The following is a 56087-nucleotide window of genomic DNA, read 5'->3' on the forward strand; positions in this document are numbered from 1 at the left end:
CAAAAAATCGCCATCAGAAATGAGCTTTAAGTTCGCGTTCCAGTTTATCGCGACAGAAATGATAGTACTGGGAAATACGGTCTCACCGGGGACAATCCCGAAAAGGCTGGAGCACCTGCGGGGAAATCTGGAAGGGGTGTTCATAACAAAACGCCCCCGACCATCAAGGCCGAGGGCGGTTAAGATGTCAAAAACCCGCTATCCGGTAAATCACAGTGCCGCTCCGCTTAAGTGAACGGCATTGCGCCAGCGGCGGGTTTTTTATTACTCATTAATTCGTGGATGTTGATCAACAAGACGAGAGCGTTTCTTCTGCAGCTCTTCAATCTCGGCGTCGATATCCTCAATCTTCTGCTCTACGTTGTCGTAATGCTCGCGCAGGATCTCTTTCGCTTCCTGAATATCGGATGCCGCAGGCGTCGCCCCTTTCAGAGGACGGTTCGCCGTCTCCTTCATGGTCAGACCGGTCGCCAGACCGACTACCGCGATCACCATCAGGTAATAGGCTGGCATCATCAGGTTCTGCGTGCTTTCCACCAGAGAGGCGGCAAGCGTAGGCGTCAGACCAGCAATCAGAACGGAGATGTTGAATGCCGCCGCCAGCGCGCTATAACGAATGTGCGTCGGGAACATCGCCGGTAAGGTAGAGGCCATCACCCCAATAAAGCAGTTAAGGATCACCGCCAGCATCAGCAGACCCGCGAAAATCAGACCCAGCACATTACTGTTGATCAGAATAAACGCCGGGATCGCCAGGGCGAACAGCGCCACGCTACCCAGGATGATAAACGGTCGGCGACCAAAGCGGTCGCTCAGCAGACCCATAATCGGCTGCACAAACAGCATACCCACCATGATGGCGATAATAATCAGCACGCCGTGGTCTTCCGAGTAGTGCAGGTTATGCGACAGATAGCTCGGCATGTAGGTCAGCAGCATGTAATAGGTGACGTTAGTGGAAATCACCAGACCAATACAGGTCAGCAGGCTGCGCCAGTGCTTTGTCGCAATCTCTTTGAACGACACTTTCGGGCCGTCCTGCAGCCCTTCGCGGTCGCCCTGCTCCAGTTTCTCAACATGCTGCTGGAACGCAGGCGTCTCTTCCAGCGCATGACGCAGGTAAAGGCCGATGATGCCCAGCGGCAGCGCGATAAAGAACGGAATACGCCAGCCCCAGTCAAGGAAGTTCTCTTCACCGACGACGGTTGAAATCAGAACCACGACACCCGCGCCCATCACGAACCCGGCAATCGAACCGAAGTCCAGCCAGCTGCCCATAAAGCCGCGCTTACGGTCAGGGGAGTATTCGGCAACGAAGATCGACGCACCGGTATATTCCCCGCCGACGGAGAAGCCCTGCGCCATCTTACAGAGCAGCAGCAAAATCGGTGCCCAGATGCCTATGGTGGCGTAGGACGGTATCAGGCCGATACAGAATGTACTGATCGACATTATAACAATGGTGATAGCGAGTATTTTCTGGCGACCGTATTTGTCACCGAGCATACCGAAGAACAGACCACCCAGCGGGCGGATCAGGAAAGGAACGGAGAATGTACCGAGCGCGGCAATCATCTGCAGGCTTGGGTCAGCTCCGGGAAAGAACACTTTACCTAATGCATAGGCAACAAAACCGTAGACACCGAAATCGAACCATTCCATCGCATTACCGAGCGAGGCGGCGGTGATCGCTTTACGCAGTTTAGCGTCATCAATAATGGTGACGTCGCGAAGCGTAATGGGTTTAACCTTTTTCCTTCTTAGCATAGCTTTCCTCGTAGACTTAGCCCTGTCCGTTCCACAGTCAACTTGCACTCTGTGAACCTGAGATTCGCTCCATGCGAACCTCCATCTTCAAGCGTAGCAGGTTTACTTACATTGACGTTTTACGTCGATACAACCGAACCTGTTGACGCCTGTCTGGGCAGTTAATGACCTTTTTACCCTACCAGCGTTTATATTTGTGATCAACTTCACACATATATTTATAGTGCGTCAAGTGAAGACAGTTTTTGTCAACTACCGCAAATAAGTACTTTCTTAACCCTCCAGAACGCTCCTTTTCGCCCTCATTCTTTTTCGTTTCCCAACAGAATAAAAAGCCATATTTTTTACAAGAGATTTACATAAACTTTCAGCTCTCACAACGCGTCGTAAAGTTTACATTCAATATGTGATGAAGATAACTAAAACAGTGTTTTATTTTCATTGAATCAATATTCCATCGATCGCATGATAATTCCTGAAACATAGCGACGCATGTTTTCTGACGAGAGAAAACAAGATCGCTGATTGAATTTTGGTGCAGGGTTATCACAAAAAAACCATCAAGAGCACCCTTCATCAACTTGAATTTATTGATTTTTTATTCGCACCCGCCGCTCGCCATGAGAGGTAAAATTGTGAGGGTTAGATATGAAGATTAAAGCCACGATCGAACGCATACCGGGTGGTATGATGTTGGTCCCCCTGGTACTCGGTGCCATTCTGAATACACTAGCGCCTGATACCGGGGCTTATTTTGGCGGTTTCACAAAAGGAATGATTACGGGTACCGTTCCCATTCTGGCGGTCTGGTTCTTTTGTATCGGCGCATCCATTAATTTGCGGGCAACCGGTACCGTATTACGCAAATCCGGAACGCTGGTGATAACCAAAATAGCGGTTGCCTGGGCAGTCGCAATGATATGCGCGATGTTCATTCCGGAGAATGGAATTCAGACCGGTTTCTTCGCCGGATTATCTGTTCTGGCGATTGTCTCGGCGATGGACATGACGAACGGCGGACTGTATGCCAGCCTGATGAACCAGTACGGAACGAAAGAAGAGTCAGGTGCATTCGTCCTGATGTCTCTGGAGTCCGGCCCGCTCATGACGATGCTGATCCTGGGGTCCGCTGGCCTGGCTTCTTTTGAGCCCCACCATTTTGTCGGCGCGATCCTGCCATTCCTGATCGGCTTCGCGCTCGGCAATTTGGATCACGATCTGCGTGATTTCTTCAGCAAAGCCACGCCAGTGCTCATCCCGTTCTTTGGCTTTGCGCTGGGTAACACCATCAACCTCAACGTAATTCTTGATACGGGACTGCTGGGGATTGTGCTGGGTGTCGCAGTTATCATCATCACCGGTATTCCGCTGATCATTGCCGACCGCGTAATCGGGGGAGGAAACGGCACGGCGGGCATCGCCGCCTCTTCAGCCGCAGGCGCTGCCGTCGCAAACCCGGTGATTATCGCCCAGATTAACCCGGCCTTCGAACCGGTGGCCGCTTCCGCGACGGCACTGGTGGCCGCCAGCGTGATTGTCACCGCGATCCTGGTGCCCATCATCACGGCGCTGTACGCGAAGCGCTACGGAAATGTGCAAGAGACCCAGCCTGAACCGAAACCGATAGAAATGAATCACTAGCACACCGCACCAGTCTATCCCCTCTCCCCTATGGGGAGAGGGTCAGGGTGAAGGGTTCAACCAAAAATCTCCTCCACCATCGCATCCACCAGCCGTTTTGCCGAACACAGCCTCGGCATTCCCAGCGCAACCGTCTGCCAGCTTTGCGTCACTGACCAGCTTACAGGGTGCTTATCCGCCTGACACCAGTCACCGAGCCAGCCCAGCATGTCTTTATGATCGATTAAACCCGCCGAAGCGGGTGTAGTCAGCCACTGATGATAGAAATGGCGGGTCGTGGGGGACGCATTGATGCCCTGAGCCAGGTAGTTGGCGGCCATGCTGCGTAAGTTGTCCTTAAGCATTGCCGATACATCGTCATTCGCCAGACGGCAGGCATCGCCAAACGCGCCCCAGCGCAGCTCTTCCAGGACGATAAAGCAGCGCCCGGCGAGAGACCAGCCATCATAGTTACCGGCTCGCCAGCGGGTGAAAATTTGTTCACTGTGCTCACCCGCCTGTACCGTCAGTCCACGCTGGGCCAGCGCCTTTTCTTTATAAACAGCACGTTGCGTAAAATGAGAGGAGAGCTCAGCGTACTGTTCAGGCAGGCCGGGAGATTGCTGGGTCCGCAAGGGGGTCTGCTGGCGCAGAGCAATCAATTTATCGGCCATCAGCGTCAGCGCAAGATGGCCCGGATCAAGCATGCCGGCGAGCTTTTCCGCCAGCCCCAGGCGCAGAGCCGCGTTCTCATTAAGCATTCCCGCCATCGCCCAGGGCCGTAGCCGGGTATGCGTCATGATCTCCTGCGTCAAACGCTCACGAAACTGCAGCTGCTGTGGCCCCAGGCGGGGATGACGCGCCGCGTCCACGCCCTGCACAAGATCGACCATAAATTTGGGATGAATACACTCCAGTGTTCGCCCGGGGCCGTCCAGTAGTGGTGTTGTCATGGTTGCTCTGCCGCGAATAGAGTTTGAATATCATCGCGTAACAGTCGGGTATCTTCCTGTATCCACGTCGCAGTCGTAATGCTTTGCTTCAACAGCTGGCTGAGCGCTCGGGTTGAATGCTCATTTTGTTGACGCACTGCGAGGCTATCACGCAAGCTTTCCTGTAACCCGGTCAGGCATAGCGAAAATTCTGCAAAGAACGTCGCCATACCTGCCGTAACAGAGACATCGACCTGTGCGGACAAAGCTTTACGTATTTGTTCACAGAACTGATCAATATGTTGCTTAAATTTGTCATGCAGCTGCGCAATATGAATAACGTATCGCGTGCGCGTGACCACATAATCATCCCAACCCCAGCCAGGGTTATTCAGCCAGCGCGAAACCGTTTCACGCATACTCCCCGCGCCGGATGGCTGACCTGCCGGGCGGTTATCCTGCGCAATGGCATCGTTAAATAACCCCTGCGTGGTGAAATTAAGCTGGTTAGCCTGAAAAGCCGGGAAGCTTATCCGCGCCCGAAAGCCAGCATGGCTCAGATGCTCTTTAATACGCATTTCGATCGGCCGCATGGCGTCATTCAGCGAGCGTGCCAGCGTAGATTCCAGCTGATCGAAGCGTAACGCCAGCTCCCGGCAGATTTTCGTCTGCGCATCCAGCATGATCAGTTCACAAGAGGAGCGGATTTTGCTCAGGGCAATCTGCGCCTGCCCTTCGTCCTCCAGCACCAGCTGTTCCAGCTCCTGCGGCTCATCATGGCGGAGATTGGGCGGTTCGATGCCTGCCAAATCAAGAATATTGTGCGCGCTGAACACATGACCAATTGCCTGATGCAGCACCGTTCTCTGCTCTCCCATAAAGTCAGCCGTCGCGTTAAGCGCCTGCTCAACTTCATGTTTCACCTCATCGCTCACCACGCTCTGGCGCGTCTGCAGCAGAGCCATGTCCTCCTCAAGGCGAGCGATATTCAGTTCCAGCGTCTCAAAAGCCACCGTCAGCCCCTGATAGCGGAAGTCGAGATATTCCCGGGCATTCTGTGCATAGTTGAGCAACTTATGCGAGGCCGATCGCAGCGCGAATAACGAGGCATTCGCATAGGCGGCGTAAATAAGTTTGCGTATCGGTTGTTCAAACAGCGAATCTTCCCAGAGCAAATCGGCGGCGTGACGAATATGATCAATGTCGTCCAAATCCGCCGTACGCCAGCGGCGTCCGAGTGCGGCTTCGGCAAAATCCTGCACCCAGGGCTGCTCCTGATGATCCGGCAACTGCCCGTGGGTATTCATCTCGTAGCGGGCGCGGTTTGCCAGATACGCCCACATGGAGGAAACAGGATAAATCTGGCCGGGCGAAATATTGCCTTTCATTAAGGTGCCGGAGATCATCGCCCTGACCTGCTCTTCATCGTCGCTATTGCGGTCTTTTTGGTCGAATTTATTCACCAGCGCATACAGAGGCACCGATTTCCCCGCCACTGAAATAGCCTGGCGAACCTCTTCATCAGAAATGGATTTAAGCTGGGTATAATCCATGACCGCCAGCACCGCCGACGCGCGCGCCAACTGCTCGCTAAGCATTTTTTGCAGATGCGGCTGTCCGGCCTCATTGGGCCCGGGGGTATCGAGCAACGTCAGCTGTCCAGGATGTGCATCAAGACCCGCAAGATGCACAAACTCCACCTCAATCACCGGAATGTGTTCGATAGCCGCATATTCTGAGAACGGAAACGCCACACCCAGTACCTGCGAAAGCCTCACCAGGTCATTAAGGCTTTTCAGGCAATGAAATATTGGCTGCGCCCCGAGATGATGCTTTTCAAAGGCTTCTCCTTTCTCAATACGCTCCAGTAGCGTATTCATGTCCTTATCAATTTCCAGATGCTGAGCCAGCTTGCCGCGATCGTAATCGCAGAGCTTTTTCTGTAGCAGTTGGATCAACTCATCAATAGGTGAGACATGGGAAAAATGGAGCACCGGCTCCTTCTGACCACGCGTGTGACGGATCAGCGTAGGCAGCGCCGTCATTGGCCGGTTGCGGTTCGGCAATACCTCCGTACCGACAATGGCGTTAATGGTGGTCGATTTCCCCGCTTTCATGGTGCCAACGATAGCCAGAACCATTTCCAGACGTGTTATTTTGCGTAATTCATTATTCAGCATTGCCTGCTGCGCTTCGACGCCTCGCGCACTAAAATGCAAAGGCAGCACGTTGCTCTTTTCACCTGTAATAGCAGCCGTCGTGCTCTCCAGCTTCGCTGTTGGCATTGATTTCAGGGTATCGAGATTTTGCAGGGCAAGCTGTAACAAACGCTCAGCTTCCTGACTTAATTCAAAAATGGTCTGTGTGTGCATGATAAAAGCCTTTCCTTAACGCAAATTTATTACTTTTATTAAGCCACTGGTATTAATTATGTTGTTCAGGCTTATATGATCACGTGTGGAAACATGTTCACCGGAATATAACTGATTGAAGATAATCAGAAATAAATGGCTATCCTTGCATGGCGTGTAAAGCGCACCTTAAGGCCTGACAGCCAAAAGATAAAAAGCGTAGCCCATTTAAAAAACTTCAGGATATATCATCATTATTTACCCACCATAAAGAGAGGGGATATGCCACCGCCATAAGAAATGTATGGCAGTAAAGACCGAAGATAAATAACAATGTGTCGCTTCACCTTATCCGAAATGAAGGTGCGTAGCAATTTGCCGCAATAAAATATTCGATATATTTAGCGACTTCTCTTTCCACCGTGTTAATGACGTTAGCATCGCTTAACCCACTGACAGGAAGTGTCACTCGCAACACACTTTTGGCATTTTTTTAAATTCACAATATCACCGACAAACGTGTGGATTTGCGCTATACTTGCCGCCTTTTTCGGCACTCTGCCGTCATTTAGCTGGCACTTTCCGGCGCGTTAACACTTTTGAGGATACCGATATGACACTCCCACACTGCCCAAAATGCAATTCTGAATACACCTATGAAGATAATGGCATGTTCATCTGCCCGGAATGCGCACACGAATGGAATGATGCCGAGCCAGCGCAGGATGCTGATGCGCTGGTCGTCAAAGATGCGAACGGTAATCTGCTGGCGGATGGCGACAGCGTCACCGTTGTTAAAGATCTGAAGGTGAAAGGCAGCTCTTCTATGCTGAAGATCGGCACCAAAGTGAAGAATATCCGTCTGGTTGAAGGCGATCATAATATCGACTGCAAAATTGACGGCTTCGGTCCGATGAAACTGAAATCTGAGTTCGTGAAAAAGAACTGATTTCCCCGCCCGGTGACGCTTCGCTTACCGGGCGTTCGGGAACTACACTTAACGGGCTTTTCTTACGTGAGGTAAAGATTATGCCGTTAAGTCCCTATATCTCTTTCGCCGGCAACTGTGCAGAGGCTACCGCCTTCTATCAGCAGGCCGTCGGCGCAGAACTCCTCTATAAAATCACCTTCGGCGAAATGCCAAAAAGCGATAACAGCGAAGAAGGCTGTCCGTCCGGCATGCAGTTTCCGGATTCGGCTATCGCCCACTCCAACGTCCGCATTGCGGGCAGCGATATCATGATGAGCGACGGGCTGCCGCCGGGCAGCAGTGCGCAATACGCAGGCTTCACGCTGGTGCTCGACACGCAGGATGTGTCGGAAGGCAAACGCTGGTTCGACAACCTCGCCGCGGGCGGGAATATCGAAATGGCCTGGCAGGAAACCTTCTGGGCACACGGTTTCGGTAAAGTCACCGATAAATACGGCGTGCCGTGGATGATTAACGTCGTTAAGCAGCAGCACTAATCTTCGGGCGGAGGGCCGTCTGCCTCCGCCTGTCATCAAACTCCCCTCAACTCTTCAAACTCCCGCAACCTGCACTTAACCCAAATGTCATATTGATGCGCCAGCATGAGGCCACATTTATCGTGAGGCCCAGCACATGCAAACCGTCATCCGCGTCGAGAAACTGAGCAAGACCTTCCATCACAACAAGGCTCTGCATGCCGTTGATCTGACCGTCCAGCAGGGCGACATGGTGGCGCTGCTTGGGCCATCCGGTTCGGGTAAATCCACCCTTCTGCGTCACCTGAGCGGCCTCATTACCTGCGATAAAACGCCGGAAAGCCACGTCGAGTTACTCGGTAATACCGTGCAGCGCGCGGGGCGTCTGGCAAGCGATATCCGTAAAAGCCGCGCCCAGACGGGCTACATCTTCCAGCAGTTCAATCTGGTGAACCGCCTGACGGTGCTCGAGAACGTGCTGATTGGCGCGCTCGGCAGCACACCCTTCTGGCGCACCTGCCTGCGCTGGTTCTCCCCATCCCAGAAGCAGGAAGCCTTACAGGCGCTGACCCGCGTCGGCATGGCGCATTTCGCCCACCAGCGTGTCTCCACCCTGTCCGGTGGACAACAGCAGCGCGTGGCGATTGCCCGCGCGCTGATGCAGAAAGCGAAAATCATTCTGGCCGACGAGCCTATCGCCTCGTTGGATCCGGAATCGGCCCGCATCGTGATGGAAACCCTGCGCGACATCAACCAGAACGACGGCATCACCGTGGTGGTGACGCTGCATCAGGTGGATTACGCCCTGCGCTACTGCGAGCGCATCGTCGCCCTGCGTCAGGGACATGTGTTCTTTGATGGCGCCAGCCATCAGTTTGATAACGAACGTTTTGACCATCTCTACCGCAGCGTAAACCGCGTCGAAGAGCGCGCGCAGGCTGCATAACGTCCCCATAACGAGGAATGGAAATGAGCTATAAAACGGTTGCCGCGCTGGCCTTCACCAGCATGTTCAGCATCAGCACCCTGTTAAGCCCGGCCCACGCTGAGGAGCAGGAAAAAGCGCTGAACTTTGGCATCATTTCGACAGAATCACAGCAGAACCTGAAACCCCAGTGGGAACCGTTCCTGAAAGATATGGAAACCAAACTGGGGATCAAAGTGAACGCCTTCTTCGCCCCGGACTACGCGGGCATTATCCAGGGGATGCGCTTTAACAAAGTGGACATCGCCTGGTACGGCAACCTCTCCGCCATGGAAGCGGTGGACCGCGCGAACGGCCAGGTCTTTGCCCAGACCGTTGCGGCCGATGGTTCTCCAGGATACTGGAGCGTGCTGATCGTGAACAAAGACAGCCCGATCAACAACCTCAACGACATGCTCGCCAAACGCAAAGAGCTGACGTTTGGTAACGGCGACCCGAACTCCACTTCCGGCTTCCTCGTCCCTGGCTACTACGTCTTCGCCAAAAACAACGCCTCCGCCAGCGACTTCAAGCGCACCGTCAACGCCAGCCACGAAACCAACGCCCTGGCCGTGGCGAACAAGCAGGTGGACGTTGCCACTAACAACACCGAAAACCTCGACAAGCTGAAGACCTCCGCGCCGGACAAGCTGAAGGAAATCAAGGTTATCTGGAAATCACCGCTGATCCCGGGTGACCCAATCGTGTGGCGTAAAAACCTCACCGAAAGCACCAAGGAGAAGGTGTACGACTTCTTCATGAACTACGGCAAAACGCCGGAAGAGAAAGCGGTTCTGGCGCGTCTGGGCTGGGCACCGTTCCGCGCGTCCAGCGACCTGCAGCTGGTCCCGATTCGCCAGCTGGCACTGTTCAAGCAGATGCAGGGCGTGAAGGACAACAAGGGGCTGAAGGAAGAGGAGAAGACCAGCAAAGTCTCTGAAATTCAGGCCCAGCTGGACGATCTCGACCGCCTGACCGCCGCGCTCGGCGCCATGACCAGCGTGAATAAAGCGGTGCAGTAGTGCCTTTCTCCCTCTCCCGGTGGGAGAGGGCCGGGGTGAGGGCATCAGCGCGCACATGTCCCCCTCACCCTAACCCTCTCCCTCAAGGGAGAGGGGACTAAACCCAAAGGAGCCAACATGCAAACCATCACCCTCCCGCCGCCAAAGCGCAGCTGGTTCTCGCTCATCAGCTGGGCCATTCTGCTGGCGGTGCTGATTATCTCCTGGAAGGGCGCGGAAATGGATCCGCTGCTGCTCTTCAAAGATTCCGGCAACATGGCGACCTTCGCCGCCGACTTCTTCCCGCCGGATTTCAGCCAGTGGCAGGACTATCTCAGCGAAATGGCGATCACCCTGCAAATCGCCGTCTGGGGCACCGCTCTTGCCGTTGTTCTCTCCATTCCGTTTGGTCTGATGAGCGCCGAAAACATCGTGCCGTGGTGGGTTTACCAGCCGATGCGTCGCCTGATGGACGCCTGCCGCGCCATCAACGAAATGGTCTTTGCAATGCTGTTCGTGGTCGCGGTCGGCCTGGGTCCGTTCGCCGGCGTGATGGCGCTGTTCATTCACACCACCGGCGTGCTCTCCAAGCTGCTCTCCGAAGCGGTTGAAGCCATCGAGCCCGGCCCGGTGGAAGGCATTCGCGCAACGGGCGCCAATAAAATCGAAGAGATCCTTTACGGCGTGCTGCCTCAGGTGATGCCGCTGCTCATCTCCTACTCCCTGTACCGCTTCGAGTCCAACGTTCGCTCCGCCACCGTGGTGGGCATGGTGGGCGCAGGCGGGATTGGCGTCACCCTGTGGGAAGCGATTCGCGGTTTCCAGTTCCAGCAAACCTGCGCTCTGATGGTGCTCATCATCGTCACCGTCAGCCTGCTGGATTTCCTCTCTCAACGTTTGCGTAAGCACTTCATCTGAGTAGCGAGGCTTTGTTTTCTATGCACTTATCCAGACATCCGACCAGTTACCCCACCCGCTGGCAAGAGATTGCGGCAAAGCTCGAAGTGGAGCTGCGCACGCACTACCGCTGCGGGGACTACCTGCCCGCCGAGCAGCAGCTTGCCGACCGCTACGAGGTGAACCGCCACACCCTGCGCCGCGCCATCGATCAGCTGGTTGAGCGCGGCTGGGTCCAGCGCCGCCAGGGCGTGGGCGTGCTGGTGCTGATGCGCCCATTCGACTACCCGCTCAATGCCCAGGCGCGCTTTAGCCAGAACCTGCTGGATCAGGGTAGCCACCCGACCAGCGAAAAGCTGCTCTCGGTATTGCGCCCGGCCTCCAGCCACGTGGCGGACGCGCTGGGCATTCAGGAGGGCGACAACGTGGTGCACCTGCGCACGTTGCGCCGGGTGAACGGCGTGGCGGTATGCCAGATAGACCACTACTTCGCGGACCTCGCCCTCTGGCCCGTGCTCCAGCGTTTCTCCAGCGGCTCGCTGCATGATTTTCTTCAGGATGCGACAGGTATTGCGCTCAAGCGCACCCAAACGCGCATCAGCGCCCGTCGCGCACAGGCAAAAGAGAGCAAGGTTCTCGAAATTCCCAACATGGCTCCGCTGCTCTGCGTACGCACCCTCAACCACCGTGACGGCGAGATCAACGCGACGGAATACTCCGTCAGCCTGACCCGCGCCGACATGATTGAATTCACCATGGAGCACTGAATGCATTTCGACACCTCCACCCGACAGCGCTGGATGCGCGTGCTGGCCCACAGCCAGCCTGCCGCCCTGCGTGAGCGCATGAACGCGCTGGGCCTGACGCCTGACTACGACACTATCCGCGCGCCGGAAATCGGCCTGGTACAGATCCAGGCGCGCATGGGCGGCACCGGCGAGCGCTTTTTCGCCGGAGACGCCACCCTCACCCGCGCCGCGATCCGTCTGAACAGCGGCACGCTGGGCTACAGCTACGTGCTGGGGCGCGACAAAGCGCACGCCGAGCGCTGCGCGGTGATCGACGCGCTTTTACAGGAACAGCCGCATTTCCAGACGTTAATGGAAACCCTTATTGTCCCGCTGGAAGCCGACCGCGCCGCACGCATTGCCGCGCGTCAGGCCGAAGTGAACACCAGCCGGGTCGACTTCTTTACGCTCGTTCGCGGAGACAACGCATGACGCTTCAACCTGCTTTTACCCTGGCCGTCCAGGATGCCCAACAGAGTTTCCGTCGCCTGCTGAAGGCCATGAGCGAGCCGGGCGTGATTGTCTCGCTGCACCAGCTTTCACAGGGCTGGCTGCCGCTGAATCTGGCGACCACCAGCGTGCTGCTGACGCTGGCCGACAACGACACCCCGGTGTGGCTCTCGGGCGCACTGTCGAACGATATCGCCTGTCAGAACCTGCGTTTTCACACCAGCGCCCCGCTGGTCGATCAGCCGCAGCAGGCGGTTTTCGCCGTGGCCGACGAACAAATCAGCCATGAGCAGCTGAACGCCCTGAGCGAAGGCACCGCCGTCGCCCCGGAAACGAGCGCTACGCTGATTTTGCAGGTCTCCAGCCTGAGCGGTGGCCGTATGCTGCGCCTGACCGGCGCAGGCATCGCCGACGAGCGCATGGTCGCGCCGCAGCTGCCGGAGTGCATCATTCACGAGCTGACCGAGCGCCCACACCCGTTCCCGCTGGGCATTGACCTGATCCTGACCTGCGGCGAGCGCCTGCTGGCCATCCCGCGAACCACCCATGTGGAGGTGTGCTGATGTACGTAGCCGTCAAAGGAGGCGAGAAGGCGATCGCCGCCGCCCATGCCTTGCAGGAGCACAGACGACGGGGCGATGAACGGCTTCCCGAGCTGAGCGTCGCCCAGATTGAACAGCAGTTAAACCTGGCCGTCGACCGCGTGATGACCGAAGGCGGTATCGCGGACCGCGAGCTTGCAGCGCTGGCGCTGAAGCAGGCCAGCGGCGATAACGTGGAAGCCATCTTTCTGCTGCGCGCTTACCGCACTACGCTTGCGAAGCTGGCGGTAAGCGAGCCGGTGAATACGGCGGAAATGCGTTTAGAGCGCCGTATCTCAGCGGTGTACAAAGACATCCCCGGCGGCCAGCTGCTTGGCCCTACTTATGATTACACCCATCGCCTGCTGGACTTCACCCTGCTGGCGAACGGCGAAGCCCCGCAACTCAACACTTCAGACGCCGAACAGGAACCCTCTCCGCACGTCTTCAGCCTGCTGGCGAAACAGGGTCTGGCGAAGGCGGAGGAAGATTCTGGCGCGCAGCCGGATGACATCACCCGTACGCCGCCGGTTTACCCGTGCTCGCGCTCGTCCCGCCTGCAGCAGCTGATGCGCGGCGACGAAGGCTATCTTCTGGCACTCGCCTACTCCACCCAGCGCGGCTACGGGCGCAACCACCCGTTTGCAGCCGAAATTCGCAGCGGTTACATCGACGTTGAAATCGTACCGGAAGAGCTGGGTTTTGCGGTGAACATCGGGGAATTGCTGATGACCGAGTGTGAAATGGTCAACGGTTTTGTCGCGCCCGAAAATGAAGATCCACACTTTACCCGCGGCTACGGGCTGGTATTTGGCCTCGGCGAGCGCAAAGCCATGGCAATGGCGCTGGTCGACCGCGCACTCCAGGCCCCGGACTACGGCGAGCATATTGCGGGCCCGGCACAGGACGAAGAGTTCGTGCTGGCCCACGCGGATAACGTCGAGGCCGCTGGCTTCGTCTCGCACCTCAAGCTGCCGCATTACGTCGATTTCCAGGCCGAACTGGAACTGCTGAAACGCCTGCAACGGGAGCGCGAACATGGCTAACTTAAGCGGCTACAACTTTGCCTATCTGGACGAGCAAACCAAACGCATGATCCGCCGTGCCATCTTAAAAGCAGTGGCTATTCCGGGCTATCAGGTGCCGTTCGGCGGCCGTGAAATGCCGATGCCCTACGGCTGGGGCACGGGCGGTATTCAGATCACCGCCAGCGTGATCGGCGAGGCTGACGTGCTGAAGGTCATTGACCAGGGTGCCGACGACACCACCAACGCCGTGTCGATCCGCAACTTTTTCCGGCGCGTAACGGGCGTCAACACCACCGAAAAAACCGAAGACGCGACGTTGATCCAGACCCGTCACCGCATTCCGGAAACCCTGCTGGCTGAAGATCAGATTTTGATTTTCCAGGTGCCCATCCCGGAGCCGCTGCGCTTTATTGAGCCGCGCGAAACCGAAACCCGCACCATGCATGCGCTGGAAGAGTACGGGATCATGCAGGTGAAGCTGTATGAAGACATCGCCCGCTTCGGCCATATCGCCACCACCTACGCCTACCCGGTGAAGGTGAACGGGCGCTACGTGATGGACCCGTCGCCGATCCCGAAATTCGATAACCCGAAGATGGACATGATGCCCGCCCTGCAACTTTTTGGTGCCGGACGCGAAAAACGCATCTACGCCGTGCCGCCGTACACCCGTGTGGAGAGCCTGGATTTCGACGATCACCCGTTTACGGTGCAGGAGTGGGACGAGCCGTGCGCCATCTGCGGATCCAAACACAGTTATCTGGACGAAGTGGTGCTGGACGACACGGGCAAACGGATGTTTGTCTGCTCCGACACCGATTACTGCCGCCAACAGAGCGAGGCGAACAGCCAATGAAACCGCTGCTTTCGGTTAATAACCTGACTCACCTGTATGCGCCGGGCAAAGGCTTTAGCGATGTGTCGTTTGAGCTGTGGCCGGGCGAAGTGCTGGGGATTGTCGGCGAATCCGGCTCCGGCAAAACCACCCTGCTGAAGTCTATCTCCGCGCGCCTGACGCCGCAGAACGGCGACATTTTGTATGAAGGCAAATCCCTGTACGCCATGAGCGAGGCCGAGCGCCGCCGCCTGCTGCGCACCGAGTGGGGCGTGGTGCATCAGCACCCGCTGGACGGCCTGCGCCGTCAGGTGTCGGCGGGCGGCAACATCGGCGAACGCCTGATGGCCACCGGCGCGCGCCACTACGGCAACATCCGCGCCACGGCGCAGCACTGGCTGATCGATGTGGAAATCCCCGCCTCGCGCATCGACGACCTGCCGACGACCTTCTCCGGCGGTATGCAGCAGCGTTTACAGATTGCCCGCAACCTGGTCACCCATCCGAAGCTGGTGTTTATGGATGAACCCACCGGCGGGCTGGACGTCTCCGTGCAGGCGCGCCTGCTCGACCTGCTGCGCGGCCTGGTGGTGGAGCTGAACCTCGCGGTGGTGATTGTCACCCACGATTTAGGCGTTGCGCGCCTGCTGGCGGACCGCCTGCTGGTAATGAAGCAGGGCCAGGTGGTGGAAAGTGGGCTGACCGACCGCGTGCTCGACGACCCGCATCATCCGTACACCCAACTGCTGGTGTCCTCGGTATTACAGAATTAAGAGGCCAACATGATCCACGTTGAAAATGTCAGTAAGACCTTTGTGCTCCACCAGCAAAACGGCGTGCGCCTGCCGGTGCTGCAAAATGCCTCGTTAGAGGTCAGCAGCGGCGAATGCGTGGTGCTGCACGGCCACTCCGGCAGCGGAAAATCCACCCTGCTGCGCTCGCTGTACGCCAACTATCTGCCGGACGAAGGCCACATCCGCATTCGCCACAATGATGAATGGGTCGATCTTGTTCAGGCTCCGGCGCGCAAGGTGCTGGAAGTGCGCCGCACGACGATCGGCTGGGTTAGCCAGTTTCTGCGGGTGATCCCGCGGATCTCCGCCCTGGACGTGGTAATGCAGCCGCTACTCGATCTCGGCGTGTCACGAGAAACCTGCGCTGACAAGGCCGCGAGCCTGCTGACGCGCCTCAACGTGCCGGAGCGTCTGTGGCACCTCGCCCCGTCGACCTTTTCCGGCGGCGAGCAGCAGCGCGTGAACATCGCGCGCGGGTTTATCGTCGACTACCCGATTTTACTTCTGGATGAACCCACCGCCTCGCTCGACGGTAAAAACAGCGCCGCCGTGGTAGCGCTGATCGAGCAGGCCAAAGCGCGCGGGGCGGCGATCGTCGGGATCTTCCACGACGAAAACGTTCGCAACCGCGTAGCCGACAGACTGCACCCGATGGGGAACAACGCATGATTATCAATAACGTCAGGCTGGTGCTGGAAAACGAGGTGGTTTGCGGCTCAGTTGAGATCCAGGGCGGCGTCATTCGCGCGTTTGCCGAAACCCAGAGCCGCTCACCGGAGGCGATGGACGGCGAAGGCGGCTGGCTGCTGCCGGGGCTGATTGAGCTGCATACCGATAATCTGGACAAATTCTTCACCCCGCGACCGAAGGTGGACTGGCCCGCCCATTCGGCGATGAGCAGCCACGACGCGCTGATGGTTGCCAGCGGCATCACTACGGTGCTGGATGCGGTGGCGATTGGCGACGTGCGCGACGGCGGCGATCGCCTGGAGAATCTGGAGAAGATGATCAACGCCGTGGAGGAGACGCAAAAACGCGGCCTCAACCGCGCCGAGCACCGCCTGCACCTGCGCTGTGAGCTGCCGCACCATACGACCCTGCCGCTGTTTGAAAAGCTGGTGGGGCGCGAGCCGGTGTCATTGGTCTCACTGATGGACCACTCGCCGGGGCAGCGCCAGTTCGCCAACATTGAAAAGTACCGCGAATACTATCAGGGCAAATATTCGCTCAACGACGCGGAGATGGCGCGCTACGAAGAAGAGCAGCTGGCGCTGGCGGCCCAGTGGTCGCAGCCCAACCGCCTTAAGATTGCCGCCATGTGTCGGGACCTGAATATCGCGCTGGCCAGCCATGACGACGCCACGCACGATCACGTGCGCGAATCCCACCAGCTTGGTAGCGTGATCGCCGAATTTCCCACCACGTTTGAAGCGGCAGAGGCGTCGCGCCAGCACGGCATGAACGTACTGATGGGCGCGCCAAACATCGTGCGCGGCGGCTCGCACTCCGGCAACGTGGCGGCAAGCAGGCTCGCTTCCCTCGGCCTGCTGGATATTCTCTCGTCCGACTACTACCCAGCCAGCCTGCTGGACGCGGCGTTCCGGGTGGCGGACGATGAAGGTAACAGCTTCACGCTGCCGCAGGCGATTCGTCTGGTGACGAAAAACCCAGCCTCCGCGCTCAACCTTCACGATCGCGGTGAGATTGCCGAAGGGAAACGGGCAGACCTGGTTCTCGCCCACCGTAAAGGCGAGCACGTGCATATCGACCATGTCTGGCGTCAGGGAAAAAGGGTGTTCTGATGGGAAGACTCATCTGGTTAATGGGGCCGTCCGGCTCCGGGAAAGACAGTCTGCTGTCGGCGCTGCGGCAGCGGGAACATTCACAGCTGCTGGTTGCTCACCGTTACATTACCCGCGCAGCGAACGCCGGAAGTGAAAACCATATCGCCCTGAGCGAGCAGGAATTTTTTACCCGCGCCGGGCAAAATCTGCTGGCGCTGAGCTGGCACGCCAACGGCTTTTATTATGGCGTGGGCATTGAGATTGACCTCTGGCTGCACGCGGGCTTCGACGTGCTCGTTAACGGCTCGCGCGCACATCTGCCGCAGGCAAAAGCCCGGTACGAAGCGGCGCTGCTGCCGGTGTGCCTGCAGGTTTCCCCGGATATCCTGCGCAGCCGACTGCAAAGCCGGGGACGGGAAAATGCGCGTGAGATAGACCAGCGCCTCGAGCGCGCGGCGCGCTACACGCCGTCGGGCTGTCACGTCCTCAATAACGACGGAAGTTTGCTACAGTCAGTCGAGACCTTTTTATCGCTGATCCGCCAGAAGGAGAAACAGCATGCCTGACTGCCAGCTTCGCCCCGCCACCGCCGACGACGCGCCGATCGTTTACGCGCTGATCTGTGAACTTAAGCAGGCCGAGTTCGATCATCAGGCGTTTCACGCCGGGTATCTGGCCAACTTGCAGGATCACAATATGCGTTACCAGCTGGCCGAGCTGGACGGGCAGATCATCGGTATGATCGGCCTGCATATGCAGTTTCACCTGCACCACGCCCGCTGGATCGGCGAGATCCAGGAGCTGGTGGTGATGCCGCAGGCGCGCGGATTGCGCGTGGGCAGCCAGCTGCTGGCGTGGGCGGAAGACGTAGCACGAGAGGCGGGCGCGGAGCTGACCGAGCTTTCCACCAGCGTGAAGCGCACAGACGCGCACCGTTTTTATGTTCGTGAGGGGTATACGCAGAGCCATTTTCGATTCACCAAACCGCTGTAGAGGTGTGAGATGAGTCTGACGATTACGTTAACGGGCACCGGCGGTGCCCAGCTTGTGCCGGTCTTTGGCTGCGACTGCGCGGCGTGTCGCCGGGCGCGCTTGCAGGACAACTATCGCCGTCGCCCCTGCAGCGCGGTGGTCAAATTCAACGATGCGGTCACCCTGCTGGACGCGGGCATTCCGCACCTGATGGACGACTGGCCGGCGGGCAGCTTCCAGCAGTTTTTGCTCACGCACTACCATATGGATCACGTTCAGGGACTGTTCCCCCTGCGCTGGGGCGTGGGCGCAACCATCCCGGTTTACGGCCCGCCGGACGACGCCGGGTGCGACGACCTGTTTAAACACCCCGGGATCCTGGATTTCAGCCACACGGTCGAGCCGTTCGTGATGTTTGAGCTGCAGGGGCTGCGAGTCACGCCGCTGCCGCTCAACCATTCGAAACTGACCTTCGGGTACCTGCTGGAGTCCGCCCACAGCCGCGTGGCGTGGCTTTCCGACACCGCCGGGCTGCCGGAAAAAACGGTGAAGTTCCTGCTTAACAACCAGCCGCAGGTGGTGATTATCGACTGTAGCCACGAACCTCGGCCGGAGACGCCGCGCAACCATTGTGATTTAAACACCGTGGCTGCGCTGAACGAGGTCATTCGCTGCCCGCAGGTGATCCTGACGCACATCAGCCATCAGTTTGACGTGTGGATGATGGAGAACCCGCTGCCGGACGGCATTGAAGCGGGCTATGACGGGATGGTATTGGTGCTGGATTAGGTTTTGCCGGGTGGCGGCTGCGCCTAACCCGGCTTACACGTTGCGATACCGGGGTTTACCACCGATCGTAATCGTCCTCTAACCGGCGCTCATCCTCTTCTAAGCGACGGCGATCGTCATCCAGCTGGCGCTGACGCTCGTCTAATCGGCGGCGTCTGTCTTCGAGCTGCCGACGGCGATCGTCGTACTGACGGCTGTCGGTTTGACGATTGCGATCGTAACGATCGTCGTCATCGTCATTACGGCTGCTGCTGGGGTTATAGGCATCGTTGATCGCCTGCTGAATATTGCCAATGGCATCATCAACAATATCGGCATGCGCCAGTTGGCTGGTGAGTGACAGCAGACCAAATAACAGAGCGGTAGAGTAACGTTTCATAAGGCCAGACTCGCAGGTGGACTGGCCTTACGGTAATGAATGGCAGGGAACCGGGGTAGCGGAGGAATCTCAAATTCAGTTGTGTCCTGGGACTTCCATCAGTTGATTCGCACGCTGTTTATTTTCTGCGACCAGGACGATGCCGTAGCATTTTTGATCCGGCGAATGGCTCCAGATACGATCTTCGGGGATACACCCTCCGTCATAGATAACCTTGCTACCATCATACGGCCAAAATGCGCCCTGCTCGGTATCGAGAACAAAAACAGCGATTTGGTCAGACTCGCGGGCAATTTTCTGCCAGAGCATCTTCCCACCCTCATATTGTTCAAAGTCGCTGACAAGTGTCACGCCACACTGTAATACCAGGGCTTCATACAGGCGAGTTGCCAGTCCCTTGTCACGCTCGGCGGGATCAACACAGATACCTTCTACCTGAATAACATTGGCATCTTCCCAACAGCGCTCGACGGCAATGATATCTTCACCCAAATGCGTTTTACGTTGTAAATCCAGGGCAGCAACAACCCGATGCCGGGGCACCCCATCGAAGGTTTCGATATCCGCTTCAATAATCGCAGCTCTTGGCGTCTGGCTATCAAAAATAACATGTAGCACTCGCCCGGAAAGCTCAAACTCATCAACGAGTTTAAACGACCTGGCAATTGTGCTCGGGCTGTATGTTGTAGGCATCACGATCATTTGTGAGTCCCCCTTTGTGAGTCCCCCTTTGTGAGTACCGGCATAATTCCTTTTATATCCCAACCTGCTAAATTTTGCGCAGATTAACATCACCGGCGTCAACGATGCTCTTGATGAAATCCTAAACAGGGGCATTTAAAAACATATTTTCCGCAGCGCCTGCGCCAGCTGCACCCGCGTAAACGGCTTACGCAGTAACTGGACGTCAGGCAACTGCGGGTTATGCGTCGGACGTAAATCTTGTCCGCTGATCAGCAATACCGGCAACTGCGGATAATGGCTGCGCACATGGTTAATCACCTCAGCCCCGCTCAGGCTGCCTGGCAACATCAGGTCGCTGATAAACAGGCCAATATCCGGGGATGCCGCCAGCATGCTCAGCGCCTGTTCACCGTTGTCCGCTTCGAGCGTCAGGTAACCAAGCTGATGCAGTTGCTCACACAGGGTCTGGCGAACGTCAGCCTCATCTTCCAGCACCAGCACCAGCCGCTCGCTCTCTACGGACGTTGTGGCAGTGAATGCTTCATCCTCAGTAGCGGCGGGCAGCGTCGAGCGCGGCAGGTGGAGCCGCACGGTCGTTCCCTGTCCCGGCGCGCTTTCTATCTCCACCCGCCCGCCGGACTGACGCACAAAGCCGTATACCATCGACAGGCCAAGCCCGCTTCCACTTCCGGTCTGCTTGGTGGTAAAGAACGGTTCAAAAACGCGGGATTTCACCTCCTGTGACATCCCGCTGCCGTGGTCAATCACCTCCAGCGCCACCATATCCTGCCTTCGCCCGTCACTGCGGGTCACGCGCTGGTTCCAGGTACGAATTTTAATCACCCCGCTTTGTCCTTCCATCGCGTCACGCGCGTTCATTACCAGGTTAATGATGGCGTTTTCCAGCTGGCTGACGTCAATCCATGCGGGCCATGCCGGGGTTTGCGCTTCTATCTCCAGAGTAAGGGTGGAGGGCAACGAGTGGCGCATCAGTTCCCGGAGGTTCTCCAGCAGCGGCTGCATCTCTACCGCATGCGGCGTCAGGGATTGCTTGCGGGAAAACGCCAGCAGGCGCTGGGTAAGCAGCGCGCCGCGTTCGGCCGCCTTCAGCGCACGGGTAATGCGCGGCGCGTCTTTTGATTCGGGGTCAGTGAGCTCAAGGCTACCGATGATCACCGCCAGCAGGTTGTTAAAATCATGCGCCAGCCCGCCGGTCAGCTGTCCGACCGCCTTCATTTTCTGGCTGTGCAGCAGCGCCTCTTCCAGCCCCTGGCGCTCGATGCGGTCGATCTCCATCTGCGTGGTTTTCTCTTTCAGCAGACGCGTGGTGTGTTCGAGCGAGGCGGTATTGCGGGCAAATACGTTAAACGCGCGCGCCAGTTCGCCCAGCTCGTCACGCCGCTGCAGCGCAGGCACCGAGACATCCTGTTCGCCGTGGGCAAGTCGCGACATCGCCCGGGAAATCGCCGTCAGGTTAGAGCCCAGATTGCGGTAGATGTACCAGCAGGCACATCCGGTGATGATCAGCGCCAGCACGGCAAAGATGCTGATAAATACGCTGATCGAACGCAGTTCCTGATGGCTTTGGGCAGTACGCAACGTGGAGGCCTGAGCCACCTGCGCCACGTACTGGTTGATATCGCTATTGAGTATCGCCACTAGCGCCTTGATGTGGAACATATACCAGCTGATGGACAGATCGCTCTCCTCCAGCTGTTTCGACAGCGGGGCAAGCTTGTGCAGTTCATCGTTGAAATCCGGCAGAACCGCGTTCACAACCGGCTGTATGGCCCGCCGGGGCAGCGTGGTCGTCACGGCGTCCAGCTGCTGAACGGTAGCACGCGGCGAAGGTGTATCAATGGCGGCCACGATCAGCCGATCCATCTCCATCAGCTGCTGCGCGTCCGGAACGTTGCTGCCGAAGCGGCGGTTGATGTCCTGCAGATGACGTAAATAGCTCTGGCTCTGATAGAGCGAACTCAGCAGCGCGTTACGCTCCAGATGGCGTCGCTGCCCCCGCTCCAGCATCTCCGTTACGCTCTGCTGTAATTCATTGCTCCTGCGAATAATGCGCGCCACCAGCGCCGGCTCCTGCTGCGCCAGCGGCGCATCGGCAAGCTGTTCCAGCGAGTGTCGCAGCGCCGTTTGCATCTGCTTCAGCCGCTCGGCTTCGCCTTTGTACTCCAGCGCCCCGACCACCTGCGAAAGCCGCACCGCCGCCGTCGCCACGTTGGCCGTGTCGCGCGCGAGGTTCATGCTGCCGGTCATGTCATCCAGCGTTTGCTGTTGGACCTGCTCCTGGATCTGGCTGGCGTGACGAAAGCCGAGCACCGCCACGCCGCTTACCATCAGCGTTACCGCCACCACCAGCAGGTTAAATATCAGCAGGCGACCGCGGGCGCTGGTGAAGAACGGGGGGCGTGAAGACATGTTGACTCCGTAACTGTGATCCACATTCGCTATTCATAACTATGACAAATATGAACAGCTTCTGACATTTTGCATTTACGCACCTGTGATGAAGTGCAGATATCGACGTTCACAGGAGATCCGCCATGAGCAGAACCCCGGTTTTAGAGATGCGCCACATTGCCAAAACCTTCGGCAATTTCCACGCGCTCAAGGGCGTAGATTTGACGGTCTTCCCCGGTGAGATCCACGCGCTGATGGGGGAAAACGGCGCGGGAAAAAGCACGCTGATGAAGATCCTCGCGGGGGCCTATACCGCCACCGGCGGCGAGATACTCATCGACGGTCAGCCGTTTCACATCAAAGGGCCGAAGGATGCGCTGGCCGCAGGCATTACCCTGATTTATCAGGAGATGCAGCTCGCGCCCAATCTGACCGTTGCCGAAAATATCTTTCTCGGCAGCGAGCTGTCGCGTGGCGGGCTGGTGCAGCGTAAAGAGATGGCTGCCCAGGCGCAGGCGGTGATTGACCGTCTCGGCGCACAGTTTAGCGCCACCGATCTGGTGATGAAGCTGACCATCGCCGAGCAGCAGCAGGTGGAAATCGCCCGCGCGTTGCACCGCAACAGCCGTATTCTGGTGATGGATGAACCCACCGCCGCCCTCTCCTCCCGCGAAACCCACCGCCTGTTCGAACTGATTTTGCGCCTGCGCGATGAGGGCATGGCGATTATCTATATCAGCCACCGCATGGCGGAAGTGTATGAGCTTTCCGATCGCGTCAGCGTCCTGCGCGACGGGCAGTACGTCGGCAGCCTGACGCGCGACAAGCTGAATGCCTCTGAGCTGGTGCGCATGATGGTAGGCCGCCCGTTGAGCGACCTGTTCAACAAAGAGCGCGATATTCCGCTCGGCAGCCCGCGTCTGAACGTGCACCACCTCACCGACGGTAAAAAAGTGCAGCCGTGCAGCCTGCAGGTACGTTCCGGCGAAATCGTCGGGCTCGCGGGCCTTGTCGGTGCCGGGCGCTCCGAGCTGGCGCAGCTGATTTTCGGCGTGCGCAAAGCCACCGGCGGGATGATTGAGGTGGACGGCGAACCGGTGGTGATCCACTCCCCGCGCGCGGCCATTGAAAACGGCATCGGTTTTCTTACCGAGAACCGCAAGGAGCAGGGGCTGTTTCTGGAGCTGGCGGCGCAGGAGAACATCACCATGGCGACGCTGGAGCGCGACGCCACCTTCGGCATGTTAAACCGCAAAAAAGCCCAGTCCATTTCCGATGACGCCATTGCCCTGCTTAACATCCGGGTGCCGCATTCTCAGGTGCGGGCGGGCGGGCTGTCAGGCGGCAACCAGCAAAAGCTGCTGATCTCCCGCTGGGTGGCGATTGGCCCGCGCATTCTGATTCTCGACGAACCCACGCGCGGGGTGGACGTCGGCGCAAAAAGCGAGATCTACCGCATCATGAACCAGATGGCGCGCAAGGGGGTAGCGATTCTGATGATCTCCAGCGAGCTGCCGGAAGTGGTGGGGATGAGCGACCGGGTGTACGTGATGCGGGAAGGCAGCATCGCGGGTGAACTGCACGGGCGCGACATCTCTCAGGAAAATATTATGACGCTGGCAACCGGCGTGAACGAAACACATCATCAGGCGGTGCAATCATGACAACTCCAACCCATCCGCAGCAGGTGGCGAAATCCGCCTCCGCCAAAAAAATGCTGATGAGCGATCTGATGCAAACGGTCGGTATTTTGCCGATTTTAATCCTGATAGTGGCGGTATTTGGCTTTATCGCGCCCAACTTTTTTACCGAGAGCAACCTGCTGAATATTACCCGTCAGGCGTCGATCAACATCGTGCTGGCGGCCGGGATGACCTTCATTATCCTGACCGGTGGGATTGACCTTTCCGTGGGCTCGATTCTGGGCACCACGGCGGTGGCGGCGATGGTGGTCTCGCTTATCCCTGAATTTGCGATGCTCTCCATTCCGGCGGCGCTGATGCTCGGCATGGTGCTGGGGCTGTTCAACGGCGCGCTGGTGGCCTTTGCCGGGCTGCCGCCCTTTATCGTTACGCTCGGCACCTATACGGCACTACGCGGCGCGGCCTACCTGCTGGCGGACGGCACCACGGTGATTAACTCCAACATCAGCTTCGAGTGGATCGGCAATAACTACCTCGGCCCCATTCCGTGGCTGGTGGTGATCGCTCTGGCGGTCATCGCTATCTGCTGGTTCATCCTGCGCCGCACCACCCTCGGCGTTCATATCTATGCCGTTGGCGGCAACATGCAGGCCGCGCGCTTAACCGGCATCAAGGTCTGGCTGGTGCTGCTGTTTGTCTACGGCATGAGCGGCCTGCTCTCAGGTCTCGGCGGCGTCATGAGCGCCTCGCGCCTCTACAGCGCCAACGGCAACCTCGGCACGGGGTACGAGCTGGATGCGATTGCGGCGGTGATCCTCGGCGGCACCAGCTTCGTCGGCGGGATCGGCACGATCACCGGCACGCTGGTCGGCGCATTGATCATCGCCACCCTCAACAACGGCATGACGCTAATGGGCGTCTCCTACTTCTGGCAGCTGGTGATCAAAGGGGCGGTGATCATCATTGCGGTGCTGATCGACAAATACCGTACCCGACACCATCAAAGTGCATAACAACAATACCCTACAAGCGAGGAAGACAAGATGCGTTTGAAACCCTTAGTGACCGCGCTGTGTGCTGGCGCGCTGCTGGCCGCAACGCCGTTTGCGCAAGCAAAAGATCTGAAGTCCATCGGCGTGACGGTGGGCGACCTGGCTAACCCGTTCTTCGTGCAGATCACCAAAGGTGCCGAGCTGGAGGCACGCAAGCTGGCGGGCGATAACGTCAAGGTGACGCTGGTTTCCAGCGGGTACGATCTGGGCCAGCAGGTGTCGCAGATCGATAACTTTATCGCCGCAAAGGTGGACATGATCATCCTCAACGCTGCGGATTCCAAAGGGATCGGCCCGGCGGTGAAGCGCGCTAAAGAGGCGGGGATCGTGGTCGTCGCGGTGGATGTAGCGGCCGAAGGGGCCGATGCGACCATCACCTCCGATAACACCCAGGCGGGGGAGATGGCCTGTAAGTACATTACCGACCGCCTGAAAGGCAAAGGCAACGTGGTGATCATCAACGGACCGCCGGTCTCTGCGGTACAGAACCGCGTGGAGGGCTGCCAGACGGAATTCAAAAAACATCCGGATATCAAAGTGCTCTCGGACAACCAGAACGCAAAAGGCAGTCGTGAAGGCGGTTTGGAAGTCATGACCTCCCTGCTGGCGGCCAATCCGAAGATCGACGGCGTATTCGCGATTAACGATCCGACAGCGATCGGCGCCGATCTGGCGGCGAAACAGGCGCAGCGCAACGAGTTCTTTATCGTTGGGGTGGATGGTAGCCCGGACGGCGAAGAAGCCCTGAAGCGCGAAAACTCCCTGTTTGTGGCGACACCGGCGCAGGATCCGCAGGTGATGGCGGCGAAGGCGGTGGAGATCGGCTATGACATTCTGCAGGGCAAACCCGCGCCGAAAGAGCCTGTGCTGATCCCGGTGACGATGATCGATAAAAAGAACGTCGGCACGTATAAGGGATGGACGGTTAAGTAACCCCCTCACCCTGCCCTCTCCCCAAAGGGGCGAGGGTGTTCACGTTCCCTCTCCCCTTTGGGGAGAGGGTTAGGGTGAGGGGTGGTTTTGCATAAAATTCCAGGAGTCCCCATGAAACGCTCCGACATCAATGAAATTCTCGGCCACACGCGGCAGTTCTTTTCCATGCACGACGTACATCTCCCGCCGTTTGCCAGCTTTCCGCCCACAAAATGGCAGCAGCTTGATCAGGCCGCATGGCAGGAGGTGTTTGACCTCAGGCTTGGCTGGGACGTGACCGCTTTCGGCGGCAACAGCTTTGCCACCCAGGGCCTGACGCTATTTACCCTGCGCAACGGCTCCCCCAACGGCGTGCCGTATGAAAAGTGCTATGCCGAAAAAATCATGCACGTTCGCGACGGCCAGGTGACGCCGATGCATTTTCACTGGCGCAAGCGGGAAGACATCATCAACCGGGGCGGCGGGAATCTGATTATTGAGTTATGGAATGCCGGCGCGCATGAGGAGACCGAAAACACCGACGTGACCGTCACGGTGGACGGCTGTCGGCAAACCCATGCTCCCGGCAGCCAGCTGCGCCTCACGCCAGGGGAAAGCATCTGTCTCACGCCAGGCCTGTATCACAGCTTCTGGGGAGAACGCGGCTTTGGCGATGTGCTGGTGGGCGAAGTGTCGTCCGTGAACGACGACGAGCACGACAACCATTTTTTGCAGCCCATCGATCGCTATAACAACATCGAAGAAGACGAACCGGCGGTGCTGGTGCTGTGCAACGAGTACAACCTGTTTCGGAGATAAGGAGTGAATGATGCCACTGATTTCTCTTGCCGACGGTCTTGAGCACGCCAGGAAACATCGCTACGCGCTGGGCGCGTTCAACGTGCTCGACTCCCATTTTCTGCGCGCGCTGTTTGCCGCCGCAAAGCAGGAACGCTCGCCATTTATCATTAACATCGCCGAAGTGCACTTTAAGTATGTGTCCCTGGATTCGCTTGTCGAAGCGGTTAAGTTCGAAGCCGCCCGCCACGACATTCCCGTAGTGCTGAATCTCGACCACGGCCTGCATTTCGAGGCCGTCGTGCGCGCTCTGCGCTTAGGGTTCAGCTCGGTGATGTTCGACGGCTCGACGCTGAGCTATGAAGAAAATATCCGCCAGACCCGGGAAGTGGTGAAGATGTGCCATGCGGTGGGCGTCTCGGTAGAGGCGGAGCTGGGCGCGGTCGGCGGGGATGAAGGCGGCGCGCTGTACGGGCATGCGGACGAAGCGTTCTTTACCGACCCGCAGCTGGCGCGCGAATTTGTTGATTCAACCGGCATCGACGCGCTGGCGGTCGCCATCGGCAACGCGCACGGCAAATACAAGGGCGAGCCGAAGCTCGATTTCCCGCGCCTGGACGCCATTCGCCAGCAGACGGGGCTGCCGCTGGTGCTGCACGGCGGCTCCGGCATTAGCGATGCCGACTTCCGCCGAGCCATCGAGCTGGGCATCCATAAAATCAACTTCTATACCGGCATGTCGCAGGCCGCACTCGCCGCCGTTGAGCAGCGCATGGCGAACCGCCAGCCGCTGTACGATGAGTTTGCCGAACTGCTGCTGGGCATTGAAGAGGCGATTACCGATACGGTCGCGGAACAGATGCGCATCTTCGGCAGCGCGGGGCAGGCATAATGGAACGCAAAGGCATTATCGCCGCAGGCAACATGCTGGTGGATCACGTCCACCAGATCGTGCAGTGGCCGGAGCGCGGCTGGCTGGCGGAAATCACCCACAGCGAACGCTCAACCGGCGGCGCACCGCTCAACGTTCTGCTGACGCTGGCGAAAATGCACGCTGGCCTGCCGCTGCAGGCGGTGGGGCTGATCGGAGAAGACGGCGACGGGGATTACATTCTGGCGATGCTCGACCAGTATCACGTAAACCGCCAGCGGGTGCAGCGCACCACCTTCGCCCCGACCTCCATGTCACAGGTGATGACCGACCCCAGCGGGCAGCGCACCTTTTTCCACTCGCCGGGCGCCAACCGTCTGCTGGATCTTCCCGCCTTCGATCGTCTCGACGGATCGATGAAGATCTTCCATCTCGGCTACCTGCTGCTCCTCGACAGCCTGGATATGCCGGATGATGAGTTTGGCACCCGCAGCGCGCGGCTGCTGGCGCAGATGCGCGATCAGGGGTATGAAACTTCACTCGATCTGGTTTCCCGCAAGGGCGACCCGCGCTACCAGCCGCTGGTACTCCCTGCCCTGCGCCATCTGGATTATCTGGTGATTAACGAGCTTGAGGCCGGTGAGTTTAGCGGGCTGGAGATGCGCGACGTCAACGATGCGCTGAATATCGCCCATATCGCTGACGCCGCCGCGCAGCTGCTGGCGGCAGGCGTTCACCAGCGGGTAGTGATCCACTGCCCGGAAGGGGCATGGGGTGAAGCGCCCGGTGAGCAAGGCCGCTGGGTTCCGTCATGGTTACTGGAGCAGAAAGACATTGTCGGCAGCGTGGGGGCGGGCGACGCGTTTTGCGCGGGCTTTTTATACGGCTGCCATGAATCGCTCACGCTAACGGAGAGCACCTATCTGGCGCACGCCTGCGCGCGGGCCAGCCTGCTGGCCGCCAATGCGATTGACGGCGCGAAAACGCTGGACGAGCTGAAGCTGTTTATTAAAGAGAATACCTAGGCTGCTTTCTCGCTATGAGACACATCGGCGGCGAAAACGTAGCCCAGACCGCGCATGGTTTTGATGAGCTTAGGCTGATGCGGGTTGGCCTCGATTTTTCGCCGCAGGCGCATGATCAACACATCAATCGTACGGTCGAACACCTCGGTACTTTCGCTGTGCGTGAGTTCAAGGAGCTGCTCGCGGCTGAGTACCCGGCGGGCATTTTGCGTGAGCGCCAGCAGCAGGCCATATTCACCCTGCGTCAGTGGCACGGCGTTACGCTGCGGATCAATCAGTTCACAGCGGGTAGTGTCCAGCGTCCAGTCGTTAAAGGTTATCCCCGCCGCACGTGGTATCGGCGCTTCGGCTGCCAGCGCCCCGGTACGACGCAGCACGGCTTTAACCCGAGCCACCACCACGCGTGGATTAAACGGCTTACCAATATAATCGTCAGCCCCCATCTCCAGCCCCACCACCACGTCTGATTCACTGCCCAGCCCGGTTAGCATCACCACCGGCAGCGCCGGACGCAGCTTTTGCAGCTGCAGCAAAACCTGCAGTCCGTTGATGTCCGGCAGCATCATATCCAGCAGAACAAGCGCGATAGCCGGCTCCTGTTGTACCTGCCGCAGCGCGTCCTGGCCGTTGTGGCAGACAAGCACGCTAAAGACATGCTCGCTCAGCACATCCTGCAGCAGTTCACACACTGCCATATCGTCATCAACCACCAGAATCGCCGGTTTCATCATATGCTTCCGTCAGGGGATTATGTTCAGTCTGAACCATTCTGCCGTCGGCTCCAGTCAAATGGGTTTTTCCGTGACGGAAATTCAACCCATGTCACATCCACTGCTCATTCGACACGTCAATTTTGACGATTGTCTGCTTTTCGTCAGGGGTTTCGCCGGGAATACACCGTAAAACCGGGGAGTAACCCCACAAAAAACATGGCATAGAAGCTGCATTAGTCGGTGCGAAAGATTTGATTAACTGGAGCAGACTGATGAAAAAAGTCGTCACGGTTTGCCCTTATTGTGCCTCAGGTTGCAAGATAAACCTGGTGGTCGATAACGGCAAAATCGTCCGGGCGGAGGCCGCGCAGGGGAAAACCAACCAGGGAACGCTGTGCCTGAAGGGGTATTACGGCTGGGATTTTATTAACGATACCCAAATCCTTACCCCGCGCCTGAAAACCCCTATGATCCGCCGCGAGCGCGGCGGCAAGCTGGAAGCCGTCAGCTGGAATGAAGCGCTGGATTACGTCGCCACGCGCCTCAGCGCCATCAAGGCCAAGTATGGCCCCGATGCGATTCAGACCACCGGCTCCTCACGCGGAACCGGGAATGAAACCAACTATGTGATGCAAAAATTCGCGCGCGCCGTTATTGGTACCAATAACGTCGACTGCTGCGCTCGCGTCTGACACGGCCCATCGGTTGCAGGTCTGCACCAGTCGGTCGGTAACGGCGCAATGAGTAATGCCATCAACGAGATAGATAACACCGATCTGGTGTTCATCTTCGGCTATAACCCGGCGGATTCTCACCCTATCGTCGCGAATCACGTTATTCGCGCTAAACAGAACGGGGCGAAAATCATCGTCTGCGATCCGCGCAAAATCGAAACCGCGCGCATTGCGGATATGCACATCGCACTGAAAAACGGCTCGAACATCGCGCTGTTGAATGCGATGGGGCACGTCATTATTGAGGAGAACCTCTACGACCAGGCGTTTGTCGCGAGCCGCACGGAAGGGTTTGAAGAGTATCGGAAAATCGTCGAAGGCTACACGCCGGAGTCGGTGGAAGCGATCACTGGCGTCAGCGCGCAGGAGATCCGCCAGGCGGCACGGATGTATGCCGGGGCGAAAACCGCCGCCATCCTGTGGGGTATGGGTGTGACCCAGTTCTACCAGGGCGTGGAAACCGTGCGCTCCCTGACGAGCCTCGCGATGCTGACCGGGAATCTGGGTAAAGCGCACGTTGGCGTGAACCCGGTACGTGGTCAGAATAACGTGCAGGGCGCGTGCGACATGGGCGCGCTGCCGGACACCTATCCGGGCTACCAGTACGTCAAATTCCCGGAAAACCGCGAGAAATTCGCGAAGGCCTGGGGCGTGGAAAGCCTGCCGGCACATACCGGATATCGCATCAGCGAGCTGCCGCACCGCGCGGCGCACGGTGAAGTGCGTGCGGCCTACATTATGGGTGAAGATCCGCTCCAGACTGACGCCGAGCTGTCTGCGGTGCGCAAAGGCTTTGAGGATCTGGAGCTGGTGATTGTCCAGGATATCTTCATGACCAAAACCGCGGCGGCGGCGGATGTGATTCTGCCGTCGACCTCCTGGGGCGAGCATGAGGGCGTCTACACGGCGGCGGACCGCGGCTTCCAGCGCTTCTTCAAGGCCGTCGAGCCGAAGTGGGATCTGAAAACAGACTGGCAAATCATCAGCGAAATCGCCACCCGCATGGGCTACCCGATGCACTACAACAACACCCAGGAGATCTGGGACGAGTTGCGCCACCTGTGTCCGGACTTTTATGGGGCAACCTATGAAAAAATGGGTGAACTGGGCTACATCCAGTGGCCGTGTCGTGATGAGTCTGAGTCCGATCGGGGCACGTCCTACCTCTTTGAAGAGAAGTTCGACACCCCGAACGGGCTGGCGCAGTTCTTCACCTGCGACTGGGTCGCGCCGATCGATAAGCTCACCGACGAGTATCCGATGGTGCTCTCCACCGTGCGTGAAGTGGGTCACTACTCCTGCCGTTCCATGACCGGCAACTGCGCCGCGCTGGCAGCGCTGGCGGATGAACCGGGCTACGCGCAGATCAACACCGCCGATGCCGAACGACTCGGTATTGAAGATGAAGCGCTGGTGTGGGTGAACTCGCGTAAAGGCCGCATCATTACCCGCGCGCAGGTCAGCGATCGTCCGAACAAAGGGGCAGTCTATATGACCTACCAGTGGTGGATTGGCGCCTGTAACGAGCTGGTGACGGAGAACCTAAGCCCGATAACCAAAACGCCGGAGTATAAATACTGCGCCGTCAACGTGGAGCCCATTGCGGATCAACACGCTGCGGAACAGTATGTGATCGACGAATATAACAAGCTGAAAGCCCGCCTGCGCGAAAGCGCAATGGGATGAAGCCGTTAATTAATCGCTGACTCAATGGGGTGAGATATTCACCCTATTATTATTTCTGGCATCGCTATTAATTACATCTATATATATTCCTGAAGGCGTCTCGCAGAAAAAATGTAATTTGCGCGAAAATTAATTACATCTTTGCATTTTAATTCAGCGGGATAAGATATGCGGCGGGTGCTTAAGACTTTCTGTCTTGAGCATTGTTGAGGGACAGAAAGTGGAAAGCCCCGGGAAATTTGCATTTACCCGAGGCTACCCCTCAACTACCAACAGGTTGAGAGTAGCCTCTTATTCTTTTTTTGACAAGGAGTAAAAGGCATGACGCCATTAAAAACTACGTTAGGCATCGTCTTTATTATTTGCCTGACGATAGTGATCTTTACCTTTATTACTCGCGATAAGTTATGTGAGTTTTCAATAAAGAGTGAACATCAGGAGGTGGCGGCGAAATTAGCCTGTAACGCAGGCTAACCTCTTCGGGCGGAACAACGGTTCCGCCCGGCTTGTAGGATGCTGAGGTCTTAATGCACCCATTTTTTTCTTTTGCTACCGCGATTATACTGCGCGGCGTGTACCCCGATGATAAGAATCCATGAAAGCCATTTTTTTGTTGTTGTTATTTTTAACGTCGTTCGCCCGCGCGGATGGGATAGGCAGCCAGTACCAGAAACAGGCGGAAGCGGGCGATGCCCGTGCCCAGTATTATCTTGCCGATACATACTTCAGCTCCGGTGACAGCAAGCAGGCAGCGCTGTGGGCTGAGAAAGCAGCTAAAGGCGGCGATGTCGATGCCATGGGGTTACTCTCGCAGATCCTCTTTACGCAGGGGGATTATGCGCAGGCTAAAGCGCTGGCGCAGCAGGCCACCATCGCAGGCAGCAAGCGCGGCACGATTATGCTGGCGCGCCTTCTGGTGAACACGCAGGCGGGTAAAACTGACTATCCCCAGGCCATCAAACTGCTGCAAACCGCCACCGAAGATATCGACAACGACTCCGCGGTCGATGCGCAACTGCTGCTGGGGCTGATTTATGCCAACGGCGTAGAAGTGGCGCAGGATGACGTACAGGCGGCGTCATGGTTTAAACGCAGCTCGTCTCTGTCCCGCACGGGTTACGCGGAATACTGGGCTGGGATGCTGTTCCAGCAGGGTGAGAAAGGCTTTATCACACCCAATAGACAGAAAGCACTGTACTGGTTGAACCTGAGCTGTACGGAAGGGTTTGATACGGGGTGTGAAGAGTTTGATGCGTTGAGCGGAGAGTAAAATCCCCTCACCCTAACCCTCTCCCCAAAGGGGAGAGGGAAGAATACGTTACATCACTGGTCAGCCGTCTTATCAAAACGACCCAGCACCTCGCGCTCATACGCCAGCGCTTTTTTACGGTCGAATTTGTGTTCCCACTTGGCGATAACCAGCACCGCCAGGGCATTCCCCACCACGTTCAGCGCGGTACGCGCCATGTCGAGGATACGGTCCACACCGGCGATAAACGCCAGACCTTCCAGCGGAATACCGACGCTGCCCAGCGTCGCCAGAAGCACTACGAAGGAGACGCCCGGCACGCCAGCAATACCTTTGGATGTCACCATCAGGGTCAGCACCAGCACGATCTCCTGCCACAGCGACAGGTCAATGCCGTACAGCTGCGCAATAAAGATAGCGGCGATACTCTGGTACAGCGTTGAGCCGTCGAGGTTAAAGGAGTAGCCGGTCGGGACCACGAAGCTGGTAATAGAGGCAGGCGCGCCGTAGGCTTCCATCTTCTCAATAATGCGCGGCAGCACGCTCTCGGAGCTTGCCGTCGAGTACGCCAGAATCAGCTCATCCTTCAGGATGCGGATCAGGATCCAGATGCTCAGCCCACACAGGCGCGCCACAATGCCCAGCACCACCAGCGCGAAGAACAGGATCGCGAAGTGCACCAGAAGGACCAGCTTCGCCAGCGGCCACAGGGACGCAAAGCCGAAGTTCGCCACGGTCACCGCAATCAGCGCGAATACCCCAACCGGCGCATAGCGCATTACCATGTGGGTCACTTTGAACATGGTTTCGGAGACAGATCGGAACACGGTGACCAGCGGCTCGCGGTGCGTCGCGGGCAGGGAGGAGAGCCCCAGACCAAACAGCACCGAGAAGAAGATGATCGGCAGCATCTCGCCCTTCGCCATGGACGCGATAATGTTGGTCGGCACCAGCGAGAGAATAGTCCCCATCAGCCCATGCGAATGGCTCTGCACATCGGCGGTTGTGCTTTGGTATTTCGAAATATCCACCGTCGCCAGCTGCGACATATCAATCCCGGAACCTGGCTGGAACACATTCGCCAGAGTGATACCGAGAACGATCGCAACCGTAGTGATCACTTCGAAATAGATAATGGTTTTCGCACCGATGCGGCCTAACTGCTTTGCATCGCCGACGCCCGCAATACCGACCACCAGCGTCGAGATCACAATCGGCACCACAATCATCTTGATCAGATGAATAAAGATGTCCCCTGCCGGTGAAAGCAGGTTCGCAATCAGCCACTCGCGGCTGTCGCTATGATAATGGAGATAACTGCCCAGCAAGATGCCCAGCACAAGGGCCAGCAGGATCTGCCAGGCCAGGCTGACTTTCAAATTTTTCATAAAAACTGACTTCCTCAATGAAATCTCCGCACCATCAAAACTGCATGAATATGGAGACATACTGAAAGGGTATGAATTGTGTTGCGTTGGTTTATGGGATTTTTTAACGCGGCGTATGAGTATCATCTGCGCGACCTGTTGCGCAAGCCTTAAAGAACGACGCATTTCACTACCAAAAGCGGTTATGACGCGAGTTTGTCATAATCCTGATAAATAACCTTTTGTTATAAAAACGCTTTTTTATAAAGAAATGTGAATAATCGGCATCGTGAATTATTTCTCTTCAAAGATTCATTCGCTCAATTTTCATACTCTTCAGACAATGCGTGATCTGTCGCCCAAATACTAAACAAAGCTTGTAAAGCCCCTACTATTAACGTTTTCGCGACATATTATTAACATCTTACAAGGAGAAAAAAAGCCATGAGCCAAATACACAAACACGACATTCCCGCTAACATTGCGGACCGTTGCCTGATCACCCCGGAGCAATACCACGAGAAATATCAGCAATCTGTTACCAACCCGGACGCCTTCTGGGGCGAGCAGGGCCACATCCTTGACTGGATCAAACCTTATCAGAAGGTGAAGAATACCTCTTTCGCGCCAGGCAACGTCTCCATTAAATGGTATGAAGACGGCACGCTGAACCTGGCGGCGAACTGCCTGGACCGCCATCTTGCCGAACGCGGCAACGAAACGGCCATCATCTGGGAAGGCGACGATGCCTCTCAGAGCAAACACATCTCTTATAAAGAGCTGCACCGCGACGTGTGCCGCTTCGCCAACGTGCTGCTGGGCCAGGGGATTAAAAAAGGCGACGTGGTGGCGATCTACATGCCGATGGTGCCGGAAGCGGCGGTGGCTATGCTCGCCTGCGCGCGTATCGGCGCGATCCACTCCGTTATCTTCGGCGGCTTCTCCCCTGAAGCGGTTGCCGGGCGCATTGTTGACTCGAACTCGAAGCTGGTGATCACTGCCGACGAGGGTATACGCGCCGGGCGCGGTATTCCGCTGAAGAAAAACGTCGATGAAGCGCTGAAAAACCCGAACGTAAAATCCATCAACAACGTCATTGTCCTCAAGCGCACAGGCGGTAAGATCGACTGGAACGAGGGGCGTGATCTGTGGTGGAGCGATCTGATTGAAAACGCGAGCGACCAGCATCAGCCGGAAGAGATGAACGCGGAAGATCCGCTCTTCATTCTTTACACCTCCGGCTCCACCGGCAAGCCGAAAGGCGTACTGCACACCACCGGCGGTTATCTGGTCTATGCGGCCACCACCTTCAAATACGTCTTCGACTACCATCCGGGCGACATCTACTGGTGTACCGCCGACGTGGGCTGGGTCACCGGACATAGCTACCTGCTGTACGGCCCGCTGGCCTGCGGTGCAACGACGCTGATGTTTGAGGGCGTACCGAACTGGCCGACCCCGGCGCGCATGTGTCAGGTGGTCGACAAGCACCAGGTCAACATTCTCTACACCGCGCCAACGGCGATCCGCGCGTTAATGGCAGAAGGCGACAAGGCTATAGAGGGCACCGACCGCTCCTCATTGCGCATCCTCGGTTCCGTGGGTGAGCCCATCAACCCGGAAGCCTGGGAGTGGTACTGGAAGAAAATCGGCAACGAGAAGTGCCCGGTGATGGATACCTGGTGGCAGACCGAAACCGGCGGCTTCATGATCACCCCAATGCCGGGTGCCACGCAGCTGAAGGCCGGTTCCGCAACCCGCCCGTTCTTCGGCGTGCAGCCTGCGCTGGTGGATAACGAAGGCAACCCGCAGGAAGGGGCCACCGAGGGCAACCTGGTGATCGTCGACTCCTGGCCTGGCCAGGCGCGTACCCTGTTCGGCGACCATGAGCGCTTCGAGCAGACCTACTTCTCGACCTTCAAAAACATGTACTTCAGCGGCGACGGCGCGCGCCGGGATGAAGACGGTTATTACTGGATCACCGGACGCGTGGACGACGTGCTGAACGTCTCCGGCCACCGTCTGGGCACGGCGGAGATTGAGTCCGCGCTGGTGTCGCATCCGAAGATTGCCGAAGCGGCGGTTGTGGGTATTCCTCACAACATCAAAGGCCAGGCAATTTACGCCTACGTCACCCTGAACCACGGCGAAGAGCCGTCTCCAGAGCTGTATACCGAGGTGCGCAACTGGGTGCGTAAAGAGATCGGCCCGCTGGCGACGCCGGACGTACTGCACTGGACCGACTCGCTGCCGAAAACCCGTTCCGGCAAGATTATGCGTCGTATTCTGCGCAAAATTGCGGCGGGCGACACCAGCAACCTCGGTGATACCTCGACGCTCGCAGATCCTGGCGTGGTGGACAAACTGCTCGAAGAGAAGCAGGCCATCGCAATGCCTTCCTAGTGTTTTCTCCCTCTCCCCGTGGGAGAGGGCCGGGGTGAGGGCATCAGACCGCACCTTCCTCCCCTCACCCTAACCCTCTCCCCACAGGGGAGAGGGGATAAAACAAACCAACCTTACTTCTGGAGAACTCTGTGATGAATAACGATATTTGTCAGCAGATAGAGAATAGTGCGCACTACAGGGAGCTCGTCGAAAAACGGCAACGGTTTGCCTTCATCCTTTCCATCATCATGCTGATTATCTACGTCGGCTTTATTCTGCTGATCGCCTTTGCGCCGCACTGGCTGGGCACCCCGCTGCATGAGGGAACCAGCGTCACGCGCGGCATTCCGATTGGGATTGGCGTCATTGTGATTTCATTCTTGCTGACCGGCGTTTACGTCTGGCGCGCCAACGGTGAATTCGATCGTCTTAACAGAGAAGTTCTGCGCGAGGTAAAAGCATCATGAAGCGAGTCCTGACGGCGCTAGCCGCCACACTTCCCTTTGCGGCACACGCGGCGGATGCCCTTACCGGCGAGGTCCAGCGCCAGCCAACCAACTGGCAGGCGATTATCATGTTCCTGATTTTCGTGGTGTTGACGCTGTACATCACTTACTGGGCGTCGAAACGCGTACGCTCCCGTAACGATTACTACACCGCGGGCGGCAACATTACCGGCTTCCAGAACGGGCTGGCGATCGCGGGGGACTTTATGTCCGCCGCCTCGTTCCTTGGGATCTCCGCGCTGGTCTATACCTCAGGGTATGACGGCCTGATCTACTCCCTCGGGTTCCTCGTCGGCTGGCCAATCATTCTGTTCCTGATTGCCGAGCGCCTGCGTAACCTGGGACGCTATACCTTTGCTGACGTCGCCTCCTATCGCCTGAAGCAGGGGCCGATTCGCTCCCTTTCCGCCTGCGGTTCGCTGGTGGTGGTGGCGCTCTATCTGATCGCCCAGATGGTCGGTGCGGGCAAACTGATCGAGCTGCTGTTCGGCCTGAACTACCACGTCGCGGTGGTGCTGGTCGGCGTGCTGATGGTGATGTACGTCCTGTTCGGCGGCATGCTGGCCACCACCTGGGTGCAGATCATCAAAGCGGTCCTGCTGCTGTTCGGCGCCAGCTTTATGGCCTTTATGGTGATGAAGCATGTCGGGTTCAGCTTCAATAATCTGTTCACCGAAGCGATGGCGGTCCACCCGAAAGGAGAAGCGATCATGAGCCCGGGCGGGCTGGTGAAAGATCCGATATCCGCGCTCTCGCTCGGTCTCGGCCTGATGTTCGGTACCGCTGGCCTGCCGCACATCCTGATGCGTTTCTTCACGGTGTCAGATGCGCGTGAAGCGCGTAAGAGCGTCTTCTACGCCACCGGCTTTATGGGCTACTTCTACATCCTGACCTTTATCATCGGTTTCGGCGCGATCATGCTGGTAGGGGCGAACCCGGCCTTTAAAGACGCGGCGGGCGCGCTTATCGGCGGTAACAACATGGCGGCGGTGCACCTGGCCGACGCGGTGGGCGGCAACCTGTTCCTCGGCTTTATCTCTGCCGTGGCCTTCGCCACTATCCTCGCGGTGGTTGCAGGGCTGACGCTGGCCGGCGCGTCGGCGGTTTCGCATGACCTCTACGCCAACGTCTTCCGCAAAGGCGCGAGCGAGCGCGATGAGCTGAAGGTCTCCAAAATCACCGTGCTGGTGCTGGGCGTGGTGGCGATCCTGCTGGGGATTTTGTTCGAGAAGCAGAACATTGCCTTTATGGTGGGGCTGGCCTTCTCGATTGCGGCAAGCTGTAACTTCCCGATCATTCTGCTCTCCATGTACTGGTCAAAACTGACCACCCGTGGGGCGATGATTGGCGGCTGGCTGGGCCTGCTGACGGCGGTGATTCTGATGATCCTCGGCCCGACCATCTGGGTGCAGATCCTCGGTCACGAAAGCGCTATCTTCCCGTACGAATACCCGGCGCTGTTCTCCATTGCCGTAGCGTTTATCGGTATCTGGGTCTTCTCGGCCACCGATAACTCGCCGGAGGGTAACCTGGAACGTGAGAAATTCCGCGCCCAGTTTATCCGCTCGCAAACCGGCCTGGGCGTTGAGCAGGGCCGCGCGCACTAAGCCTTTCTCCCCGGCCGCTCTGGCCGGGGAGCTTAAAACATCACCCACGCCACCAGCGGTGCGATCAGCACCATCGTGACGCCCGAGAGCATCATCACCAGGCTCGCGACAACGCCCTCCTGCTGACCCAGCTCATACGAACGCGCCGTGCCTGCCCCGTGAGATGCCGCACCAAACCCCGCGCCTTTCGCCATCCCTTCCCGAATAGAAAGCCGCAGAAAGAGCATATCCCCCACCGCCATGCCAAAGACGCCCGTCACCACCACAAACAGCGCCACCAGATCCGGCTGTCCGCCAAGCGGTTTCGCGGCCGCCAGCGCAAACGGCGTGGTCACCGAACGCACCGCCAGGCTGCGCTGGATTTCATCAGGCAGCGTAAACAGCCGCGCCAGCCAGACCGAACTGCACACCGCCACCACCGTGGCGGTAATCACGCCCGCGCTGAGCGACATCCAGTGGCGTTTGATAATGGCGAGGTTGTCATAAACGGGTACGGCGAAGGCAATGGTCGCCGGGCCGAGCAGCCACAGCAGCCAGTGGGATTCACCGATATAGTTCTGCCAGGAGATATGACCGAAGACCAGCATCAGCACCAGCAGGATCGGCGTAAAGACCAGCGGCATCAGCGGCAGCGCGCGAAAGCGGCGATACAGGCGCTTATTGGCAAAGTAGATGACGACTGTCGCAATCAGGCACAGCACGCTTATCTGAAAATTAGTCATGCTTCTGCCTGCTGATTTCAAAGCGATACACTTTATCCACCACCCAGGCGGTGGCACCCAGCACCATCAGCGTGCTCAGGGCGATAACCGCGAAGATGCGCCAGCCGTCGACCATCAGCAACTGCGCATAGTTCACCACCGCCACCACGGCCGGCACAAAGAACAACAGCATCTCCGCCAGCAGCCAGCGCGCCCCGGCGCGTACCCAGCGAAGGGGGATCACGCGACACAGGATAAGCGTCAGCATCAGCACCATGCCGACAAGGTTGGCAGGCAGCGGAAGATGCAGCCAGCCGACAAGATATTCCGCGAAAACAAACAGTCCCGCGTAGAGCAGTACCTGAACCGGTACCTGGAGTCGTTGAACAACGGCAGGCGTAACACGGCTTAACGCCACGGCCATGGGGGTTTTCCTCAGAAATGAGACGAGGCGCCAGTATAGTGAGCGCACGGTATGGACTGAAATGAATTAAAATCATCGAAGGTATAGTTTCGAGGAATAATCATGGACATAAGAACGCTGCGCTATTTTGTCGAGGTGGTTCGCCAGCAAAGTTTTACCCGCGCAGCGGAGAAGTTATTCGTTACCCAGCCAACCATCAGCAAGATGCTGAAAAATCTCGAAGATGAGCTGAACTGTACCCTGCTGATCCGCGACGGACGCAAGCTGCTGCTGACCGATACCGGTCGCGTGGTGTTCGAGCGCGGGCTGGCCATCCTGGCGGAGTTCCGCCAGCTGGAGGCCGAGCTTGGCGATATCAACCACCTGACAAGAGGGCTGCTGCGGCTCGGCATTCCGCCGATGGTCGGCATGATGATGGCCGGGCCGATAAGCCTGTTTCGTCAGCGCTACCCCGGCGTCGAGCTTAAAATTTCTGAATTTGGCGGCCTGACCGTGCAGCAGGCGGTGATGAACGGCGAACTGGACGTGGCGATGACCGCGCTCCCTGTTGAGGAGGAGAGCGGACTGGCGACGCTGCCGCTCTTTAGCCACCCGCTGTGCGTGCTGGTGCCCCGATCCGGCGACTGGCTGAAGATAGACTCGGTGAAACCCGAGTTGCTCGGTGAACACCCGCTGCTGATCTACAACGAAGACTTCGCCTTAAGCCGCCAGCTGATGGCGCTGTTTAACCAGCACAACGTAAAGCCGCGCATTGCGGTGCGCAGCGGTCAGTGGGATTTTCTGGCGGCGATGGTACAGGCGGGCGTGGGGATTGCCATTCTGCCGCAGCCGATCTGCGAGCGGCTGGATAAAAACACGCTGCGCTGGATCCCGCTGGAGAGCGACCTGCACTGGCAGCTGGGGATGATCTGGCGTGAAGGGGTCTATCTGTCGCACAGCGCACAGGCGTGGTTGCAATGCTGTGAGGGGTTTTGGGTGCCCTGACCCCTCACCCCACCCCCTCTCCCCATAGGGGCGAGGGGCTCGATCGGTTCCCTCTCCCCTATGGGGAGAGGGCTAGGGTGAGGGGCAAAGCGCGCTACTGATTCTCTATCAACAGCGCTTCTAACAGGTCCAGATCGTGCAGCAGCTTTTGCAGCGTCTCGTTGCTGATCTGGCGCGTCGCGCGCAGGTGATACAGCTCGGCGCGTTCTGAGCGCAGCGCCGCAAGGCGGAAGCGGCGTTCGAGGTTCTCTTCCTGCAACGAACTTTCCACGTCGTTACGTCCGTCGGCGCGGCGACGCAGGTTACCAATCACGCGGGAACTGACTTCCGTCAGCAGCTGATTGTCGATGTTCTCTTCCGCATCTGCGGCGAGACGCTCCTCCATTTTCTGAATCGCGACAATGGCCACTTCGGCGGTCGCCGCACGAGCAATCCGCTCCTCTTTATGCTGCTGGGTCGAATCTCCGGCATCAATATGCTGGAGTAAAATCGGCAGCATAATCACGCCGACAAACAGCGAGAAGAGGATCACGCCCGCCGCCAGGAATACCAGCTCGTAGCGCGCCGGGAAGACGTCACCCGTCGGCAGCAGCAGCGGTATAGAGAGCACACCGGCGAGGGTTATCGCCCCGCGTACGCCCGCGAAGGAGGCAATCAGCAGTTCGCGCGTGGTCCAGGAGCCGAACTCCATCGGCTTTTTGGTCAGGAAGCGCACGCTGAATTTCTTCATCGTCCACAGCCAGCCGAAACGCACCAGCATCAGCGCCATGTAGATCAGCACGATATCGGTAAACAGCATCCAGACTTCAACGTTTGGATCCGCCTCCGCCGCAATCAGTGAGGATTCCATAATGCCCGGCAGCTGCAGGCCCAACAGCAGGAATACCATGCCGTTAAACACGAACTCGAGCATCGCCCAGGTGCTGTTCGCACGCAGGCGCATCGCCAGCGGCGCGCGGCGCATTACGCCGGAGCGGGTGATGGTCATCCCCGCCGCCACCGCCGCCAGAATGCCCGACACGCCGATGTGTTCGGCGATCAGGTAAGAGGCAAACGGCAGCAGGAACAGCAGGACGATCTGCGTAGCGGGTTCGTCGCCACCCCAGCGGCTGAGGAAGCGCAGCGAGCGTCCGTACAGCCAGCTCACGACGAAGCCCGCAAGGATGCCGCCAATCGCCACCTTGAAGAATTCCAGCGTTGCACCGCCAACGGTAAAGACCATGGTGCCCATGGCAACCGCCACGGCAAACTTCAGGGCCACCAGGCCGGAGGCGTCGTTCATCAACGCCTCGCCCTGCAAAATGCCCATAATTTTCTTTGGAATGCGCCCTTCGCCCACAATGCCGGACAGCGCCACGGCGTCGGTCGGCGACAGCACGGCGGCCAGTGCAAAGGCGGGGATGAGCGGGATCCCCGGTACGGCCCAGTAGATCAGAAAACCAATCCCGACCACGGTAACGACCACCAGCGCCAGCGCCAGGCCGAGGATCTCTCGTCCGTGCTCAAGAAACTCGCGCGTGGGAGTTTTCCAGCCATCGGCAAACAGCAGCGGCGGGATAAACAGCACGAGGAACAGTTCCGGATCGAACTCCACGTGCAGGCCGAACGTCGGCCACGCCAGCAGCGCACCGATAGCGATTTGCATTAAAGGTAGGGGGACCTGGAAGGGCAGTACGCGTGTAACCACCCCGGATAACGAGACCACAAGGGTCATGATGAGTATTGTGAAGAAAATTTCCATGCGTTCCCTGTTTGCTGTGTTGCTTAAAAGCCAAACCTAAGGCGTCGTGCCTCTTATTCTATCTTCTCCAGAGTAACGCAAAAGGCAACGGGATGAGTCCTGAAAATAAAAACGGGCGGCCTGAGCCACCCGTTTTCGCATCAATGGATAACTTAGATTGCCCAGCCGCCCGCGTAGAACGCGACCAGCGCAACGGCGATGACCACGGTGCCGATGTTCAGCTTGCGCCACTCACCGGAGACCAGACGACCAATCACCAGCGAGGCGAAACCGATCATGATGCCGGTCACGATGTTACAGGTCAGGACGATAAAGACCGCAGTAATCAGGCCGGACATCGCATCCACGAAGTCCGCAAAATCGATTTTCGCCACGTTGCTCAGCATCAGCAGACCGACGTACATCAGCGCTGGCGCGGTCGCGTAAGCCGGTACCAGATAAGAGAGCGGAGAGAGGAACAGGATCAGCAGGAACAGCACGCCGACGGTGATCGCCGTCAGGCCGGTTTTACCGCCCGCCGCCGTACCCGCTGCAGATTCGATATACACCGCCGCAGGCGCCGCACCCACCAGACCAGAGAAGACGCTGCTCAGGGAGTCGGTGGTCAGCGCTTTGCCGCCGTCAATAATCTGGCCGTCTTTATCCAGCAGGTTCGCCTGACCGGCCACCGCGCGGATGGTACCGGTAGCGTCAAACACCGCGGTCATTACCAGCGCCAGCACGCTTGGCAGGATCACCGGGTTCAGCGCGCCAACAATATCCAGGCTGCCAATCAGCGAGTTGCCTTTGTCATCGCTCAGGGACGGCATGGCGAAGATACCGGAGAAGTGAACGGTCGGATCGAAGATCAGGCCGACGATGGACACGCCGATAATGGTCAGCAAAATGCCGCCCGGCACCTTCAGTTTTTCCAGGCCGATAATCACCGCCAGACCCACCAGCGACATGATCACCGGGAAGCTTGCGAAGTGACCCAGCGCAACCGGCAGGCCGTCCAGCGGGTTTTTGATGACCAGACCCACGCCGTTGGCAGCGATCAGCAGCAGGAACAGGCCGATGCCGATACCGGTGCCGTGCGCCACGCCCTGCGGCAGGTTGCGCAAAATCCAGCTACGGATGCCGGTGGCAGAAATCACGGTAAACAGTACGCCCATCAGGAACACGGCGCCGAGAGCCACCGGTACGCTGATCTGCTGGCCCAGCACCAGGCTGAATGCGGTAAACGCGGTCAGAGAGATGGCGCAGCCGATCGCCAGCGGCAGGTTCGCCCACAGACCCATCACGATGGAGCCAACGCCCGCTACCAGACAGGTGGCAACGAAGACCGCCGCAGGCGGGAAGCCCGCTTTGCCCAGCATGCCCGGCACCACGATGACGGAGTAAACCATCGCCAGAAACGTGGTCAGACCGGCAACAACTTCCTGGCGCACGGTACTGCCGCGAGCCGAAATTTTAAACATGGCGTCTAATGAACCGCCGGTACGCGCAGATGGCGTAGACATAGAAAACATCCCCTGAGAGTTTTTTAGGAAGTCCGTAAGCGTGGTGGAGACGCCGCTGCCAGCTAAACGTCAAATCCTTGTGTTGCGTTTGCGACGAAAGGGCGTCACAAAAAAAGCAAACGTTTAGCTCCGCGCTTACAAACGGGTGGTCAAATTAAGGCAAACGATTATCTAGCCTAATACCCGCCCTTTTCAACTGAACTTTCTCGTTTTTCGCTAAAATTCACTTATGACGCTGAAGAAATAAACAGAGGATGCGCAAACGTTATCGTTTATGCGCAATTTGTTTACATTTCAGTCCTCACCGGGGATCGTTAACGGGCCGCCCTGTTCCAGCGTTCGTTGCCAGCCAGGGCTGTTATCCACTTTGTTTTTCCATGCCTGAATATGCGGCAGATTATCAATGCCGCCACGCGCCAGCAGGGCAAAGATCGGGAAACTCATCTGAATGTCGGCCATGCTGAACGCATCCCCGGCAAACCAGCTGTTTTTAGCAAGATGTGCATCAATAAAGCGCGCATGGGTTTCCAGCTGTCGGTTGAGATACGCTTTCTGCACCCCCTGCCCCAGCGCTTTGCCCAGCGTTCGTATACCAAACGGCACGGGAGGTTTACCCAAACTGCTGAAAACCAGCTTCATTAACAGCAGCGGCATCAGCGATCCTTCGGCGTAATGCAGCCAGAAGCGGTATTGCACCTTGTGCGCCGGATCTAAAGGCTTCAGCCGAGATTCGGCATCGTAGGTTTCCTGCAGATACTCCAGAATGGCGCCTGATTCCGCAAGGATCAGTCCGTTATCTTCAATGACCGGCGATTTGCCCAACGGATGCACCTTTTTGAGGGATTCAGGTGCCAGCATGTTCTTCTCGCGCTGGTAGTGAACAATTTCATAAGGCAGGGCGAGCTCTTCCAGCGCCCAGATCACGCGATGCGAGCGCGACTGGTTAAGGTGGTGTACCGTGAGCATGGTTTTCTCCTGTTATTCATACTTTTTAACTATAGAAAATCGAATAACATCACGAAAAAATTTCGCCTAAAAAACGGTGGGCGCGGCTGGCGAAAAGACGGGTTCTGCATAAAATTAAAGTGTCAGGACAATCCGGAACCTCACCAACCAGCTCGACACGAGGGGTGCTGATGTCGGGGGAAACCCTCCCGTGAACCAGCGGGATAGAGAGAAAGACAAAGACCGGGAAAAACTAAAGCGCCCTTTGTGGCGCTTTAGTTCTTTATGTATGCGGGGTTTTGCCGGATGGGCTACATTCACGCTCAATCCTCCTCCAGCAACCGCGCCCCCGTCCCCTGAGCACCCAGCCTGTCGCCGGGGTTACGCAACGGGCAGTCGCTACGGGACAGACAGCCGCAGCCGATACAGCCATCCAGCTCATCACGCAGCGCCACAAGCGTATGGATACGCCTGTCCAGCTCTTCACGCCACTGGGACGACAGCTCTTTCCACTCTTTCGGGCTCAGCGTATGCCCTTCCGGCAGCACGCCAAAGGCCTCGCCAATCGTCGCCAGGGGAATGCCGATGCGTTGCGCAATTTTGATAATCGCCACGTAGCGGAGCACGTCACGGGTATAGCGGCGCTGGTTACCGCCGTTACGGATGCTTTTAATTAACCCTTTGCTTTCATAGAAGTGGAGCGCGGATACCGCAACGCCGCTTCGCTTAGCCACTTCACCGGGGGTTAAAAGCGCTTTAATGCGCGGCAATCTCTTTTCCATAAAACCTCTTTACCTCAAGTTAACTTGAGGAATTATACTCCCCCGCAGAGAAAACGACGAATCAACCGAGAAAGTTGTATCTACAGAGGGGCAACCTTATGTCGCATCAGCAAATTATTCAGACACTTATTGAATGGATTGATGAACATATCGACCAACCGTTGAACATTGATGTGGTCGCAAAAAAGTCGGGCTATTCGAAATGGTATTTACAGAGAATGTTCCGCACCGTTATGCATCAGACGCTGGGCGAGTACATTCGTCAGCGCAGGCTGCTGCTGGCGGCACAGGCGTTACGCTCAACGCAGCGGCCTATTTTTGATATCGCGATGGATCTTGGCTACGTCTCGCAACAAACCTTTTCCCGCGTGTTTCGCCGCGAGTTTGACCGCACGCCAAGCGACTACCGCCACCAGTTGAATTAAAGCGTATCAGTGCAAAGGTTGCTGCTGCCAGGTCATAAACTCCTGGGGCGGCATCGCTTTCGCGAAGTGCCATCCCTGACAAAACTGAACGCCGCGCTTCAACAACCAGCTCACCTGCTCTGCCGTCTCCACCCCTTCCGCGATGGTTTTAAGCCGCAGGCTTTGCGCCATCTCAATAATATGCTCGGCGATCAGGTGGCTGGTACTGTTGGTCGTTAAGGTATCGATAAACGATTTATCGATTTTCAGAATATCCACGTTCAGCGAGTAGAGGTTGTGCAGGTTCGAGTAGCCCGTACCGAAATCATCGATCGCCACTTCATAACCCGCCTGACGGAAAGCCTGAATCACCGGCGTGGTTTTCGGCACGTCGATAAAACCGCGTTCCGTCACTTCGATTTTAATTTGCTGGGCGCGTACGGCGTAGTGGCGGGCCTTGTCAGAAATCATGGCGATCAGCCGCGAGGAGTGAAAATCCGTGGCCGACAGGTTAACTGAAATATAGAGATGCGGATGCGCCGCCAGGAAATGGCCCAGATCGCTGAACACCTCCTCAACGACGTAATCCGTAATGCGCTCGCTCATTCCCTCTTTTTCCGCCAGCGGAATAAACTCAGCCGGGCTCATCACCTGCCCGTCGAAACCTGGCCAGCGCAACAGCGCCTCTGCCCCCACGCACTGGTTGCTCTTAATATCGATAATCGGCTGATAATGCACACAAAGCTGGCGCTTGTTCAGCGCCCGGTGCAGTAACCGCCCCGGCGAATTAAGTTCACGATGGGTGCGGGACCACACCAGCAAAATAATAATGCTGCAGATCATGCCCAGCGGCAGCGTTAACGTCGCCTGATGATAGAGCATTTCATAAAACCGTTTATCTGACGTCGACACAATAGCGGCAATAGGTCGTTTTGCCGATTTTACGACAGTATAAAAGCGGTTATCTTTTTGAAATACTGATTCCTTATCCCGAATCATCGCGTTTAATAAAGAAACATTGGCTTTCTGGCTGAAGGAAAAGAATGCGTTCGTTACCGTGTCGTACACCCCCCATGCAAGGGAATGATCGGTGGACATCACTTCACTGTAAGAAAGCGGATTGACCACTACGACATAATTTCCGCGCTGCATATACGTCATTTTATAGCCAGTATAAAATGGTGTATCGCGAAAATAATAGATAGCGACGTCAGGTTTACGCGTGTAATTAGCGACGGGAATGGTGTAGGGTTCTTCCGGTGTAAAAACGGTCGAACAAAGAAAATTCTGACCTTCAGCATAAATTAAATCGGCAACAAACAGGCGACCACGAACAACGTTCAACATATATTGACGGTGCCCTGGCGTACAACGTTCACCCTGATATTTTTCTGCCTCGTCCCGGGCCAGCTCAACCTGTTGAATTACCAGTTCTGTTTTGTCTAAAGCCAGTTCAGCAAAGGTACGTAGCTGAGCGCTCGTTTCCGACACGGCTCTGAGCTGGGCAAACCATAGGGCAAGCATCACCGGCAGCATAACTACCATGATGATCCCTACCACCCTGAGCATTTTGCGCCGCGCGCTACGATTCATTTCCCGCCCTATATCCCTGCATGTTGTACGCCTGTAGTAATGAAGGCCGGATGCTTTGTTAAACAGGTGATTACGTTGCATGAATCATGCGAAGTTAGCAACTGACTTTTAGTATTAAAAATCTTAAATTTCGTTATGACGATAATATTTTCCCGTAAGCTAAACTGTAAGTATTCGTTCCGTTTCAATTAAGGAAAATATTTATCCAGCGCGTATGGGAGGTTGGAAGAGAACACAACAGAGGATCGCTGATTAAGCCAAACTTCTGGCGGCATGAAAAAAGTACAACTTCAACATGACATTTTATCCTATTTATTCGGGTATATTTTGTTCATTGATTTATAAATAATCAGCGCTCATCGGACTATTTTCATGATGAGAATAACGCGTCTTCTATAAAAACGACGTAGCCGGCTCGCCTCTTTCTCTTCCGCTGACCTCACCGCTTGCCCGGTGGGGAGGCCAGTCCGCCCTGCCCACGCTTTTTTGCGGGTAATAAAATCCCCCTTTTTGGCCGCACAGACACTGGCGAATAAATCAACAAATGTGATATAGTTCACACATATTGTGTAACGAGAAACACCGTTTCATTCAGTTCGTCTGTTTTGTTGAGGATGGGTTTTATGGCAACCATTACTACCAGCATGGTTCTTCTTCGCTGGCCTTTGTTGAGTGCGGTTTTGATGTTTTTAGCCAGCACGCTGAACATTCAGTTTCGTAAATCTGACTACGCTGGCCTTGCGGTAATCAGCACCCTGCTGGGGCTGGGCGCAGCATGCTGGTTCGCGACAGGCCTGCTTGGCATTACCCTGTTGGATATTGCCGCCGTTTGGGAAAACATTAAAGTGGTGATGGTGGAAGCCATGAGCCACACGCCACCAGACTGGCCAATGGTGATTACCTGAGCCCTCTATCAATAAAAAAACCCAGACGATGTCTGGGTTTTTTGTTTTTGCATCCGTGGATCAGAATGGAATGTCGTCGTCGAAGTCCATTGGCGGCTCGTTAGACGGCGCCGGAGCAGACTGCTGCTGCGGACGAGACTGCGCGCCGCCGCTGAACTGGTTGCCGCCCTGCGGCTGCTGAGGCTGACCCCAACCGCCCTGCTGCTGATTCTGACCGCCACCTGCCGGTGCGCCACCGCCCTGACGGCCACCCAGCATCTGCATGGTGCCGCCCACGTTCACCACCACTTCCGTAGTGTACTTCTCAGCGCCGGACTGATCGGTCCATTTGCGGGTACGCAGCTGGCCTTCGATATAGACCTGAGAACCTTTACGCAGATATTCACCGGCCACTTCGGCCAGTTTGCCAAACAGCACAACGCGGTGCCATTCGGTCTGCTCTTTCATCTCACCGGTCGCTTTATCACGCCAGGATTCGGAAGTAGCCAGCGTAATGTTGGCAACTGCGCCACCACTCGGCATGTAGCGTACTTCCGGGTCCTGGCCCAGATTACCGACGAGAATCACCTTGTTTACGCCTCTGCTGGCCATGTGCGTGTCTCCTGAATACGTTTCTTAATAGTGTAAACGCGCGAGTGTACCATTTCCATGCTGCACTTTGATAGTTGCGTAGCACGTTCCAGAGTTCTCCCGCGAACTCGACATTGTTACACAGTGAATCAGAAAATGCATTCCAATACTGTATATTCAAACAGGTCAAATTGTGTCATAATTAGCCGTTTCTGACAGCCGTTTGTCCTTCAAACAAACCAGGCAATCCGTGTTCCAACCGGGAAAGGTGAATGGATAAGATCGAAGTTCGGGGCGCCCGCACCCACAATCTCAAGAATATCAACCTCATAATCCCTCGCGACAAACTCATTGTCGTGACCGGGCTTTCGGGGTCTGGCAAATCCTCACTGGCTTTCGACACTTTGTATGCCGAAGGACAGCGTCGTTACGTTGAATCACTCTCGGCGTACGCGCGTCAGTTCCTGTCGCTGATGGAAAAACCGGATGTCGACCACATTGAAGGGTTGTCCCCTGCTATCTCCATTGAGCAGAAGTCTACCTCGCATAACCCGCGCTCCACGGTCGGTACTATTACCGAAATTCACGACTACCTGCGTCTGCTGTATGCGCGCGTGGGCGAACCGCGCTGCCCGGACCACGACGTCCCGCTGGCGGCCCAGACCGTCAGCCAGATGGTGGATAACGTGCTGTCGCAGCCGGAAGGCAAACGCCTGATGCTGCTGGCGCCGATCATTAAAGAGCGAAAAGGCGAGCACACCAAAACGCTGGAGAATCTCGCAAGCCAGGGCTATATCCGCGCCCGTATCGACGGTGAAGTGTGTGACCTGTCGGATCCGCCAAAGCTGGAGCTGCAGAAGAAGCACACCATCGAAGTGGTGATTGACCGCTTTAAAGTGCGTGACGATCTCGCCACGCGTCTGGCTGAATCCTTTGAAACCGCGCTCGAACTCTCTGGCGGCACGGCCGTGGTCTCCGACATGGATGACCCAAAAGCGGAAGAGCTTCTCTTCTCCGCCAACTTCGCCTGCCCGATTTGCGGCTACAGCATGCGCGAGCTGGAACCGCGTCTGTTCTCGTTCAACAACCCGGCGGGCGCGTGCCCGACGTGCGACGGCCTTGGCGTGCAGCAGTATTTCGACCCGGACCGCGTGATCCAGAACCCGGAGCTGTCGCTCGCGGGCGGGGCCATTCGCGGCTGGGACAAGCGTAATTTCTACTATTTCCAGATGCTGAAATCACTGGCGGAGCACTACAAGTTCGACGTTGAAGCCCCATGGGCGAGCCTGAGCCCGAACGTGCACAAAGTGATCCTGTTCGGTTCTGGTAAAGAGAACATCGAGTTCAAATACATGAACGATCGCGGCGATACCTCTGTGCGTCGCCACCCGTTCGAAGGGGTGCTGCACAATATGGAGCGCCGCTACAAAGAGACCGAATCCAGCGCGGTGCGCGAAGAGCTGGCGAAGTTCATCAGCAACCGCTCCTGCGCCACCTGTGAGGGCACGCGTCTGCGCCGCGAAGCACGTCACGTGTTTGTCGAAAACACGGCGCTGCCGACCATTTCAGACATGAGCATCGGCCACGCGATGGACTTCTTCAACAGCCTGAAGCTCTCCGGCCAGCGCGCAAAAATCGCCGAAAAAGTGCTGAAAGAGATTGGCGATCGCCTGAAGTTCCTGGTGAACGTTGGTCTGAACTACCTGACGCTTTCCCGCTCGGCTGAAACGCTCTCCGGCGGTGAAGCCCAGCGCATCCGTCTGGCGAGCCAGATTGGTGCCGGTCTGGTCGGCGTGATGTACGTGCTGGATGAGCCGTCTATCGGCCTGCACCAGCGCGACAACGAACGCCTGCTCGGCACGCTGGTTCACTTGCGTAACCTCGGCAACACGGTGATCGTGGTTGAGCACGACGAAGACGCGATCCGCGCGGCTGACCACGTGATCGACATTGGCCCAGGTGCGGGCGTTCACGGCGGCCAGGTGGTCGCGGAAGGGACGCTGAAAGACATCATGGCGGTGCCTGAATCGCTGACCGGCCAGTACATGAGCGGCAAGCGCAAAATTGAGGTGCCGAAACAGCGCGTAGCGGCAGATCCGGAAAAAGTGCTGAAGCTGACCGGCGCGCGCGGCAACAACCTGAAGGACGTCACCCTGACGCTGCCGGTAGGCCTGTTTACCTGTATCACCGGCGTATCCGGTTCCGGTAAATCGACGCTGATCAACGATACGCTGTTCCCGATTGCACAGACGGCGCTGAACGGCGCGACGCTGGCCGAACCTGCGCCGTACCGCGACATTCAGGGGCTGGAACATTTCGATAAGGTTATCGACATCGACCAGAGCCCGATTGGTCGTACGCCGCGTTCTAACCCGGCGACCTATACCGGCGTCTTTACGCCCGTACGTGAACTGTTCGCCGGCGTACCGGAAGCGCGTTCGCGCGGGTATACGCCAGGACGTTTCAGCTTTAACGTGCGCGGCGGCCGCTGTGAAGCGTGCCAGGGCGACGGCGTAATCAAGGTTGAGATGCACTTCCTGCCGGATATCTACGTGCCGTGCGACCAGTGCAAAGGCAAGCGCTATAACCGCGAAACGCTGGAGATCAAGTACAAAGGCAAGACCATCCACGAAGTGCTGGACATGACCATCGAAGAGGCGCGCGAGTTCTTTGACGCCGTTCCTGCGCTGGCGCGTAAGCTGCAAACGCTGATGGACGTGGGGCTGACCTATATTCGTCTGGGGCAGTCAGCAACAACGCTGTCCGGCGGTGAAGCACAGCGCGTCAAGCTGGCGCGCGAGCTGTCCAAACGTGGAACCGGTCAAACGCTCTACATTCTTGATGAGCCGACCACCGGTCTGCACTTTGCGGATATCCAGCAGTTGCTCGACGTCCTGCACCAGCTGCGCGATCAGGGCAACACGATTGTGGTTATCGAACATAACCTGGACGTGATTAAAACCGCGGACTGGATTGTCGATCTCGGCCCGGAAGGCGGCAGCGGCGGCGGTGAAATCCTCGTCTCCGGTACGCCAGAGACCGTTGCAGAGTGCGAAGCCTCGCACACCGCGCGCTTCCTCAAACCGTTGCTGTAATCGTTACACGGAGAGTTGCTGTCGGGTCGCTTCCGGCAGCAGCTCTACCGCCTGCTTATAAGATGCATCCACCAGATAGTAAATTTGCGAGCCTGGCAGCGAACCATCCAGATAAACGGTGCTCCAGTGCGCCTTATTGAGGTGCTTGCTCGGCCTCACGTCGTCATGCTGCTGACGTAACAAATCCGCCAGTTCCGGGCTGGTTTTCAGCGACGCCGCCGGGCGCCCCTCCACCTCTTTCACCATCGCAAACAGCACGTCTCCCACTTTAATCTGCGTGGCTTTCCAGTCGCTATGGACGCTCTGCTCCGCGCCAGGTTTGCTCATGCAGTACTGAAGTAGCTCCGAAATTGTCATCTTTATTCCCCTTGTAGCGTTGCGATAATTTTACGCGAACCACCGTGAATGCGATGTTCTCCCAGCCAGATCCCTTGCCATGTGCCCAACAGCAGCCGTCCGTTGTGGACCGGCAGCATCAGCGAGACGCCCAGCAAAGAGGATTTGATGTGCGAAGGCATATCGTCTGCCCCCTCATAATCGTGCTCATAGGGGGCATTGTCCGGAACGCTTTTAAGGAAATGCCGCTCCATGTCAGACCGGACACCAGGATCGCAATTTTCATTAAGCGTGAGAGAGGCCGATGTGTGCTGAAGCAGCAGATGCAGCAAACCCGTTTTGACGCCCGACAGGTCGCGGAGTTGCCCGACGACTTCGTCCGTCACCAGGTGAAATCCGCGCGGTTTCGCGCTTAAGGTCAGGGTCTGTTGATACCACATGAGCTGCTCCGTTCTGAAAGATGAATCTTTCTAAGTGTGCAGCAAGAAGGCGAAAGGTAAAACCCGCAGCGGCGGATTTGACCAAAAAAGAATCAAACTCGCCGCTAATGAACTAATACTCGGAGTTAACGATCACCTCTTCACCAAATTTTCCGGCCATTGGCAGCGGTCGATAGGTCGAGTTAGAAGCGCGTAACACCCTGATCCCTCTGACGCCCACGTCCTGTGCGGCGGTGATGTCGTTATCCGAATCACCGTAGAACACTTTGATATTTTTCTGTTCCAGCCACTGGGTTTTGGTGTTTTGCCCTTCTTTGTCACCCGCAAAAATCACCGGATTCATGCTGGCCCCCGGGATCTGGAAATCGTCCTGCAGCGTTTTAGAGACGGTTTCGGTTTTGGTCTGGCTACGCCCGGTGACGAAGTAAATACTGTCGCCGCGCTTAACGTGCATGGCGATCAGCGCGCGGGCCACCTCTTTCGGAATGCTGAACTCATCCCAGCCGTTATTCATTTTTTCCCAGAACTCCGGGTTCTTCAGATACGCTTCGCTGTCCGGGGAATATGTTTTCTTACCGCGCCAGAAACCAGGGCTTGAGAACAACACGGTATCGTCAATGTCGAAGCCCACGGCCATTGGCGGGCGGCCCATCAAACTGTTTTCGATTTGTGCCACAGAGACCCAGTGAATAGGTGCCTGCTCGGCAAGGATGGCGGCGGTGGTGCCGGTGTAAAGCGGCGTCGGTGCGGAAGCTCGCGCGACGACGGCGCTATTAAGCGAGAACAATAAGCAGGCGGCGCTGAGCGCCAGTGTGATCTTGCGCATATTTTCCCCTGAATATTCAGTTTGTTATCTTTATATTTTGAGTGGATGGTCAAAAAACTATCCGACCATAACCCCGGCGGGAGGGGAAGGAAAGGAGTTTTTACTTATCAAGCTGAATAAAAAGAAGACGATCACATAATGCCGGGCATCCTGTTTGTGCGGCCTGATGCCCTCACCCCAGCCCTCTCCCACGGGGAGAGGGAGGTAAGTGAATACTTACATTACCGCAGCAAACGCCTGCGCCACGCGCTGAACGTTGCTGGCATTCAGGCCCGCTACGCACATACGGCCGCTGGCGATCAGGTAGACGCCAAACTCTTCGCGCAGACGATCAACCTGTGCCGCGCTCAGTCCGGTATAGCTGAACATTCCGCGTTGCTTGAGCAGATAGTCGAAGTTATGTCCCGGCACGGCCTCTTTCAGCACGTTCACCAGCTCCTGACGCATAGACAGGATACGCATACGCATCGCTTCCACTTCGGCAAGCCACGACGCTTTCAGCTGCTCGTCGCCGAGCACCGTCGCCACCACCTGCGCACCAAAGTTCGGCGGGCTGGAGTAGATGCGGCGCACCGTCGCTTTCAACTGACCGAGTACGCGACCTGCCGCTTCGGCATCCTCACACACCACGGACAGACCGCCAACACGCTCGCCGTACAGGGAGAAGATTTTTGAGAAGGAGTTGCTGACCAGCGCTGGCAGCCCGGCGCTGGCAACGGCGCGGATGGCGTAAGCATCGTCTTCCATGCCCGCGCCAAAGCCCTGGTAGGCGATGTCGAGGAATGGGATCAGGTTGCGGGCCTTCAGCACCTCGATCACCGCATCCCACTGGGCATGGGTGAGGTCCGCACCGGTTGGGTTATGGCAGCACGGATGCAGTAATACGATACTGCGCGCCGGCAACGTGTTCAGTTTTTCCAGCAGCGCGTCAACGCGCACGCCGTTGGTTTCGCTGTCGAACCACGGATAGGTTTCGACCCTGAAGCCTGCACCCTCGAAGATCGCAACGTGGTTTTCCCACGTCGGGTCGCTGACCCACACGCCGGAATCCGGGAAGTACTTTTTCAGGAAATCTGCGCCTACCTTCAGCGCACCCGAGCCGCCCAGCGTCTGGATAGTCGCCACGCGCTTTTGCGCGAGCACCGCGTGGTCCGCACCAAACAGCAGCGGTGCGATGGTGTTGCGGTAGGTGTTAAGCCCTTCCATCGGCAGATAAAGAGAAGCACCGTGCGGAACAGCGTTAAGGCGCGCTTCGGCTTCGGCCACGGCTTTTAATTGAGGAATGATGCCGTCCTCGTTGTAATACAGGCCAATGCTGAGGTTCACTTTGTCGCTGCGAGGATCTTCTTTGAAACGCTCCATTAAGGAGAGAATAGGGTCGCCGGCATAGGCGTCAACTTTCTGAAACACGCGATGGTTCTCCGGAATTCGATGAGGCAGGAATTTCAACAATAAACCGGAACATCACGCAACACCACCCCTTAAGATTATCCTGCGATCGGCATAGGTTTTTTGCACCTGCTCGCCATGACATTTACCCAATATTTTCACCCTCCAGCTTTCCGTAATGTGACTCCTGCGCAACCGCGCATTCACTGATTCAAGGAGTTCACATCATGGATTCACAATTTATTGGTTCAGTCATTAACGCCCTGCCGCTGGAGCATATGATCGGCGGTCCGCTGCAGGCGATGATCAAAGCACAGGTTCAGGCGAGCAAGGCCTATACCGACTTCCTGCTCTCCGTCTGTATTAAAGACGGCAAAGCCGTCGCGATCGAGTTCGACTACGACGAAACCGTGGTAGACGAACAGGGG

Annotated in this window: 54 protein-coding genes and 1 pseudogene (1 of these 55 running past the window's edge); 35 read left to right on the forward strand and 20 right to left on the reverse strand. The window is 57.2% G+C overall.

Annotated features, from left to right (window positions below):
• Positions 1-235 (forward strand): annotated as a pseudogene (locus tag ACWKXT_RS19230) (IS4 family transposase); the annotation flags it as partial.
• Positions 236-264: 29 nt separating this feature from the next.
• Here ACWKXT_RS19230 and proP read toward each other — a convergent pair.
• Positions 265-1767, reverse strand: coding sequence for a glycine betaine/L-proline transporter ProP (gene proP / locus ACWKXT_RS19235; protein ID WP_041911505.1), 1503 nt, complete (start codon positions 1765-1767; stop codon positions 265-267).
• A 648-nt stretch (positions 1768-2415) separates the two neighbouring features.
• Here proP and kdgT point away from each other — a divergent pair.
• On the forward strand, positions 2416-3408 hold the full coding sequence (kdgT, locus tag ACWKXT_RS19240; RefSeq protein WP_454529184.1) for a 2-keto-3-deoxygluconate transporter: 993 nt from the start codon (positions 2416-2418) through the stop codon (positions 3406-3408).
• Positions 3409-3464: 56 nt separating this feature from the next.
• Here the strand turns inward: kdgT and ACWKXT_RS19245 are convergent, their stop codons facing one another.
• On the reverse strand, positions 3465-4340 hold the full coding sequence (locus tag ACWKXT_RS19245; protein WP_454533137.1) for a diguanylate cyclase regulator RdcB family protein: 876 nt from the start codon (positions 4338-4340) through the stop codon (positions 3465-3467).
• Positions 4337-6691, reverse strand: a complete 2355-nt coding sequence (gene crfC, locus ACWKXT_RS19250; protein ID WP_454533138.1) for a clamp-binding protein CrfC — start codon at positions 6689-6691, stop codon at positions 4337-4339. Before crfC ends, ACWKXT_RS19245 begins: the two co-directional genes overlap by 4 nt.
• Before the next feature lie 592 nt (positions 6692-7283).
• Between crfC and ACWKXT_RS19255 the strand changes: the two genes are divergently transcribed.
• From ACWKXT_RS19255 to phnP, 16 genes are all read left to right on the forward strand, one after another.
• Entirely contained in the window at positions 7284-7619 is a 336-nt protein-coding gene (locus ACWKXT_RS19255) for a zinc ribbon domain-containing protein YjdM (protein ID WP_119916588.1), read from the forward strand.
• A gap of 80 nt (positions 7620-7699) precedes the next feature.
• Positions 7700-8137, forward strand: coding sequence for a VOC family metalloprotein YjdN (gene yjdN, locus ACWKXT_RS19260; protein WP_080330009.1), 438 nt, complete (start codon positions 7700-7702; stop codon positions 8135-8137).
• A gap of 136 nt (positions 8138-8273) precedes the next feature.
• Positions 8274-9062: a phosphonate ABC transporter ATP-binding protein gene (gene phnC / locus ACWKXT_RS19265; RefSeq protein WP_454529187.1), complete on the forward strand. Its 789-nt coding sequence runs from the start codon at positions 8274-8276 to the stop codon at positions 9060-9062.
• A gap of 23 nt (positions 9063-9085) precedes the next feature.
• Entirely contained in the window at positions 9086-10102 is a 1017-nt protein-coding gene (phnD, locus tag ACWKXT_RS19270) for a phosphonate ABC transporter substrate-binding protein (protein ID WP_454529188.1), read from the forward strand.
• Between the two features lie 117 nt (positions 10103-10219).
• Positions 10220-10999 carry a phosphonate ABC transporter, permease protein PhnE gene (gene phnE / locus ACWKXT_RS19275; protein WP_454533139.1) on the forward strand — a complete coding sequence of 260 codons (780 nt, stop codon included), beginning with the start codon at positions 10220-10222 and terminating at the stop codon, positions 10997-10999.
• Positions 11000-11019: 20 nt separating this feature from the next.
• Entirely contained in the window at positions 11020-11745 is a 726-nt protein-coding gene (gene phnF, locus ACWKXT_RS19280; RefSeq protein WP_454533140.1) for a phosphonate metabolism transcriptional regulator PhnF, read from the forward strand.
• The gene (gene phnG, locus ACWKXT_RS19285) at positions 11746-12198 is read left to right on the forward strand and encodes a phosphonate C-P lyase system protein PhnG (RefSeq protein WP_454529191.1); all 453 of its coding nucleotides are present in this window, start codon (positions 11746-11748) and stop codon (positions 12196-12198) included.
• Positions 12195-12779: a phosphonate C-P lyase system protein PhnH gene (phnH, locus tag ACWKXT_RS19290; RefSeq protein ID WP_454529192.1), complete on the forward strand. Its 585-nt coding sequence runs from the start codon at positions 12195-12197 to the stop codon at positions 12777-12779. Before phnG ends, phnH begins: the two co-directional genes overlap by 4 nt.
• Positions 12779-13843 (forward strand): carbon-phosphorus lyase complex subunit PhnI, encoded by a 1065-nt coding sequence (locus ACWKXT_RS19295; protein ID WP_454533141.1) that lies wholly within the window; start codon positions 12779-12781, stop codon positions 13841-13843. Before phnH ends, ACWKXT_RS19295 begins: the two co-directional genes overlap by 1 nt.
• Complete coding sequence (locus ACWKXT_RS19300) at positions 13836-14681, forward strand: alpha-D-ribose 1-methylphosphonate 5-phosphate C-P-lyase PhnJ (protein ID WP_454533142.1); 846 nt, start codon at positions 13836-13838, stop codon at positions 14679-14681. Before ACWKXT_RS19295 ends, ACWKXT_RS19300 begins: the two co-directional genes overlap by 8 nt.
• The gene (gene phnK, locus ACWKXT_RS19305) at positions 14678-15433 is read left to right on the forward strand and encodes a phosphonate C-P lyase system protein PhnK (protein WP_454529195.1); all 756 of its coding nucleotides are present in this window, start codon (positions 14678-14680) and stop codon (positions 15431-15433) included. The genes ACWKXT_RS19300 and phnK overlap by 4 nt, the downstream gene beginning before the upstream one ends.
• Positions 15434-15442: 9 nt before the next feature.
• On the forward strand, positions 15443-16123 hold the full coding sequence (gene phnL, locus ACWKXT_RS19310) for a phosphonate C-P lyase system protein PhnL (protein ID WP_454533143.1): 681 nt from the start codon (positions 15443-15445) through the stop codon (positions 16121-16123).
• Positions 16120-17256, forward strand: coding sequence for an alpha-D-ribose 1-methylphosphonate 5-triphosphate diphosphatase (gene phnM, locus ACWKXT_RS19315; protein ID WP_454533144.1), 1137 nt, complete (start codon positions 16120-16122; stop codon positions 17254-17256). The genes phnL and phnM overlap by 4 nt, the downstream gene beginning before the upstream one ends.
• Positions 17253-17804 carry a ribose 1,5-bisphosphokinase gene (gene phnN / locus ACWKXT_RS19320; protein ID WP_454533182.1) on the forward strand — a complete coding sequence of 184 codons (552 nt, stop codon included), beginning with the start codon at positions 17253-17255 and terminating at the stop codon, positions 17802-17804. The genes phnM and phnN overlap by 4 nt, the downstream gene beginning before the upstream one ends.
• A complete protein-coding gene (gene phnO / locus ACWKXT_RS19325; protein ID WP_454529198.1) occupies positions 17797-18231 on the forward strand; it encodes an aminoalkylphosphonate N-acetyltransferase in 435 nt (144 codons plus the stop codon). Before phnN ends, phnO begins: the two co-directional genes overlap by 8 nt.
• 9 nt (positions 18232-18240) lie before the next feature.
• A complete protein-coding gene (gene phnP, locus ACWKXT_RS19330) occupies positions 18241-18999 on the forward strand; it encodes a phosphonate metabolism protein PhnP (RefSeq protein ID WP_454529199.1) in 759 nt (252 codons plus the stop codon).
• A gap of 55 nt (positions 19000-19054) precedes the next feature.
• On the opposite strand, the gene yjdP is transcribed toward phnP, so the two are convergent.
• From yjdP to ACWKXT_RS19345, 3 genes are all read right to left on the reverse strand, one after another.
• Positions 19055-19378 carry a DDRRRQL repeat protein YjdP gene (yjdP, locus tag ACWKXT_RS19335; RefSeq protein ID WP_454529200.1) on the reverse strand — a complete coding sequence of 108 codons (324 nt, stop codon included), beginning with the start codon at positions 19376-19378 and terminating at the stop codon, positions 19055-19057.
• Between the two features lie 75 nt (positions 19379-19453).
• The gene (locus ACWKXT_RS19340) at positions 19454-20080 is read right to left on the reverse strand and encodes a GNAT family N-acetyltransferase (protein WP_008500049.1); all 627 of its coding nucleotides are present in this window, start codon (positions 20078-20080) and stop codon (positions 19454-19456) included.
• A gap of 135 nt (positions 20081-20215) precedes the next feature.
• Positions 20216-22492, reverse strand: a complete 2277-nt coding sequence (locus ACWKXT_RS19345) for an ATP-binding protein (protein WP_454529202.1) — start codon at positions 22490-22492, stop codon at positions 20216-20218.
• Between the two features lie 125 nt (positions 22493-22617).
• On the opposite strand from ACWKXT_RS19345, the gene ACWKXT_RS19350 reads away from it, so the two are divergent.
• The 6 genes from ACWKXT_RS19350 to ACWKXT_RS19375 all read left to right on the forward strand — a co-directional run bounded on the left by ACWKXT_RS19350 (position 22618) and on the right by ACWKXT_RS19375 (position 28775).
• On the forward strand, positions 22618-24138 hold the full coding sequence (locus ACWKXT_RS19350; RefSeq protein WP_454529203.1) for a sugar ABC transporter ATP-binding protein: 1521 nt from the start codon (positions 22618-22620) through the stop codon (positions 24136-24138).
• A complete protein-coding gene (locus ACWKXT_RS19355) occupies positions 24135-25130 on the forward strand; it encodes an ABC transporter permease subunit (protein ID WP_032662554.1) in 996 nt (331 codons plus the stop codon). Before ACWKXT_RS19350 ends, ACWKXT_RS19355 begins: the two co-directional genes overlap by 4 nt.
• A gap of 30 nt (positions 25131-25160) precedes the next feature.
• A complete protein-coding gene (locus tag ACWKXT_RS19360; RefSeq protein WP_028015197.1) occupies positions 25161-26102 on the forward strand; it encodes an ABC transporter substrate-binding protein in 942 nt (313 codons plus the stop codon).
• Positions 26103-26213: 111 nt separating this feature from the next.
• Positions 26214-26900: a D-lyxose/D-mannose isomerase gene (locus ACWKXT_RS19365; RefSeq protein WP_193136440.1), complete on the forward strand. Its 687-nt coding sequence runs from the start codon at positions 26214-26216 to the stop codon at positions 26898-26900.
• Positions 26901-26910: 10 nt separating this feature from the next.
• Entirely contained in the window at positions 26911-27771 is an 861-nt protein-coding gene (locus ACWKXT_RS19370; protein ID WP_042719153.1) for a ketose 1,6-bisphosphate aldolase, read from the forward strand.
• Positions 27771-28775, forward strand: a complete 1005-nt coding sequence (locus tag ACWKXT_RS19375) for a carbohydrate kinase family protein (RefSeq protein WP_454533145.1) — start codon at positions 27771-27773, stop codon at positions 28773-28775. Before ACWKXT_RS19370 ends, ACWKXT_RS19375 begins: the two co-directional genes overlap by 1 nt.
• Here ACWKXT_RS19375 and ACWKXT_RS19380 read toward each other — a convergent pair.
• Positions 28772-29503, reverse strand: a complete 732-nt coding sequence (locus ACWKXT_RS19380; RefSeq protein ID WP_454529264.1) for a response regulator — start codon at positions 29501-29503, stop codon at positions 28772-28774. The two genes, ACWKXT_RS19375 and ACWKXT_RS19380, sit on opposite strands and share 4 nt — an antisense overlap.
• 257 nt (positions 29504-29760) lie before the next feature.
• Between ACWKXT_RS19380 and fdhF the strand changes: the two genes are divergently transcribed.
• The 3 genes from fdhF to ACWKXT_RS19395 all read left to right on the forward strand — a co-directional run bounded on the left by fdhF (position 29761) and on the right by ACWKXT_RS19395 (position 33178).
• Complete coding sequence (gene fdhF, locus ACWKXT_RS19385; RefSeq protein WP_454533146.1) at positions 29761-31908, forward strand: formate dehydrogenase subunit alpha; 2148 nt, start codon at positions 29761-29763, stop codon at positions 31906-31908.
• Between the two features lie 321 nt (positions 31909-32229).
• Entirely contained in the window at positions 32230-32382 is a 153-nt protein-coding gene (locus ACWKXT_RS19390; RefSeq protein ID WP_023295770.1) for a Hok/Gef family protein, read from the forward strand.
• Positions 32383-32503: 121 nt separating this feature from the next.
• Positions 32504-33178 (forward strand): tetratricopeptide repeat protein, encoded by a 675-nt coding sequence (locus tag ACWKXT_RS19395; protein ID WP_454533147.1) that lies wholly within the window; start codon positions 32504-32506, stop codon positions 33176-33178.
• 53 nt (positions 33179-33231) lie between these two features.
• Here ACWKXT_RS19395 and gltP read toward each other — a convergent pair whose 3' ends face one another.
• Entirely contained in the window at positions 33232-34545 is a 1314-nt protein-coding gene (gene gltP / locus ACWKXT_RS19400; protein ID WP_454529208.1) for a glutamate/aspartate:proton symporter GltP, read from the reverse strand.
• Positions 34546-34968: 423 nt separating this feature from the next.
• On the opposite strand from gltP, the gene acs reads away from it, so the two are divergent.
• The 3 genes from acs (at position 34969) to actP (ending at position 39022) form a co-directional block, all read left to right on the forward strand.
• Entirely contained in the window at positions 34969-36927 is a 1959-nt protein-coding gene (gene acs, locus ACWKXT_RS19405) for an acetate--CoA ligase (protein WP_454533148.1), read from the forward strand.
• A 134-nt stretch (positions 36928-37061) separates the two neighbouring features.
• Positions 37062-37376: a DUF485 domain-containing protein gene (locus ACWKXT_RS19410; protein WP_015570197.1), complete on the forward strand. Its 315-nt coding sequence runs from the start codon at positions 37062-37064 to the stop codon at positions 37374-37376.
• On the forward strand, positions 37373-39022 hold the full coding sequence (gene actP, locus ACWKXT_RS19415; protein WP_454529210.1) for a cation/acetate symporter ActP: 1650 nt from the start codon (positions 37373-37375) through the stop codon (positions 39020-39022). Before ACWKXT_RS19410 ends, actP begins: the two co-directional genes overlap by 4 nt.
• Before the next feature lie 32 nt (positions 39023-39054).
• On the opposite strand, the gene ACWKXT_RS19420 is transcribed toward actP, so the two are convergent.
• Positions 39055-39744: an LrgB family protein gene (locus tag ACWKXT_RS19420; protein ID WP_454529211.1), complete on the reverse strand. Its 690-nt coding sequence runs from the start codon at positions 39742-39744 to the stop codon at positions 39055-39057.
• On the reverse strand, positions 39737-40147 hold the full coding sequence (locus tag ACWKXT_RS19425; RefSeq protein WP_213828442.1) for a CidA/LrgA family protein: 411 nt from the start codon (positions 40145-40147) through the stop codon (positions 39737-39739). Before ACWKXT_RS19425 ends, ACWKXT_RS19420 begins: the two co-directional genes overlap by 8 nt.
• 102 nt (positions 40148-40249) lie before the next feature.
• Here ACWKXT_RS19425 and ACWKXT_RS19430 point away from each other — a divergent pair, with 102 nt between their 5' ends.
• Positions 40250-41131, forward strand: a complete 882-nt coding sequence (locus ACWKXT_RS19430) for a LysR family transcriptional regulator (protein ID WP_454529212.1) — start codon at positions 40250-40252, stop codon at positions 41129-41131.
• Between the two features lie 94 nt (positions 41132-41225).
• Here the strand turns inward: ACWKXT_RS19430 and ACWKXT_RS19435 are convergent, their stop codons facing one another.
• The 4 genes from ACWKXT_RS19435 to soxR all read right to left on the reverse strand — a co-directional run bounded on the left by ACWKXT_RS19435 (position 41226) and on the right by soxR (position 46101).
• A complete protein-coding gene (locus ACWKXT_RS19435) occupies positions 41226-42872 on the reverse strand; it encodes a Na+/H+ antiporter (protein ID WP_454529213.1) in 1647 nt (548 codons plus the stop codon).
• Positions 42873-43024: 152 nt separating this feature from the next.
• Positions 43025-44374: a guanine/hypoxanthine transporter GhxP gene (gene ghxP, locus ACWKXT_RS19440; RefSeq protein ID WP_061099544.1), complete on the reverse strand. Its 1350-nt coding sequence runs from the start codon at positions 44372-44374 to the stop codon at positions 43025-43027.
• 294 nt (positions 44375-44668) lie between these two features.
• Positions 44669-45340, reverse strand: a complete 672-nt coding sequence (locus ACWKXT_RS19445; protein WP_454529215.1) for a glutathione S-transferase family protein — start codon at positions 45338-45340, stop codon at positions 44669-44671.
• Positions 45341-45642: 302 nt separating this feature from the next.
• Positions 45643-46101: a redox-sensitive transcriptional activator SoxR gene (gene soxR / locus ACWKXT_RS19450; RefSeq protein ID WP_119916568.1), complete on the reverse strand. Its 459-nt coding sequence runs from the start codon at positions 46099-46101 to the stop codon at positions 45643-45645.
• Positions 46102-46199: 98 nt separating this feature from the next.
• Here soxR and soxS point away from each other — a divergent pair, with 98 nt between their 5' ends.
• Positions 46200-46526 (forward strand): superoxide response transcriptional regulator SoxS, encoded by a 327-nt coding sequence (soxS, locus tag ACWKXT_RS19455; RefSeq protein WP_013095071.1) that lies wholly within the window; start codon positions 46200-46202, stop codon positions 46524-46526.
• 6 nt (positions 46527-46532) lie between these two features.
• Here soxS and ACWKXT_RS19460 read toward each other — a convergent pair whose 3' ends face one another.
• Positions 46533-48098: an EAL domain-containing protein gene (locus ACWKXT_RS19460; protein WP_454529216.1), complete on the reverse strand. Its 1566-nt coding sequence runs from the start codon at positions 48096-48098 to the stop codon at positions 46533-46535.
• Between the two features lie 623 nt (positions 48099-48721).
• Between ACWKXT_RS19460 and ACWKXT_RS19465 the strand changes: the two genes are divergently transcribed.
• Positions 48722-49003, forward strand: coding sequence for a YjcB family protein (locus ACWKXT_RS19465; RefSeq protein WP_008503385.1), 282 nt, complete (start codon positions 48722-48724; stop codon positions 49001-49003).
• Positions 49004-49063: 60 nt separating this feature from the next.
• Here the strand turns inward: ACWKXT_RS19465 and ssb1 are convergent, their stop codons facing one another.
• Positions 49064-49594, reverse strand: coding sequence for a single-stranded DNA-binding protein SSB1 (ssb1, locus tag ACWKXT_RS19470; protein ID WP_006177466.1), 531 nt, complete (start codon positions 49592-49594; stop codon positions 49064-49066).
• Positions 49595-49845: 251 nt separating this feature from the next.
• Between ssb1 and uvrA the strand changes: the two genes are divergently transcribed.
• Complete coding sequence (gene uvrA, locus ACWKXT_RS19475; RefSeq protein WP_454533149.1) at positions 49846-52668, forward strand: excinuclease ABC subunit UvrA; 2823 nt, start codon at positions 49846-49848, stop codon at positions 52666-52668.
• Positions 52669-52671: 3 nt separating this feature from the next.
• On the opposite strand, the gene ACWKXT_RS19480 is transcribed toward uvrA, so the two are convergent.
• The 4 genes from ACWKXT_RS19480 to tyrB form a co-directional block, all read right to left on the reverse strand.
• The gene (locus ACWKXT_RS19480) at positions 52672-53025 is read right to left on the reverse strand and encodes an MmcQ/YjbR family DNA-binding protein (protein WP_014882150.1); all 354 of its coding nucleotides are present in this window, start codon (positions 53023-53025) and stop codon (positions 52672-52674) included.
• Between the two features lie 2 nt (positions 53026-53027).
• Positions 53028-53444, reverse strand: a complete 417-nt coding sequence (locus ACWKXT_RS19485) for a secondary thiamine-phosphate synthase enzyme YjbQ (protein ID WP_454533150.1) — start codon at positions 53442-53444, stop codon at positions 53028-53030.
• Positions 53445-53556: 112 nt separating this feature from the next.
• Positions 53557-54270 carry an acid phosphatase AphA gene (aphA, locus tag ACWKXT_RS19490; RefSeq protein ID WP_454533151.1) on the reverse strand — a complete coding sequence of 238 codons (714 nt, stop codon included), beginning with the start codon at positions 54268-54270 and terminating at the stop codon, positions 53557-53559.
• 216 nt (positions 54271-54486) lie between these two features.
• Positions 54487-55680, reverse strand: a complete 1194-nt coding sequence (gene tyrB, locus ACWKXT_RS19495; RefSeq protein WP_454529219.1) for an aromatic amino acid transaminase — start codon at positions 55678-55680, stop codon at positions 54487-54489.
• Positions 55681-55886: 206 nt separating this feature from the next.
• Between tyrB and ACWKXT_RS19500 the strand changes: the two genes are divergently transcribed.
• Positions 55887-56087, forward strand: partial view of a DUF2589 domain-containing protein gene (locus ACWKXT_RS19500; protein WP_023334176.1) — the start only. Its footprint extends 357 nt past the window's final position; 201 of the gene's 558 nt are visible here — the first part of the coding sequence; it begins with the start codon at positions 55887-55889; its stop codon lies beyond the right edge, outside the window.

The sequence above is a fragment of the Enterobacter sp. UPMP701 genome (assembly GCF_053709515.1).

What these genes read in the sequence shown, in the direction of transcription:
- phnD (WP_454529188.1), top strand. Translation starts at nt 9,086, where the DNA reads ATGAGCTATAAAACGGTTGCCGCGCTGGCCTTCACCAGCATGTTCAGC.
- ACWKXT_RS19380 (WP_454529264.1), bottom strand. Translation starts at nt 29,503, where the DNA reads ATGAAACCGGCGATTCTGGTGGTTGATGACGATATGGCAGTGTGTGAA.
- soxS (WP_013095071.1), top strand. Translation starts at nt 46,200, where the DNA reads ATGTCGCATCAGCAAATTATTCAGACACTTATTGAATGGATTGATGAA.
- ACWKXT_RS19445 (WP_454529215.1), bottom strand. Translation starts at nt 45,340, where the DNA reads ATGCTCACGGTACACCACCTTAACCAGTCGCGCTCGCATCGCGTGATC.
- ACWKXT_RS19460 (WP_454529216.1), bottom strand. Translation starts at nt 48,098, where the DNA reads ATGAATCGTAGCGCGCGGCGCAAAATGCTCAGGGTGGTAGGGATCATC.
- yjdN (WP_080330009.1), top strand. Translation starts at nt 7,700, where the DNA reads ATGCCGTTAAGTCCCTATATCTCTTTCGCCGGCAACTGTGCAGAGGCT.
- phnK (WP_454529195.1), top strand. Translation starts at nt 14,678, where the DNA reads ATGAAACCGCTGCTTTCGGTTAATAACCTGACTCACCTGTATGCGCCG.
- ACWKXT_RS19370 (WP_042719153.1), top strand. Translation starts at nt 26,911, where the DNA reads ATGCCACTGATTTCTCTTGCCGACGGTCTTGAGCACGCCAGGAAACAT.
- ACWKXT_RS19425 (WP_213828442.1), bottom strand. Translation starts at nt 40,147, where the DNA reads ATGGCCGTGGCGTTAAGCCGTGTTACGCCTGCCGTTGTTCAACGACTC.
- crfC (WP_454533138.1), bottom strand. Translation starts at nt 6,691, where the DNA reads ATGCACACACAGACCATTTTTGAATTAAGTCAGGAAGCTGAGCGTTTG.
- ACWKXT_RS19300 (WP_454533142.1), top strand. Translation starts at nt 13,836, where the DNA reads ATGGCTAACTTAAGCGGCTACAACTTTGCCTATCTGGACGAGCAAACC.
- ghxP (WP_061099544.1), bottom strand. Translation starts at nt 44,374, where the DNA reads ATGTCTACGCCATCTGCGCGTACCGGCGGTTCATTAGACGCCATGTTT.
- ACWKXT_RS19485 (WP_454533150.1), bottom strand. Translation starts at nt 53,444, where the DNA reads ATGTGGTATCAACAGACCCTGACCTTAAGCGCGAAACCGCGCGGATTT.
- ACWKXT_RS19480 (WP_014882150.1), bottom strand. Translation starts at nt 53,025, where the DNA reads ATGACAATTTCGGAGCTACTTCAGTACTGCATGAGCAAACCTGGCGCG.
- phnM (WP_454533144.1), top strand. Translation starts at nt 16,120, where the DNA reads ATGATTATCAATAACGTCAGGCTGGTGCTGGAAAACGAGGTGGTTTGC.
- phnF (WP_454533140.1), top strand. Translation starts at nt 11,020, where the DNA reads ATGCACTTATCCAGACATCCGACCAGTTACCCCACCCGCTGGCAAGAG.
- ACWKXT_RS19245 (WP_454533137.1), bottom strand. Translation starts at nt 4,340, where the DNA reads ATGACAACACCACTACTGGACGGCCCCGGGCGAACACTGGAGTGTATT.
- soxR (WP_119916568.1), bottom strand. Translation starts at nt 46,101, where the DNA reads ATGGAAAAGAGATTGCCGCGCATTAAAGCGCTTTTAACCCCCGGTGAA.
- phnH (WP_454529192.1), top strand. Translation starts at nt 12,195, where the DNA reads ATGACGCTTCAACCTGCTTTTACCCTGGCCGTCCAGGATGCCCAACAG.
- ACWKXT_RS19255 (WP_119916588.1), top strand. Translation starts at nt 7,284, where the DNA reads ATGACACTCCCACACTGCCCAAAATGCAATTCTGAATACACCTATGAA.
- ACWKXT_RS19430 (WP_454529212.1), top strand. Translation starts at nt 40,250, where the DNA reads ATGGACATAAGAACGCTGCGCTATTTTGTCGAGGTGGTTCGCCAGCAA.
- ACWKXT_RS19360 (WP_028015197.1), top strand. Translation starts at nt 25,161, where the DNA reads ATGCGTTTGAAACCCTTAGTGACCGCGCTGTGTGCTGGCGCGCTGCTG.
- phnG (WP_454529191.1), top strand. Translation starts at nt 11,746, where the DNA reads ATGCATTTCGACACCTCCACCCGACAGCGCTGGATGCGCGTGCTGGCC.
- ACWKXT_RS19355 (WP_032662554.1), top strand. Translation starts at nt 24,135, where the DNA reads ATGACAACTCCAACCCATCCGCAGCAGGTGGCGAAATCCGCCTCCGCC.
- ACWKXT_RS19420 (WP_454529211.1), bottom strand. Translation starts at nt 39,744, where the DNA reads ATGACTAATTTTCAGATAAGCGTGCTGTGCCTGATTGCGACAGTCGTC.
- ACWKXT_RS19375 (WP_454533145.1), top strand. Translation starts at nt 27,771, where the DNA reads ATGGAACGCAAAGGCATTATCGCCGCAGGCAACATGCTGGTGGATCAC.
- phnO (WP_454529198.1), top strand. Translation starts at nt 17,797, where the DNA reads ATGCCTGACTGCCAGCTTCGCCCCGCCACCGCCGACGACGCGCCGATC.
- phnP (WP_454529199.1), top strand. Translation starts at nt 18,241, where the DNA reads ATGAGTCTGACGATTACGTTAACGGGCACCGGCGGTGCCCAGCTTGTG.
- ACWKXT_RS19365 (WP_193136440.1), top strand. Translation starts at nt 26,214, where the DNA reads ATGAAACGCTCCGACATCAATGAAATTCTCGGCCACACGCGGCAGTTC.
- uvrA (WP_454533149.1), top strand. Translation starts at nt 49,846, where the DNA reads ATGGATAAGATCGAAGTTCGGGGCGCCCGCACCCACAATCTCAAGAAT.
- ACWKXT_RS19295 (WP_454533141.1), top strand. Translation starts at nt 12,779, where the DNA reads ATGTACGTAGCCGTCAAAGGAGGCGAGAAGGCGATCGCCGCCGCCCAT.
- phnC (WP_454529187.1), top strand. Translation starts at nt 8,274, where the DNA reads ATGCAAACCGTCATCCGCGTCGAGAAACTGAGCAAGACCTTCCATCAC.
- ACWKXT_RS19350 (WP_454529203.1), top strand. Translation starts at nt 22,618, where the DNA reads ATGAGCAGAACCCCGGTTTTAGAGATGCGCCACATTGCCAAAACCTTC.
- ACWKXT_RS19410 (WP_015570197.1), top strand. Translation starts at nt 37,062, where the DNA reads ATGAATAACGATATTTGTCAGCAGATAGAGAATAGTGCGCACTACAGG.
- gltP (WP_454529208.1), bottom strand. Translation starts at nt 34,545, where the DNA reads ATGAAAAATTTGAAAGTCAGCCTGGCCTGGCAGATCCTGCTGGCCCTT.
- phnE (WP_454533139.1), top strand. Translation starts at nt 10,220, where the DNA reads ATGCAAACCATCACCCTCCCGCCGCCAAAGCGCAGCTGGTTCTCGCTC.
- yjdP (WP_454529200.1), bottom strand. Translation starts at nt 19,378, where the DNA reads ATGAAACGTTACTCTACCGCTCTGTTATTTGGTCTGCTGTCACTCACC.
- actP (WP_454529210.1), top strand. Translation starts at nt 37,373, where the DNA reads ATGAAGCGAGTCCTGACGGCGCTAGCCGCCACACTTCCCTTTGCGGCA.
- ssb1 (WP_006177466.1), bottom strand. Translation starts at nt 49,594, where the DNA reads ATGGCCAGCAGAGGCGTAAACAAGGTGATTCTCGTCGGTAATCTGGGC.
- ACWKXT_RS19435 (WP_454529213.1), bottom strand. Translation starts at nt 42,872, where the DNA reads ATGGAAATTTTCTTCACAATACTCATCATGACCCTTGTGGTCTCGTTA.
- phnL (WP_454533143.1), top strand. Translation starts at nt 15,443, where the DNA reads ATGATCCACGTTGAAAATGTCAGTAAGACCTTTGTGCTCCACCAGCAA.
- ACWKXT_RS19340 (WP_008500049.1), bottom strand. Translation starts at nt 20,080, where the DNA reads ATGATCGTGATGCCTACAACATACAGCCCGAGCACAATTGCCAGGTCG.
- ACWKXT_RS19465 (WP_008503385.1), top strand. Translation starts at nt 48,722, where the DNA reads ATGGCAACCATTACTACCAGCATGGTTCTTCTTCGCTGGCCTTTGTTG.
- ACWKXT_RS19390 (WP_023295770.1), top strand. Translation starts at nt 32,230, where the DNA reads ATGACGCCATTAAAAACTACGTTAGGCATCGTCTTTATTATTTGCCTG.
- ACWKXT_RS19395 (WP_454533147.1), top strand. Translation starts at nt 32,504, where the DNA reads ATGAAAGCCATTTTTTTGTTGTTGTTATTTTTAACGTCGTTCGCCCGC.
- proP (WP_041911505.1), bottom strand. Translation starts at nt 1,767, where the DNA reads ATGCTAAGAAGGAAAAAGGTTAAACCCATTACGCTTCGCGACGTCACC.
- kdgT (WP_454529184.1), top strand. Translation starts at nt 2,416, where the DNA reads ATGAAGATTAAAGCCACGATCGAACGCATACCGGGTGGTATGATGTTG.
- aphA (WP_454533151.1), bottom strand. Translation starts at nt 54,270, where the DNA reads ATGCGCAAGATCACACTGGCGCTCAGCGCCGCCTGCTTATTGTTCTCG.
- acs (WP_454533148.1), top strand. Translation starts at nt 34,969, where the DNA reads ATGAGCCAAATACACAAACACGACATTCCCGCTAACATTGCGGACCGT.
- ACWKXT_RS19345 (WP_454529202.1), bottom strand. Translation starts at nt 22,492, where the DNA reads ATGTCTTCACGCCCCCCGTTCTTCACCAGCGCCCGCGGTCGCCTGCTG.